The sequence below is a fragment of the Sporichthyaceae bacterium genome (assembly GCA_036493475.1).
Taxonomy (GTDB): Bacteria; Actinomycetota; Actinomycetes; order Sporichthyales; family Sporichthyaceae; genus DASQPJ01.
This window is the reverse complement of record DASXPS010000093.1, coordinates 1-56,487: the sequence shown is the minus strand read 5'-3', so window position 1 is coordinate 56,487 and position 56,487 is coordinate 1. Positions and strand designations below refer to the sequence as shown.

Below are 56,487 nucleotides of genomic sequence, written 5' to 3'. Positions count from 1 at the left end.
TCGACCTCGGCCTGCACCAAGGAGCTGAACAGGTCCGGCCCCGGGTTGGCCCGGCGGTCCTCGATCAGCTCGGCCGCCAACTCGTGCATGTAGATCACCGAGTCGAACAGCATCGTGATCGCGGACTCCTTGGTGTCCCCCGCGTATTCGGGGTCGCTCCAGGAGGTGGCCTTCATCATCCAGTCGGCGGCTTCCTGCCGCTGGCCGTCGGGGACGCCCATCATGTCGTTGATGTTGTGCATGGGCAGCAGGTTGGCGCACTCGGCAACGAAATCGACCCAACCGTCGGGCGACTCCTTCGCCTTCTGCAGCAGGTTGTCCACCACCAGCGCCGCGTTGGCGTTGATCTGGTCCTCGATCCGTCGCATCTGACGGGGCGTGAAGGCGGCCGCCATCAGCCGGCGCAGCGAGGAGTGCCGTGGCGGGTCCATGGCGATGATCGACTGCGCGGCCTCCAACGTCTGTACCGGCACGTTCTCCATCAAGATGCTCGGGCTGGACAGGAAGTCCTCGGGCCGCCGGGTCACCTCGACCAGGTGCCGGTGCGTGGTGACCGCCCAATAGCCGTAGTCCAACGGCTCGTCGATGAGCTGGTCCTCGAAGGGGGGTTGCCAGGTGATCGGCCGCTCCTTGCGCAGCACGGCGAAGCTGCGCTCCCGCTCGTCCATGGTGGCCCACCAGAACGCCTTGGTGGACAGGTTGATCTCGTCGTACGGGCGGTCCGGATTGCCACTCGCGTTGGACGCCTCGGTGTCCTCGTCTTCCCACAGCGCGTTGAACGTCATGACGGCCTCCTCGCCGGGCACCAGCCTTTCGCTTCCGCAGCGCGCCGGCCATGGCTCGGCGGACCGAGCTTCACCACGGCCATCAGTGACCGCAGTACAAGATCAGGCGAACAGAGCCCGCAGACCTCGGACGGACTCCTCGGCCGCCGAGCGAGCGCCGGGGTCGATGAGCAGGTTGATGAAGGCGTGCGGCAGCGAGTCATAGCGACGCAGCTCGACCTTGGCGCCGGCCGACCGGGCCCGATCGGCGAAGGCCTCGCCCTGATCCCGCAGCGGGTCCATGCCCGCCGTGGCCAGGTAGATCGGGGGCAGTTCGCCGAGCTGATCGGAGTTGATCGGGGACAGCTTCGGGTCCTTCTCCTGGCCGGGGTTGCAGTAGTTGGCGAACATGTCGCGCAGGCAGCCGGCCGACAGCAGCGGGCCCTTCTCGAACAGCTTGTCCGAGGGCCACGCGTCGAAGTCGGCGTCGACCACCGGGTAGAGCAGCCAGGCGCCGCACGGCCGCCGCTCCTCGCTCAGCGTATTGAGGCACACCACGATCGAGGCGTTGCCGCCCGCGCTGTCCCCACCGACCGCGATGCGGGCGGGGTTCACGCCGAGTTCCGCGGCGTGCGCAGCGGCCCAGCGGAACGCCGCGGTGCAGTCCTCCACGGCGGTCGGGAAGCGGTGCTCGGGTGCCTTGCGGTAGCCGACGGACAGCACCTTGCACGCGCCGCGTTGCGCGATGAACTTGCAGGCCTGCGCGTGGGAGTTGATCGAACCGACCACGAAGCCGCCGCCGTGGAAGAACACCAGCAACGGGGCGTCCGCGCCGACGCCCTCCGGCGTGAACAGCCGCGCGGGAAGGCCACCCGCGCTCAGGTCCCGGCTGGTCACCTTCCCGCCGCGGTGCACGCCGGCCACGGTGATCAACACGTCCAGGCCGCGACGCACGGGGTTGGACGGGTGCCTAACCGCCGCGTGCAGGGTGGGCGTGAACGGTCCACACAGCACCCCGAGCAGCGGGGACAACCGCTGGCCGTCGGTCCTGTGCAGGCCTGTACGTGAGCTACTCATGCCATTCCTCCCGATTACCCCGACACCTGACGAGACGTCAGCTCTGTTGGTCGAGCACCACCGGTCCGAGCAGGTGGGCGGCGCGCAGCGCCAGTTCCACGTCGGCTCGGTCGGAGCGCAGTGGCCGGCCGCGCAGTGCCTCGGCCCGGCCGATCCGGTAGACCACCGAATTCTTGTGCAGGTTCAGCTTCTCCGCCGCGGCGGTGTGGCTGGAACCCAGATGCAGGAACACCCGCACGGTCTCGCGCAACCGCTCGGTGGCCTCGTCATCTCCTGCCAACCCACCGAGGGTGTCCTGCACCCAGGTCCGGGTGGTGGCCAGATCCGTGCACAGCAGGGCGATCGCGCCCACCTCGGCGTAGTCGGTGACCGGCCCGCAGCGGCGTCCGGCGGCCACCGCCACCTGCCGGGCCGCGCGGGCCTGACGATGGCTGGAGCGGAAGCCGGCGATACCGGTCGCCGGTCGACCCAGCGCGGCGCGCGGCCGCGGCTCGGGTACCGCCTCCAATATCGAGCCAACGGTCGGGGCGGCCGTCTCGCCGGGATCCCCGCCGGGCAACCCGATCCAGACCTGCACGCTGTCCGCGTCCGCCGGCACCGACAGATGCAACCCGTCCAACGCCGCGGCAATCCGGGTGGCCAGCTTCTCCAAGGTGAGCAAGCCCTCCCCGGGCGCACCCATTTCCCGGTCGAACCACAGCAGCAACCCCAGGTGGGTCTGACCCAGGCGATAACCCAAGGAAGCCTCGGTGGCGGGCACGTCCACGTCGTCGCCATCCAGCAGCGACTTGATCATCCCGGCGCGCAGCATGGAGTGGTGCTGGGTCCACGCCTCGCGCTCCCGTTCGTAGGCGACCACCAATTGCTCGGAAACCGTGTCCACATACCCGGTGGACTGGCGCATGGCCACCACACCCGCCGCCGCGGCATCGGCCGTGCTCACGTCGGGATCGGCCGCGATCTCGGCCAGCAGCATCTCCACGAACGAGGCGTGCCCCAAACGGAACGCCCGCAGCAGCGCGGACAACGGGATCGCCCGCTGGGCCAGCCGTCGGGTGTACTGCAGGGCGGCCTCGCCCGCCTCGGAACTGCGCGGGTCGAGGTTGTTCTCCAGCACCCGCAGGCCGCCCATGACGCTCTCGTGGGTGGACGCGGCCAGCATCGCGAGCAGGTGGTCGTCGTCATGCTGCAGCGGCGCGATCTCGCCGGCGAGCATGTCGACCATCCCGTCGATCAGCTTGCCGCGTTCCGCGCTCATCCGTTGCGCCGCGGCGGACACCAACACCGCGGCGGTCCGCATGGTCAGTTGCGTGCGCCGGCCGGATCGTTCGCGGCGCGGTGATTACGCGGCGGCACCTCGAGTTCCAGCGTCGCGCTGTCCAGGAAGGCACGCAGTTCGGCCATGGCCGCCTCCTTCCACTCCTCCAGCGCCTCGCTGACCGCGGCGGCGCGCCGGCTCTGCGCTCGCATCTGCTCGACGATCAGCACCACCGCGCCCAGCGCGATCAGCGCCAGCCCGCCCACACCGCCGGAGGCGAGATAGGGCAGTTGCAGCACGATGTCGTCGTTGCGGCGCACCCCGAGGTAGCCCAGCAGAACGCAGAGTAGGCCGGCGGCCACCAGAGCCGCGGCGAGCGCCTTGAGCCCCAGGTCACCGAGCTTGTTGTTCATGGTGTCTCCCTCTGAGGTCCTTGGCCGACTACAGCGCGCGCTTGAGGACGATGATCATGGTGCCGATGCCGGCCAGGGCCGCCAACAGAACGTATCGATAGCCGTCCCGGAACTCACCCGGCAGTGGCGAGGCGACCCGGGCAGGCAGGGCGAACAACGGTTCCTCCGCCGGTGCGGTGGCCGGGTTCAGCTGCCCGGTGCCCACCGGGGCGGGTGCGCCCGGCGGCAGGCCCGGCGTGAGCGGGGCGCTCGCCGGCGCGGCCACATCCGGCGCAGCCGCGGCCGACCCGGCGGGGGCGCCGGCCACCGGAGCCGCCACTGGCGGTTCGGTGCGCGGCCGGGCGGTCGCCGAGGCGTACACGCTGCCCAGGCGCCATTCCTCGTCGGTGCCGATGTCGCTGGGCCGCGGGAAGGCGTCCGGGTAGTGGTAGCGGAAGGAGAACACGGCACCGGAGACTGTCGCGCCCTCCGGGATGCTCTGCGTCTGCATCGGGGAGGGGGTGAACGTCAACCCTTGTGCGGCCAGTTGATCCATGCCGGCCTTGAAGGCGGTCAGCGCGTCCGGCGGCAGCGCGACCTGGTTGTCGATGCTGATGCCCTTGCTGTCGATGGTGACCGGCACGCCGGCCAACTGCGCGCCGAAGGTGTGGACGGTCAGCGTCGGGATGGGTTTGCCGCCGGGCGCGATGCTCACCGAGGCCACGCTGTCCACCGCGGCGATGGTGAGCGCAGTGGCCCCGGAGCCGATCACCACGTTCTGCACGCTGGTGATGGCCTTGGTGCTCACCGTGCCGTCCGGGGCCACCGCGCTGTCGCTGCGCGAGCTGGACGCCCCGGAGCTGAACGGGGCGGAGGACACCGCATTGCCTGCCGCCTGCGCGGTGGCCGTCGGGGCATCCTCGGAGTTGGCCCGGGCAGCCAGGTCCGCATTGCGCACCTCACCGCTGTCGGCCCCGCCGTACTGGCCGGCCGTCAGGTGGGCTTCCTTCGGGGCAGTGGTCGAGGGCGGGTCCTGCGCGTTGATCACCGAGGGCATCGAGGTGATGGTGTTCGGCGGTGCCGAGGTGACCACGAAGGTGTCACCGAGTTCGCCCAGGGTGAACCCGGCGGCCATGCTCAGCGACTTGCCCAACTGCACCGAGGACTTCGAGTAGAGGAAGCCACCGGCGCTCTCCACCGGTACCCGGCTGATGACGCCGTACGGGGTGGCGTAGCTCGTCGCGACGAACGTGGCCAGCGTGCTCGGTGGGTCGGCCTTGGCGGCCGGACCCCAGCCCAGCACCAGGACCCCGGTCAGGCCCAACGCCCCAGTACCGGCCAGCACGCGTAGCGCACGTCGCGTGTTGCTCATAGCTGTGCCCGTTGATGAGCTCGCAACTCGCTCATAGGTAAGCCTCCTCGACAGCGCCGACCCGAACTGCGGCTTCCGGCGTACCGCTGTAGGCCACCCGGCCCTTCTTCAGCACATAAACGCGGTCGGCCACGTCCAGCGCCCGGTGCACGAACTGTTCAATAAGCAATATGGACAATCCGGCCCGGTTCAGCTCCACCAGGCGGGCCAAGATCTCGTCAACCACCAGCGGGGACAGGCCCAGCGACAACTCGTCGATCAGCAATAGTTGCGGGTCAGACATTAGTGCCCGGGCAATGGCCAGCATCTGCTGCTCGCCGCCGGACATGGAGCCCGCGGCCTGACCGCGGCGTTCGCCCAGCCGCGGGAACAGCTCGAACGCGGTGCGCACCCGCTCGTCCACGACCTTGCCCTTGCGCCGGTCCGTCCAGGCACCCAGCCGCAGGTTGTCCAGCACGGTCATCTCGGGGAACACCCGGCGGCCCTCCGGCACGTGCGCCAGGCCCGCCCGCACCGCAGCGGCCGCGCCGTGCCCGTCGATGCGCACCCCGTTCACGCTCACCGTGCCCGCGCGGGGCCGGACCAGGCCGGTCACCCCGCGCAGCGTGGAGGTCTTGCCCGCGCCGTTCGGGCCGAGCAGGGCGACGATCTCGCCCTTGGCGACCTGCAGCGAGAGACCACGCACGGCCAGCACGGAACCGTAGGCAACGTCGAGGGACCGCGCGGCCAGCAGCGGCTTCTCACCCGCGCCCACACCGGCGAAGGCCTTGGCCTCTTCGGTCATTGCCATCAGGCCACCGTGCTCCCCAGGTAGGCCGCCCGGACCTCTTCGTTGGCGCGGATCTGCGCCGGCAGGCCCCGGGCCAACAGCTTGCCGAAGTTCAGCACGTACACCCGGTCGCAGATGGCCAGCACCATGGTCACGTCGTGCTCGATGATCAGCACGGACATCGCGCGCTCCCGGCTGATCCGGCGCAGCAGGTTGCCGAAGTACTCCGACTCGGTGCTGTCCATGCCCGCGGCGGGTTCGTCGACGAGCAACACCTCGGGGTTCATCACGATCGCCCGCGCCACCTCGACCATGCGCTGGGTGCCGTAGGGCAGGTCGCCCACCGGGGCGTGCAACACGTCGTTGAGCCCGCACTGCTCGGCGGTTTGGTGCACCACCTTGCGTGCCGCCCGCTCGGACCGGCCGGCCAGGCCCAGCGCGCCGAGCACGGCGCCGGTGCCGTAGCTGCGGTGCTTGCCCAACAGCAGGTTCTCCTCCACCGAGAGGTGACGGAACAACTGGGACTGCTGGAACGTGCGGGCCAGACCCAGCCGAGCGCGCTCGCTGGCGGGTAGCGTGGTGATGTCCTTGCCGTTGAGCACGATCTTGCCCGCGGTCAGTTTCTGTGCCCCGGTCAGACAGTTGAACAGCGTCGTCTTGCCCGCGCCGTTCGGCCCGATCAGGCCGACGATCTCGCCCGGCTGCACCTCGACGTCGATGTCGTCGTTGGCCACCAGGCCCGCGTAGCGCTTGGTCATCCCGGTACCGATCAAGTGCCCACTCACCGGCGTGCCTCGCTTCGATCGGTGCGGCGCCGTTGTGGGCGTGCACTGTGCCCATTGATGAGCTCGCTGCGCTCGCTCATACGTGTGCACCGCCCCGCACCAGTCGCGCCCGAATCACGGTGCCCTCGGGCAGCGGCTCTTCGATCTGCACGTGTACCACCGGCGACCGGTCGGGCCGTTCGGTGTGGGTTTCCGGCACGAACGAGCCGTAACGGATCGGTTCGCCGCGGATGGCGTCGGCCAGCGTCTTGCGCGCGTTGTGCAGCATGCCGACAACCCCGTCCTGTCCGGAGAGCAGCATGAGCAGCAGCGAAACGCTGGACACCAGGTACAGCCGGACGTCGAACAGGTTCACCAGCGGTTGCCCGGTGGCCAGGAACGATCCGCCGATCACCGCACCGAGAATGGCCTCGGCCCCGCCGAGCACCGGCATGGCCAGGTAGAACAGCGACTGCAGCACACCGAATTGGTCCGCGCCCGGCGTGGAGCGGAACAACATGCCGTAGAACAGCCCGGCCACGGTGGCCAACGCGGCGGACGCGGCGAACACACCGACCTTGTACGGCGCGATGCGGATGCCCATGGCGGCCGCGGCCTGCTCGGAGTCACGGATGGCGAACAGCACCCGCCCGGTGTCGGTGCGCCGGACGTTCCAGGCCAGCAGCAGCGCCACCGCCAGCACCACCAGCACGGCGTAGTACAGACCGCGGTCGGATTCGGTGGACCAGCCGAGCAGGGTCTTGCGCGGCACTTCCACGGCGGTGCTGCCGCGCAACTGCGGCCGGGTGAAGAAGTAGCGCTGGCAGGCCACACCGAAGGCCAATGTGGTGATCGTCAGATACACCCCGCGCAGGCGCAACGAGGGCACGCCCAGCACCAGGCTGATGGCCGCGCCGGCCGCGGCGATGATCGGCACGGCGAGAACCAACGGCACGTTGTGGTTGAGCAGTTTCGCGCCGATGTAGCAGCCGAAACCGAGGAATGCGGCGTGACCGAGGGAGATCTGCCCGGTCCAGCCGACCAGGATCACCAGTGACAGGCCGACCAGCGCGTAGGTGGCGGACAGCGTGCCGTAGAAGTGCGCGACCTTCGGGGTGAAGACCGGCCAGAGCACCGCGGCCGCGGCCAGCACCAGCACGCCGATGCTGTCCAGGCTGAGCAGGCTCGATCGTTGGGTGCGGGCGCGGGCCATCAGAACTCCGCCACCACGTCCAGCTGCGGCTTGCCGGAGCGAGCCACCAGCACCACCAGCAGGGCGATGAAGACCAACAGCTCACCGATCCCCGCGGTGGACGCGTAACCCTGGCTGAGGCTGAAGATCAGCCCGACGGCCAGGCCGCCGGCCCCGGCCAGCGGCAGGCTGTTGAACCCGCCCAGCGCCGCGGCGACCAGGCTGGAGATCAGCACGAAGGTCAGGCTGATCTGGTCCAGAGAGTTCAGGTGGATGTACATCAGGCCGGCCAGCGCGGCGCTGGCGCCACCGATGGCCCAGGTGGCAGTGATGATGCCGTTCACCGGCAGTCCAACGATGCGAGCCGCGCCCGGGTCCTGGGCGATCGCGGTGACCCCGGCGCCGAACCAGGTGCGGGCCAGCAGCAGGTACAGCCCGCCGGACAGCAACACCACCGCGGCCGCCGTGGCCAGCTGATGCACCGTCACACCGGTGTTGCCGATGTGCACCACGTGGTCGGAGAACACCGAGGCGATCGGCGGGTTGTTCGGCCCCCAGATCTGCACGGTGAGTTCGGAGAACATCAACAGCACTCCGGTGGTGACGGTCAGCGTGGCCAACGCTCCGCGGTGGCGCACCGGGCGCACCGCGAAGCGTTCCACGCCGGCGCCCAGCACCGCGCCGAACAGGATGGCGGTCACCGTGGCCACCGCCACCGGCATGCCGAACTTGCCCATCAGCGTGTAGTGGAACAGGAACGCGGCGAGCACCCCGGTGGCGCCCTGGGCGAGGTTGATCACCCGGGAGACCCGGTAGGTGATCACCACGCCGAGGGCGACCAGCGCGTAGATGGTGCCGTTGGCCAACCCGGTGACGACGTATCCGAGGAACTTGCTCATCGGCGTACCTCACGGCCGGCAGCGCGCCGAACTCCCCGGCGTGCCCTATGCCTATTGATGAGTTCGCTGCGCTCTCTCATCGAACCCGACGCCCCGCGCTGCGCCTACCCAGGATGCGGCGCGCCTGGTTACGACGCTCGGGCATCACGGCGGCGGGCAGGGCGTCGCGGACGGTGCCACTGGAGGCCGCGGCGGAGCCCTTGTTCAGGCCGAACCGTGCCACCGCCTGCTGCCAGACGAGGTTGTCGTCGGCCTTGAGCATGACCCCGCTCGGGGCGGTATCGGCCAGGTTCGAGAAGTCCAGCTTCAGCCCCAGTGTGGAGTCGAAGTTGGTCATCGACCGGATCGCCTTGAGGAAGTCGTCGCGGGTCAGGTGTGGGCCGGCCTTGCGCAAGGCCTCGACGATCGCCTCGGCGCCCACGTAGCAGGCCTGCTCGTAGAAGTGGTGGAAGGTCTGCGGGAAGTAGTACTCGGTGATCTGCCGGTACTTGTTCACGCCCGGGGTGTTGTTCTTGTAGAAGTCCCAGAAGGAGAACCCGTACATGCCCTTGCCGTTGCTGCCCGCGGCCTGCGGGACGTCGTCCGCGGCCACGTAGCCACCGACGAACGTCGGCTTCCAGCCCACTCGCTGGGCGGCCTGGATGAACTTCACCGTGTTCACCGGGTCGTTGCAGAACAGGACGGAGTCCACGCCGGCGTTCTTCAACGTGGCCACCTGGCTGTCCAGGCTGGTCTCGATCTCGGTGTTGGACGTGGTCTTCACTACCTGCGCCCCGTTGGCGGCGGCGACCTTCTGCACCCGCTGGGTGCAGCCGGGGCCCGCCACGTCATTGAGGAACGAGACGCCGATCTTCTTCAGGTGCAGCTGGGTCACGGCGTACTGGGCGATCAACGCACCGACCGCCGGGCCGGACAACTGCGTCGGGTACATCCACGGGCTGGTGAATTCCTCGCCGTACAGGCCGGAGGAGCCAACCCAGGGCAGCTTGTCCTTGGCCAACGTGGGCTGAACGATGTCCAGGTTGAAGTCCAGGGACGGGCCCATGATGAAGACCTGGTCCTGGTTGGCCAGCTTGTTCAGGCAGCCGGTGGTGCCGTCCGCGGAGCCCGCGGTGTCACAGGTGACGTACTGGATCTTCCGGCCGCAGATGCCGCCGTTGTCATTGATGTAGTCGAAGTACGCACGGGCAGCGTTCTCCGACACCTTGCCGTACTTGTCCAGGTAGCCGCCGTTGAAGAACGTGCCACCGACCTTGATGGTGGTCGCGGTGACGCCCTTGTCCGTGGCTCCGCCGTTGCCGCCCGCGGGGGCGGCCGCGGTGCACCCGCCCGCCGCGGCCGCGGCGGGCTGACCGGCGGTGGCCGTGGTGGTCTTCGCGTCCTTCTTGCCCGCGGCCTTGGCGCCGGCCGCCGGGGCGGCGCCACCCGCGGCGACCGGAGCGGCCCCGCCGGTGGATGCGGCCGGGGCGCCGGGAGCGGCGGCCGCAGCGGCCGCGCCGGTGTCGATGGTGGTGCCGCCCGGCTGGGCGGCGGCCAGCGAGGCGCCGGCGAGCGCCCCGCCACCGGCGGGTGCGGCGGCCGCGGCGGCGCGTTGTTGAGCGACGGCCTGGCGAACCTCGCTGTTCGCGGCACATGCGCTGAGTAGGGTGGTCGTGGCCGCAGCAGCGGCCAGAATACGGAGCGTGCGGTGCGAACGGGGCACGTGCGACTCCTGAGGCTTATGCGGTTCACCGGACTGACCCGCGCCCCAAATTTACGTCCGAATTGTCGCGCCGGTCACTGTAACGACAGAACGTGACCGAACCCTACTTTTCGGTACGTGAACCCAGTAGGACTGCTTGTCGGATTGGTCGGACATCACGCCCTAGGCGAATTTGGCGCGGAAAGTCCGTGTATCAGCCGTCCGGCGGCCCCGGCCGGGGGGTCTGCCAGGGCATCAAGGAGCGGGTGCCGAGCCCGCCGTCAACCGGCAGCACGACGCCGGTGACGTAACTGCTTGCTGGGCCGGCCAGATACAGCGCCGCGTGCGCGATGTCCTCCGGGCGACCTGCGGCCGGTGGGGCGGGGCGACGCCAGGCGTCCGGGCGCGGGTCGGGCTCCACGCCGCGGCGGCGTTCGCCGTCGCCATGGTCGACCGCGATCGAGCCGACCCGGATCGCGTTGGCCCGCACGCCCAGGTGGGCATAGCCCGCGGCCAGCGAACGGGTCATCGCCTCCAGGCCGGCCTTGCCTGCGGAGTAGGCGTCGAAGCCGGGTATGGCCTGCGCGGCGGCGATCGAGGAAATGTTCACGATGGCACCGTGGCCGGACCGGATCAGCGCGGGCAAAAGATGATGGGTCGTCAGGTAGGCGCCGGTGAGCGTGACATCCAGCACCCGGGCCCAGTTGGTCGGCGTCATCTCGCCGACCGGACCGTCGACCTCGCGGGTGTGCAGCAGGTCGGTGGGGCCGGCGTTGTTCACCAGGATCGACGCCGGGCCCACGGCGACGGCCAGGCCGGCGAGATCGGCCTCGCTGGTGACGTCCGCGCCCACGAACTCGATGCCGTGGGTGTCGGCGAAGGCCTTGCCGCGCTCGGCATCGCGGCCACAGACGATCACCCGGGCGCCGCGGTCGCGGAACAGGGTGGCGATCGCTGCGCCGATACCGGCCGTGCCGCCGGTGACGACCGCGACCTCGCCGTCCAGACGGAACGGATCGGTGGGCACGGGACGAGACTAGGGCCGAAATAGTCAAGTTCTCAATGGTTGGGCACTGGACCTTGAGTGCCGCGCGGCATTAGCGTCCGGCTGTGACCGACTGTCCGCACGAGGGCTTGTTCGCCAACGCGGATCCGGACCTGGTGCGCTGCCCGTACCCGATCTACGCGCATCTGCGCGAGGAGCATCCGGTGCACTGGGTCTCGGCGCTGTCCGCCTACGCGGTGACCCGGCATGCCGACGTGCTCGATGTTTTGTTGCGTCCGGAGGACTTTTCCTCGACGCGGCAGTCCGGGCCGGGTGCGGCGACCGCGTTGGCCCGGGCAGTGGCGGCGGACGAGTCCTACCCCGAGGCGGTCCGGGCGGCCGCGGTGCGCCGGGTGGGGATCGCGCAGAAGGGTGCCTCGCTGGTCAACTGCGATCCACCGCGGCACGGCCAACAGCGCACGCTGATGAACAAGGCCTTCGCGCCGCGTCGGGTGAACGCGTTGGAGGCGCCGATCACCGACGTGGCCGAAACGTTGGCCGATGCGTTCGTGCCGAACAGGCGTGCGGATCTGGTGCGAGATTACGCAGTACCGCTGCCGATGACGGTGATTGCCCGGGCCTTGGGCATCGACGACGTGGATCAGCCGACGTTGAAACGGTGGAGTGACTGCTTCGTGCGGGCCAACGGGAAGCCAACGTTGCCGCGCGAGGAGATCGTGGCGCTGCTCACCGGGCTGGACGAGTGCTACGACTACTTCACCGCGGCCATCGCCGACCGGGTGTCCACCCCGCGCGAGGACCTGATCTCGGATGTGGCGGCGGCCGGTGAGGTGCTCTGTCACGAGGAGCAATTGCAGACGTTGACGCTGTTCCTGATCGGCGGGAATGAGACCACGCAGAGTCTGATCTCCTCGTGTGCGGCAGCCCTGGCGATGGACCCGACGCTGCAGGAGCGGCTGCGGTCCGACACCGCGCAGGTGCCCGCGTTCGTTGAGGAAGTGCTGCGTCTGGAGCCGCCGGCGCAGGGCTTGTTCCGCACCGCGACCCGGGGTACCACCGCGGGCGGGGTGCCGATCGCGGCGGGCGAGTTCGTCTGGTTGCTCTACGCGGCGGCCAATCGCGACCCGGACCAATGGCCGGCTGCTGACGAGGTGCGATTGGACCGGGCGGCCGAGGGCAGGCGCCATCTGTCCTTCGCCCAGGGCCCACACTTCTGCCTGGGTGCGCCGTTGGCCCGCGCGGAAGCACGGATTGCTATCGAGGTGTTGTTGCGCCGTACCAGTGCGCTGGCGTTGGCACCGGGGGAGGACTGTGGCTCATGGATGCCGAATTTGGTTCAACACAATCTGACGAGGCTTCAGGTGGTTCTCGAACCGGCATGAGAGATCCGTCGATCGATGTGGAGCGGCAGATCACCGCGGCCCTGCACCGGTATTGCCGCGGCATCGACCGCAGAGACGCCGAGCTGATCCGCTCGGCCTACCATGACGACGGCTTCGACGATCACGGTGATTCCTTCCGGGGCAGCGTCGATGAGTACGTCCCCTGGGTCCTCGGCGTGCTGGCCGAACGCTTCGACTCCACCATGCACACGCTGTCGAACATCTCCATTGCCGCCGACGGTGGCGTCGCCATCGTGGAGAGCTACCTGGTCGCCTACCACGTGACCAAGGGCGGCGGTGCGCTGCGCGTGTTCGGCGCCCGGTACGTCGACCGGTTCGAGGACCGCCCCGCTGCCCGCTGGCGGATCGCCCATCGCACGCTGGTCTCGGAGTGGCAGACCGAGCAGGTCGGCCAGTTCGTCGCGACCCCGCCGGGGACGGCGCCGGCCGCCCGGGACCGGAGCGATCCCTCGTACTGACAAAATCGCTCGGTGGACGGCATCGACCCCGAACGACTGGCGCAGGCCCTGGCGGTGATCGCTGAGGTCGAGGCGCTTCCGCCGGAGCACCCGGATGCGGTGGCGCTGCGCCTGGCGGTGGGTGGCGTCTTCAAGACGGTCAAGGAGCGCCGACGCGCGGAACGCCAGGCCCGCATCCGCGCCGAGGACGACGCGGTCACCGCCGCCACCGCCACCGGGGCGCCGGGCCGCATCGATGACGAGACCGCCGGTGCATTCGGGTTGGCCACGCAGACCGCCACCGACCTGGCCGGGATCCTCAACCGGGCGCGCGGTTGCTACATCTGCAAGGTCCGCTACGTCGAGGTGGACGCGTTCTACCACCAGCTCTGTCCGTCGTGCGCGGCGTTCAACCGGGCCCGCCGCGACGCGCACGCCGACCTGACCGGGAAGCGTGCGTTGCTCACCGGTGGGCGGGCCAAGATCGGTATGTACATCGCGTTGCGCCTGCTGCGCGACGGCGCGCACACCACCATCACCACCCGCTTCCCGTCCGACGCGGTGCGCCGGTTCAGCGCCATGCAGGACAGCGCCGACTGGCTGCACCGACTGCGCATCGTCGGCATCGACCTGCGTGACCCGGCGCAGGTCATCGCGCTCGCCGACTCCGTCGCCGCGGCCGGGCCGCTGGACATTCTGATCAACAACGCCGCGCAGACTGTGCGGCGCAGCCCCGGCGCCTACTCCCACCTGGTGGCCGCGGAGACCGCACCGCTGCCCGAGGGCCTGTTGCCCGACGTGATGACGTTGTCCGGTGGGGTGCGCGAGCACTCGAAGGAGTTGACCAATCTGGCCGAACACCCGCTGACCCCGAGCGCCCTGACCGAGCTGGCACTGATCGGGGGTTCGGCGGCGCTGGACCGGGTGGCGGCGGGCAATGCGATCGACGCCGGCGGGCTGGTGCCGGATCTGGCGCCGAGGAACAGCTGGACCGACGTGGTCGACGAGGTCGACCCGCTGGAACTGCTCGAGGTCCAACTGTGCAACTCCACCGCGCCGTTCCTGCTCGTCTCCCGGCTGCGTGCGTCGCTGGCCGCCTCGCCGGCACGACGCACCTACGTCGTCAACGTCTCAGCGATGGAGGGTCAGTTCGCCCGCGGCAACAAGGGTCCCGGCCACCCGCACACGAACATGGCCAAGGCCGCGCTGAACATGCTGACCCGCACCAGCGCGCAGGAAATGTTCGAACGCGACGGGATTCTGATGACCGCGGTCGACACCGGTTGGATCACCGACGAACGCCCGCACCCCACGAAGGCCCGGCTGCACGAGGAGGGCTTCCACGCCCCGCTCGACCTGGTCGACGGCGCGGCTCGGGTCTACGACCCGATCGTGCGCGGGGAGGTCGGCGAGGACCTGTATGGCGTCTTCCTCAAGGACTATAAACCCGCCCAGTGGTGAGGCCCGGAAGGCACAATGGACCCCATGCACGAGGTGGCGTCCAAGAAGAAGAACCAACCCGCGCCGTCGCAGGTGGTCTTCGAAGCGCTCACCGACCCCGACCGCGGTCCGCACCGGCAGTGGTTGTCCATCCGGTCGAGCGAGGTCCGGCCGGTCGTGCTGGAATCCGAGGCGCCACGGCTGGTCGTGTGGTCCTCGCTTTGGGAGGAGCGTCCGGATGCGCGGGTGCGCTTCGACCTGACGCCGTCCGCCTCCGGCTACGACACAGACCTGCGGTGGACCTTGCTGCTGGACGACCCGTTCCCGGACGAGAGCACCGTGCGCGCCCTGCGCCACCGGCTGAATCAATTGATCAACGCCAACCTGCGTTACTCGTTCGGGCAATAGTCCCGATCCGGGGGCCGAGGTCGACCCCGCGGCGTTGGTTCGTCGTCGAGGCGATGCCCACGACGCCATCCGCCTACTCCCGAGTGTTCGATCCAGCCGGCCCGCTGTCCGGGTCGAACGGCTGATAGCCCATGAACGCGTTCAGCACCACGGCGATCATCCCGATGCCCAGCGCGTAGGTGGCCAGACCGCCCAACTCGGTGGGCAACCACGGGTAGTCGGCGTTGACCACAATCCAACTCGGCATGGCAATGAACGCGTACGTCCCGGCCACGCTGACGGGCACCACGATCACCATGACCGCGGCGCGCCAGCCGGTGAGGATGTGCTGGTAGCGGTAGGCGAAGGCGGCAGGCAGCAGCGCGCAGCCGATGACGTTGCACGGTGTCCACCACAACGGGAGGCTGTGCCACCACATCGGCTGGTTGCCGTAGTACTGGTACATGCCGCCGGCGGTGACCAGGATTTCCTCGAAGATCGAGTAGCTGATCCCGACGCCGAGCACGAGCGCCCAGACCTGCCAGGCCTTGGGTCGACTGCGCAGGGCCTTGAGCATCAGCCCGGCGAATGCCCCGGCGCCGAACCAGCCGCCGACGATGAACCAGCCCATCCGGCGGCCGAAGATCTTGAACGCGAAGTCGCCGGAATGGACGGGGTAGTAGACCATGCCGACGATGTCGAAGAAGACCTCGGGAAAGACCACCGCAATGGTGCCCAAGCCGATGAACAGCGGCAGGTAGTCCCGGTTGCGGATGGCGTCCCGGATGGCCACCGCGAAGCCGATCGTGCCAAGCCCGCCGAGCAGGACGATCGCCCAGATCGTGTGGGTGTGGTTGTACGGGAAATCCGCGTTGGTCGGCACCATCGGGACCCCGGTGTTCTCCCCGAGCTTCACCGCAGGGACGTTGCCCGGCGGGCTGCCGATGCCGGTGATCACCAGGTCCAGCACGACCAGCGCGGCGAACCCGCCGACCAGTGCGGTCACCAGCCGGTTGCGCGGGCGGGCGGGAACCGCGCGCCGCGTCCGCGGCTTGTCACTGAGCACGGTCATGACGCACCCTCTCCACCCAACACCCGGACCACATTCTGCTCGCCGTCGACCAGGATCCGGTCCCCGTCGCGCAGCACCGTGGTGCCGCGTTCCGTGCCGATCACGTACGGGATGCCGAGTTCGCGCGCCACGACCGCGCCGTGGCTCGCCGAACCGCCCAGGTCGATGACCAACGCCTCGGCCAACGACATCAGCGGCGCCCAACTCGGATCGGTGAACCGGCAGACCAGGATGTCGCCCTCGTCGAGTTCGATCGCGTTGTTGACGTCGAGCAGCACCCGCGCCCGGCCCTCGACCCGTCCGCCGCCGGAGGCCGCGCCGGACAACTCGACCGGACCATCGGTCGGGCTCAGGTCGGGCACCACCGGCTCGGGCATGCCGGAGAAGAACACCGGCAGGGTGACCTTGCGGTGGGCGTCGCGATACCCGCGGCGGGCCAGCACAATCTCGGTGACGTCGGGGAGTCGGCCGGCCGACAAGGCCTGACACTCGGCGATGGTCAGGTAGAACGCGTCGTCCACCTGAGCCAGTGCGCCCTTGGCGACCTGTTCGGCGCCGAACTCGCGGGTCGCCTTGCGCACCCCGTCGATGCACATGAGAAAGGAGGCCTTGCCGACCTGCAGTGTTCGGACGATGTTGCGTACCCGACGCAGTAACCACTGCACCGACGCCCGGCGCAGCCGCGGCGTGGCCGCGAGCAGCGCCTGCTCCGCCTCCTGCCCGATGATCTTCGCCCGTGCCTCGCGGCCGGCCGGCCGTTCCGCTCCGCGGCCCGCATAGGTCTTGGCCAACACCCGCACCGGCGTCGGGTCCTCCCGCCACACAGTCGCGCTGGGGTTGCCCTCGTTCGGACCGTGGTAGCCCCACTGGGCGAGGAACTCATCCTCCGTCAGCTGTCCGTGCGCGAGCCGCCACAGGTCGTCGGCCATCCGGGTCTCGAGCACGTCGCCCACCCCGGACATCAACCGGGTCGCCAGCGCCGGGTCGCCGGCCTTGGTAGCCGCGTCCACCATCGCGCTCTGCGCGCCGGCATACACGAACCGCCAGGCGCAGTGGTGGGAGAACACGTCGATGAATCGATCGCGGGCGGTCACCAGTCGGTCCACCGGCGTGCCCGGTGTCTCGCTGCCGAACACCTCGCGTCGCCACCAGGCGTAGGTCTCCGCGTGCTTGGCATGGATGACCTTGCCCTCGCGCAGCAACGTGCGCGGAGCCTTGGCCAGGATGATCGGGATGCGCCGCGGGTCGCCCTTCACCGGCGGTGCGTCCGAGCGCACGCTGCCGCACAGGTCGCGTTCGAAGTCGTCGCCGCTCACCCCGGGCAGCGAGGCCACGGTCGCGCGCACCACGTCGACATTGATGGCCGGGCGGCCGTAGAAGACCGAACAGCCCCAGTCGTTGGTGTCCGCAGACGGCTTGGCCGAGGTGGGCAGCACCCCGAACACCTGCATGGAGAACAGCCAACCGATTTCCGCCGACCGGCCCCAGATCTCCATGCACATCGGGGAAAGCACGTCCGGTGCGGCTTCACCGAGGTTGGTGGTGGTCCAGTACCGACCGGGTTGGCTGGTCCCGAGCGTCGGGTCGCTCACTATCGCCAACGCGGAACCTCCGTGGGACAGACGGATAGCTTGCCTCTCAATAGTTTGTACCTCGACTATTTTTCCCGCAAGACCTAGGGTGACCGTCATGCCGCGCTTTCTGTTCGGCGACTTCGACCACCGGGTGGTCGTCGGCGCCTTCCGGCCGGACCGGAAACCATGCTCGTGCAGGATCCGCAGCAGGGTCTGCCGCTGCAGACCTCGTGGCTGTACGGATTCTTCCGGGACTCCGCCGGGCTCACCTACTGCATCGAGCGCAAGTTCGTCGGATCGCTGACCAGCGGGTGCTTCGTGATGACCCAGGACGGCGACGCGGGCAACGAACTCAACGTGCACGCCGACTCCGGGCGCAGTGCTCGCGGGGAGTTGCGCCGGGTGCTGGACGGCCCGGAGCGGGTCTGGTCCGAGCCGGTCTTCCAACGGTTGCCCGCCGGGATCGTGCCGGCCGGGGAGCAGCCAATGGCGTTGCGCTGGACAAAGGACGGGATGGCCTACAGCGAGGGCGACATCCTGGAGGTGGCCGGGCCGTCCGTGGGGCTCGGCGTGCAGTTTTACGCGGCCTCCCGTACTCACCCGATGCTGTACTCCTCGACCTGCCACTGGGTGCGCGGCACCATGCAGGGCCGCGCGGTGGCCGGGCCGCTCTGGTTCGACAACTCCTACTGGGTGCACGGGCTGGAGTGGAAGGAATACGGCTACTTCAACGACCTGCAGATCATGTGGCACGTGTTCTGCAACGCCTTCGATGACGGCTCGTTCGAGTGGGGCCACCTGGTACTGGGCCGCGACGGGTTCACCCCGGGCGTGATCGTCAATGGGGAGAGCGTGGTCGCGGCCACCCCGGACCTGCGCGCCAAGTTCGTCATGACAGATACATCAGAGCGGGGCGGTGCTTGGCCGGAGAGCGCCACTTTCGATCTGGGCGACGTGCAGTACGACTTCGTCGGGCCGCACACCGGGCGGATGACGCAGTTCTCCGCCTCTCGGTGGGCGAACTACCGCGCCCAGTTGGGCCGCACCCGACAGGTCGGCGACACCCGCACGCTGGTCGACGGGCTGACCTGGCTGGAGGGGTTCGCGGACCGGGTGGCCGCGGACGGGTTGGCGATCTGAGGCCTCAGGGGCCCGGACGCAGATACCACGTCTCGTTCAGGCTGAGCAGTTTCAGCTTGCCGTCCGCGGACACCCCGAAGCGGGTCAGCGACGCGTGCTCAGGGATGTTCAACCAGGCCTGGTCGTGTCCCAGCGCCACTCCGATCAGTGCGTTGATGACGCCGCCGTGGGTGACGATCACGCCAATCCGGTCCACCGCGGCCACCACGTCGCGCAGCGCTGCCACCGCCCCGTCGCGGAACGTGGCCCAGTCGGTGCCCCAGGCGGAGATGTCCCCGGCCATCACCTGCTCGTAACGAGCGTCGCCGCGGGCCTTGAGCTCGGAAAGCAGCAGATACTCCGGGGCGTTGCGGTCGAACTCGGCGAGGCCCTCGTGCAGTACCACCGGCAGGCCCAGCGCCGCGGCCAACGGCTCGGCGGTCTGCTGCGTGCGCAACAGCGGGGAGCAGTGGATCGCGGTCATCCCGGCCAACGCCGGCACGCCGGCCAGGGCGGCGGCCACCACCTTGGCCTGTTCGTGCCCCTCGGCGGACAACGGTGGGTCGGCCGCGGTCCACTCGCGGTCCACCGCGCCGTGCCGGACCAGCCACAGTTCGGTGTGGACCTTGGTGAGTATCGTCGCGGCCAGCGCCGCAACTGACGCCTCGTCAGTCGACTGCGGTTCAGCCACCGATCAACTCGTTCACCGCGGCGACGATACCGTCCGCCGTGGGATAGCCGCTCAGCCCGGGGGAGAACGGTGTGGGCGTGTACGCGGCGCCGAGCCGCAGCGGCGGGGCCAGCAGGTCACCGAACAGTTGCTCGTTGAGCTGCGCGGCGATCTCCGCACCCGGCCCGCAGAACCGGGTGGCCTCGTGCACGATGATCGCCCGGCGGGTGGTGGCCACCGACTCGAGCAAGGTGTCCATGTCCAGCGGCACCAGCGTGCGCAGGTCGATGAGTTCCACCTGCACCCCGCTCTCGGCCAGTTGTTCCGCGGCCTTGACGGCCACCGGCACCGAAGGTCCGTAGGTGATCAGCGTGACGTCGCCGCCCGTGCGCAATGTGGCCGCGTGCCCGAGCGGGATGTGGTGCCGCCCGGCCGGCACGTCCTGCTTGGTGCCGTAGTAAAGGTTGATGTGCTCGACGAACAGCACCGGGTCGTCATCCTCGATCGCCGCGGTGAGCAGACCCTTGTAGTCACCCGGCGAGGACGCGAACACCACCTTCAGACCCGGCGTGTGCATGAACCACGCCTCCAGCGACTGCGAGTGCTGCGCGCCGAAGCGGCTCTGCCCGACGGTGGTGCGCACCACCATCGGCACCGGGGTGTGCCCACCGGACATGTAGCGCAGCTTGGCCGCGTGGTTCACCAACTGGTCGGCCGCGACCAGGGTGAAGTCGAAGAACATGATCTCGGCGACCGGACGGTAGCCGGACATGGCCAGGCCCACTGCGGCGCCGATGATGCCGGTCTCCGCGATCGGCGTGGCCCGCACCCGGTGCGTGCCGTATTTGGTGGACAGGCCCACCGAGGTCTTGAACACCCCGCCCACCGGATCGGCGATGTCCTCACCGAGCAGCACCACGCGCTCGTCCGCGGCCATGGCCAAATCCAGCGCGCTGGCCACGGCGCCCGCGCCGGTGAGGGTCTCGACGGCCGAGGAGCTCATCGGGGTGTCCTCTCTGGGGGCGACAGCACTACTCTAGTACTAACTAGATGAGCACTGGAGTTTCTGCCATGACCGAGACCCGTCCCGAACCGGCCGCGCTGGAGCAGATGTACCGGCTCATGCTGCTGACCACCGCGGCCGGGGAACGGGCCCGGGCCGAGGTCACCGCCGGACGCATGCAGGCCGCGTTCTACCCGGTGCGTGGGCTGGAGGGCGTGTGTGCGGCGCTCGGTGCTGCGGTGCAGCCGACCGACAAGTTGGTGTCGACCTACCGCAACCTGGGTGACGCGCTGGCCAAGGGCGCCTCGTTGCGGGCGATCATCGCCGAGTTGCTGGGTCGGGTGGACGGCACCTCGGGAGGCCTGGGCGGCCCCATGCACCTGCACGACCAGCAGGCCGGTTTCGTCACCTCCACCGGCATTGTCGGCGCCGGCCTGCCGATCGCGGTGGGTGTGGCGATGGCCGCGCAACTGGAGGGTGCGGGCCGCGCGGTGGTGACGACCCATGGCGACGGGGCCACCTCCATCGGCGCGTTCCACGAGGCGATGAACATGGCCGCCTTGTGGCAACTGCCGTTGGTGGTGGTGTGTCAGAACAACGGCTGGGGCGAGCACACCCCGCTGGCCGAGTACGCGGCGAACACCGACCTGGCTGCTCGCGCCGCCTCCTACAACATGCATGCCGAGACGGTGGACGGCTTCGACCCGATCGCCACCTGGCGAGTGCTGGACGGCGCGCTGCAACGCGCCCGGGCCGGGGAGGGCCCGACGTTCGTGGAGTGCCGGACGTACCGGTTGACCGGGCACTCCGGCACCGCCGACGCCTCCTACATGCCGGCCGACGAACTTGCCGCCGCGATGGCCCGCGATCCCGCCCCGACCTTCCGGGGATGGCTGCTGGCCGAAGACGTGCTGGACGAGGCGCGATTGGCCGCGATCGAGGCCGACGTCGAGGCGGCGGTGACCGACGCCTTCGACTTCGGCTTCGCAAGTGCGTCACCGAGCGAGGACGACCTCTACGCCCACGTGTTCGCCGACCGATCGGCGGTGCCCACCTATAGCCGCTGACCTCTGTGGGTCAGAAGGGCACTTCGTCGTTGCGGGCTGCGCCGGCAAGGACGGTGACGACGGGGTGGGTGTCTCCGTCGATGGTGGGTGGTCGGGTGGTGTAGCGGTCACCGTGTGGGGTGGTGAAGGTGATCGCTGCGGTGTGGGGGTCTTGGATGGCTGACCAGCCGGGCATGTCCTTGACCTGGTGGTGGCGCCGGCACAGGTTGGCGGTGTTGATGGCGATGGTCAGTCCGTCGTAGCGGAATTTGATCTGGTGGTCGATGTCGCAGCGGCGGGCGGGTTGGCCGCAGCCGGGCCGGCGGCAGCGTCGGTCGCGTAGGCGCAGGAACCGGGCCAGTTTCGTGCGTGGTTGGTAGGTGTTGGCGCCGACGTCGAGAAGGTGGCGGGTCAGCGGGTCGGTGAGCAGTAGACGCCAGCGGGCGTCGGTGGCGATGGCCAGCGCGAGGTCGTCGGGGATGGGGGAGCCGTCGGCCATCCGGGCGGGTTCGGCACCGTCGCGGCCCAGCAGTAGGTCGGCGGTGGCCACGACCTGCATCTCGTAGCTGATCCGGGAGGGTTGGTCGCCGGGGTTGCAGATCAGGTCGACGAACACGTCGGCGCGTAACTGATCAGTGGTGCGCTCCTCGCCGGGACCGGTGCAGGTGTGGGCGAGGGTGTCGATGACCCCGAAGGCGGCCAGGGCTTTGTCGATGGGCAGGAACGCGTTGATGGTGGCCATGCCATCGGGCTCGCGGCGCAGGCTGACGCAACGCGCCTTGGGTGCCTCCGCCACGCGCTGCTTGAGCGCTTGGGCGTCGAGGCGTTCGATGGTGCGCCGGATTTTCTCGCGCAGCCGGGCCGGGTTGAACCCCTCGGCGACGGCCAAGGTCTCGGCCTCGACCTGCCTGCGGATCGCGCGGTCGCCGATGTTGACGGTCTCCTCCAGGATCACCAGCATCTTGCGGTAGGTCAGCTTCCCCGCACACAGCGCATCGAGGGTGGCGGGCAACCGGCCGGCCAACGCGTCTGCCTCACCGATGCGCCGATCCTGCCCGGACGCGCACAGGCCCAGGCGCGACGCGATCTCGGCATGGGCGGATTTGAACGCGTCCTGCTGATGCCAGGGCGGGGCGGTGGCCATCACCCGGTCGATGTGCGCGGCCATGGCCCGCATCTGGTGGCCCAACGCGATGGCTTGGTTGCGTTCCTCGCGTGCGATCAGATCCAACGGGTCCGGCTCGGCCCACCCCGGACCCGGGTCGTCGCGCTCGGCGGCGGCAATGTCCTCGTCCGAGCGCAGCGACCACAAGTACGCGAATTCCTCATCGGAGATCGACGATGCGGTGGACTCGAACATATGTTCAGTATTGCAGAGATATCGCTATAAAACAAGAAAAGTTCACATCGCGAGGGAGGTTCAGCCGTCGATGCGCTGGCGGGTGCCGGTGGCGGCGGCACGCGTCACCGCGTCGAGCATGCGGTGGCGCTGCACCGCGTCGGCAAACGTCGGCGTGCGGTGCCCATCGTCGGCGATGTCCTTGAGGAGCCCGGCGTAGGCCTGGGCGACCGTGTAGGAAAGTGACGCCGGGTCACCGGCGGCGAGTTCGTACTCGGGCGGCACCCAAACGGACTCCAGCGGCCCGCCGCCGGTGGAGCGGAACAACTCGACCAGGCCGAACTGCAGATGCCCGTGCTTGCCGACCACCACGAGTTCGCCCTCGCTGCCGGTGATCTCCCAGTGGAACCGCAACCCGGCGGTACGCCCGCCCCGCACGTGGATGGCGGCCACCGCCCCGTTCTCCAATGTTCCGGTGACCGCGATCTGGTCGGCGGCCGTCATCGACAACGTCGCACCGTTTGCCGCGGTGACCACAGGGCGGCGGGTGGCGGTGGTCGCGGAGAGCTCGGTGAACTCGCCGAGGATGTGCGTCAACGCGTCGATGGCGTGCCCGAACGGGATGGTCATCATGGTCGCGCCGTTGGCCGGGTCGAGCAGGTACTCGTTGCCGGCCGGGACGGTGCGGCCCCACTGCTCGCCCGCCGAGACCAGCGTGGTGGACAGCACCTCCCCGATCTCCCCGGCGCCGATCAGGTCGGCCAGCAGATGCAGGGTCGGGCAGGCCCGGGCTTGCAGGCCGACCCAGGCCCCCGGGCCGTCGGCCGCTGCGCGCGCCATGGCCTCGGCCTGCGCGGTGCCATTGCCCAACGGCCACTCGCAGAGCACCCGCTTGCCGGCGGCGGTGGCGTGCGCGACCAACTCGGCGTGGTGTGGCACCTTCACGGTCACCACGACCAGGTCGACGTCGGGGTGTGCGGCGAGGGACGCGGCGTCCGCGCAGGCGACCGGTACGCCGTGCTTGGCCGCCGCGAGGCGCGCGTTGTCGAGACTGCTCGCGCTGCACGCGACGAGTTCCACGCCGGGCACGGCCCACAGCGCCGGCACGTGCGCGGCGGCGGCCCAGCCACGTTCCGCGGACAGCCCGATCAGGCCGACCCCCAGCGTCACGACCGGGCCGCCTCGAGCACCGGGGCGAGCCCGGTCAGCAGGTCCAGCCAGACCGCAGGCTTGTCGATCTCGGCACAGAAATTCGTTTCGATGATGACGCCCTCCCAGTCGGCTTCGCCCACCTCGCGGGTGCGCTCGGCGATCTCCACGACGCTCATTCGCTTGCCCGCGGTGGACTCCACGGCTACCCGGTAGATCACGTCGACCGGGTCCCGGCCGGCCGGGCGTTGCGCGTTGATGGTGGCCAACATTTGACTGACGGTCTCGATGGGCAACGAGCCGGGGTTCCACAGGTCGAACAGTGCGGCGGTGCGGGCCAGGCCGGCCGCCGACCACATGCCGGACATCAGCCGCGGGGTGGACACCGGCTTGGGGTTGATCAACGACTCCGGGACGGAGACGAATTCTCCGTCGAAGCGCACCGGGTCCGGTCCCCAACAGGCCGCCAGCGCCGGCACGAACTCGTCCATCCGCCGGCCCCGGGTGTGCGGGTCGACGCCGGCCGCCACGTGCTCCTCCACCGACCAGCCCACCGACAGCCCGACCACGTCCAGTCGGCCCTCGGCCAGCCGGTCGACGGTGGCCAGCCGCGCGGCCAGCGGCGCGGGCCAGTGGTTGCCGCCGACCAGCACGCTGGTGCCCAGCCGCACAGTGTGCGTCCACCCGGCCACTGCGGCCAACACCTCGGTGGGTGCCCACACCGACTGGTACACCGCGGGTTGCGCGGCAGCGCTGCCGCCGTACTCGCCCTGCTGTTGCACGGCGTAGAGGAAGTGGTCCTGCACCCAGAGGTGGTCGAAGCCCATGCCCTCGGCCTGTTGGGCAAAGTCGCGCAGCAGCGCGGTGTCCACCACCGGGCCCAACTGAGGCAGCGTCAGGCCGAGGGTGATCACAACTGTTCCTTCGGCAGTTCCACGCGCTTGATGCGGCTCAGGCAGGACCGGGAGATGCGCCACTTCCCGTCGGGCTCGCGGCGGTACTCCTCGGTGTAGTGGCCCCAGCCGGTGTGGTTCACGTAACCGGAGTCCGCCGGGGACTCCACCAGGTCGAACATCGGCCAGATGCCGGTGGCCCGATCCTCGTCGAGAATCTCGATCTCGGGTTCGTGGCCGTGGTGCACGGAGATGCCGGACACGAAGTGCTTGGCGGCCGCCGCCAGAAATTCGTGCCGACCTTTGGCGCCGGAGGTGGACTCGGCGAACTCAAAGGCGCAATCGAGGGTGAACAGGTCGGCGAACTCGGCCCAGTTGCGGGTGTCCACGCAGCGGAAGTAACGCGCCTTCAGCCGGCGGATCTCCTCGATCGCCTCCAGGCGGGCGATGCGGGCCTCGAGGTCCTGGCTGAGCATCGTTGCTCCCCTGGTCTTGCCCGATGAATAGTCAAGCGGCAAACTATTTATACATGGACCACTACACCTATGGCGACTTCGAATACCGCACGGTCGTGAGCGGTTTCGTCAACGACCTGTCGACCATGCGGCCCGACGCGGTGCACTTCGGTCTGGAGCAACAGATCGAGTACGTCTACGGATTCTTCACCGCCGAGGATGGCACCATCACCTGCCTGGAGCAGAAGTTCGTCGGGTCGGTCTCGACCGGCACCTTCGTGATGCAAACCGACGGCCGTGGTGGGATGAACATCCAGCCGGAGACCACCCGCAGCTACCGCGGCGAGGTTCGGCGCACCAAGGAGGACAAATACCGGAAGTGGTCCGACCCGGTGATGCTGCGACTGCCCGCCGCCGCCCGCCGCGAGGGTGACCTGCCGTACCTGCTGGAACTCGACGGCGACAAGTTCGTCTGGGACCAGGGCGACCTGTGCCACCTCGAGGGTGAGATCCGGACGCTCGGCGTGCAGTTCTACGCCGCCTCCATCGAGGAGCCGCTGTTCTTCACCTCGATCCCGTACTGGGTGCAGGGCGAGGTACTCGGCCGGCCGACCACCGGGCTCGTTTACTTCGACCGCGTGCACCTCAAGGCGGGCACGGAGTGGAAGGAGACCAAGATGTTCACCGACATCCAGCTCTCCTGGAACATCTTCGGCAACGTCTATGCCGACGGCTCGATCGAGTACGGGAAAATCGTCGTCGGCAAGGACGGCTTCAACGCCGCGATGGTGGTCGATGACCACCGGTTGACCGCCGGTAGCAGCGAGGTCGACGGCCGCTATGTGCTCAACGACGGCGGGTTCATCCGGCACGCGCAGTACGACGTCGGCGGGCACACCTACGAATTCCGCGGCGAGGACGAGAACAACATGGCAGAGTTCTCCGCCTCCCGATGGAACGGCTACCACGCGCAGTTCGGCATCACCCGGCGTTTGGGTGACGACCGCGAGCTGGTGTCCGGGGTGACCTGGCTGGAGTCCTTCGACCACCGCATCCGCGACGCGGGCCTCGCCCTCGACACCATCCACTGACGTATCGTCAGTCACTGCTGATCACGTCGGCGGCAGGAACTGCGGCGTGCGGGCCATGACGCCGCCGTCGACCGGCAGGGTGACGCCGGTGAGGAAGCCGGCCGCCGGGGACAGCAGGAAGCAGATGACCTCGGCGACCTCGTGGGCCTCGCCCCACCGCCCGAGCGGGATGGTGCGGCGCAGCTCCTCGTAGCGTTCCGGGCTGCGCTCCCGCAGCGGATTCGTCATCGGGGTGTGGATCGGGCCCGGACACACGGTGTTGACCCGGATCCGGTCGCGCGCCAGGTCGATCGCGGCGCACCGGGCGAGGTTGATCGCGGCCGCCTTGGCCGTGCCGTAGGCCAGGTGGTTCGGTTCGCCGCCCAGGCCGGACACCGAGGAGGTGACCACGACCGAGCCACCGCCGGACCGGCGCAGGGCGGGCACCGCCGCTTGCAGACCGGTGGCCAGCGCGACGGTGTTCACCTCGAGCAGTCGGCGCAGCACGTCGATCCCGACGGTGTCCACCGGACCGGATCCGGTGACCCCGGCGTTGAGCACCAGCCCGTGCAGGGCGCCGAAGCGTTTCTCCGCCTCGGCCACCGCCCGGCCCATGATGTCGGCGTCGCAAGCGTCACCCTGGACCGGCGTGACGTTGTCGTGCCCGGCGAGATCCTCCAGGCCGGCCAGATCGACCGCGACCACGGACGCGCCGCGCTCGACCGCCAGGTCGAGGGTCGCCCGGCCGATTCCGGAGGCTGCGCCGGTGACCAGCAGGACCGGGCTCACCGGGCCACCTCGCTGACCGGGGCACCGGCCGCGAGCCGGTCGATGGTGCGGTGCAGGTGTTGCACGCCGGGTTCGTTGCGGCCGAACAGCAGGTCGGTGCCGGCCAACGCCTCCAGGCCGCGCTGGATGCCGTAACAGGTGGCGTAGTCCTCCTCGCGGACCACGTCGTAGAACCAGTCGCTGGTGTGGTCGGCCTCCTTGGCCTCGACCTCATCCGCCGGCGGATTGCGCAGTAGCAGCGACTGATAGGTCACCGAGGTGTCCACCGTGGTGCCCGGCAGGACCAGCGAAACCGACACCTGGTTGCGCAGCCCGCCGGCGATGGCCAGGCCGGGGAAGACGAACATGATCAGCCCGACGCACTGCGTGGGATCCCACTCGGATTCGACCCGAGTGATCGCCTGTGCGATCGGCCGCAGGGCGAAGGAGTTGCGAATGTGCGGGCCCCAGATATCGATCGCGGCGATGTTGGACAGGTTGCGCTTGAACACGGTCTGCGTGTGCAGCGGCCCGAAGTGATAGTTCTCCAGGTATCCGTCGAGGACGATCTTCCAGTTCGGGCCGTCCAGTTGGCGCATCGAGGAGTGCAGGTGGCAGCCCGCCAGGCCGAGGCCCTCGAGCACCGGTAGCGCGTCGCCCAGCCAGTGGTCCACCTCGAGGGGGCGATCCCGGGTCAACCCGACGAACACCACCCCCGCGCGTTCCTCCGCCGGCAGGCTCAACAGTCCCCGGTCGGATCGGTCGATGGCGCCGAAGGTGCTCTCGCCGTAGACGCTGCGCAGGCAGCCCGCGGTGTCGTAGGTCCACGCGTGGTACGGGCAGCTGAACGCGTTCGCGACACCCGCCCCGTTCTCCACCACCGCCGAGCCCCGGTGCCGGCAGACGTTGAGCATCGCGTGCACCGCGCCGTCGGCGCCGCGGGTGATCAGGACCGGGGTGCCGGCGACATCCATCGCCTTGTACGCGCCGGGTTCGGTCAGCTCGCAGGACAGCGCGAGCGGAAGCGGAACCTGGTGGTGAACCGCGGCCATCTCCCGTTGCCACAGCTGCGGGTCGCGGTACTTGTCGGCCGGTTCGCGCCAGATGGCCTCGGCCTGGTCGGTGGTCTTCGCCCGGTGGTGCACGGCGAGGCGACGCATCGCGGCGAGAGCGTCGTTCCACGCCGGATCGCCCGGACCGACCGCGCCCCGATAGGTCGGTGTCGCGCTCCGGGCGTCCACGGTGGGTGCCATGGCGTCTCCTCGGTCAGGCCGGGTCGAAGAGCAGGTCGAGGCGGCGGACCCCGCGCAGGATGTAGCTGGGTACCCGTTGCGGCGGGGGAGCGTCCGGGTCGCGGCGCAGGTTGGTCATCCGGGTCAGCAGCGCGTTGAGCGCGATGCGGCTCTCGGCCCGGGACAGCGCACTGCCCAGGCAGAAATGCGGGCCCTGACCGAAGGCGAGGTGTGCGCCTTCGCCGTCCCGCTGCAGATCGACGCAGTCGGGGTCGGCGAACTGATCGGGGTCGCGGTTGCCCGAGCCGTAGCAGAGCAACAGGTGCGCGCCGGCCGGAACGGCGACGCCACCGACCTCGGTGTCGACCAGCGCGGTGCGGTACAGGCCGGCGATCGGGGACTCGACCCGCAGTGACTCCTCGACCAGCTTCGGCAGCAGACTCAGGTCCGCGCGGCAGCGCGCCAGCAGCAGCGGCTGGTCGAGCAGCAGTTGGACGGTGGCCGTGATGTGCGTCGTCGTCGTCTCGTTCCCCGCGATGAGGAACTGGGCAAACATGGTCAGCAGTTCGTCCTGGCTCAGCGACTCGCCATCGACGTTGGCGTGCACCAGGTCGGAGATCAGGTCGTCCTGCGGGGTACGCCGCCGGTTCTCGATGGTGTCGATGAAGTAGGCGGCGAACTCGGACTGGCAGCGGATCTGGGCCAGCACCTGGTCGCGGTTGAGCGCGTCGTTACCGATGCTCGCCGCGAGCGCGTCGGACCACCGTTTGAACGTCGGCACATCGCCGTCGGCCACACCCAGGGCGCCCGCGATCACCGTGATGGGTAGCGGGACCGCAAGGTTGGCGACCAACTCCATCCGCCCGGTGTCGATGACCGCGTCGATCAGGCGGGTGCAGATGGCGGCGACGGTGCCCTCGATCTGCCGGACCCGGCTCGGTGAGAACGCCTTGTTGACCAGCTTGCGCTGCGCCGTGTGCCGCGGTGGGTCGCAGCGCAGCAGCACGGGTTCGCGATCCCGGAAGGCACCGGCGGCGAGCGCGGTGCGCAGCTTCTCGGACTCGGCGGCCATGGCCTCCAGTGCCCGGCGGCGTTGCTGCCCGTGCGGGCCGGTCGCCTGGCGAGAGGAGAACACCACGGGGTTGCGCGCCACCGTGCAGATATCGGAGTACCGGGTGACCAGCCAGACACCGGCCGCCTCGACGTAGTGCACCGGCGACTTCTCCCGGAGCCGGGCGAACATCGGGAACGGGTCGGCGACAGCGGCTGCGTCGGCCGCCAGGTAGCGCTCCGCAGCGTCTTCGAAGTCGGGGTCCGACGCCGTGTCAGCCATGGCTCGGAAGCGTGACGGCAAACTAGACCTGATGTCAAGAAAGACACCGGGCCAGAACCGCGAAAGCCGCCGACTTACTTGTCACGGAACCGAGTTATGGGGTCTTGTACGGGGGGTGTTCCGGGGGTATTGTCCGGCCATCGACTTAGCTGGTCTTCATCTCCAGTAAGTAGTCGAGCGAACGCCAAACAACGTCCCCCGTTTCGGAGTCGTGGTGAGACTGCGGATCATCGGCATCGTCGCCGTGCCGGTTTTGATCGGTGCGGCGCCGTTCGTCCGCGCTCCCGCTGCCCACGCCGCGCTCAGCTTCACTGCCACCGCCGCCGCGGAGGTGGCCCACGAGACCTACGTGGTCAAGGACGCCCCGGTCTCGGAGACGATCTTCGACGGCGGCAGTCCCAGCGCCCGGGCCCTGCTCGACGCGATCGGCAACAGCACCGCGATCGCGGCGGCGAGCAATCCCGGCGAGCAGATCACCGCCATGCCGAGCACCGCGCGCGGGCTCGCCCCGCAATTATCGGCGCTTCCGGACTACCCCTACTTCGCCGTCTCCCGCGCCCCGGCGACCCCGAAGTCATCCCAGGAGGTCGGGCCCTACTCACTCGAGGCCGACAGCGACGCGGACCGCAGCGCGGCCAGCGCGGGCGGGGACACCGTCCACCAGGCCGGGGTCGTGCTCGCCCATGCCTCCTCGCTGGCCGAGACCAGCACCGACGGCCGCTCGATCACCGCCCGGGCGACCACGCTTGCCACGGGGATCTCCGTCGCTGAGGTCGAGATCGGCGTCGTGCAGTCGGTGGCCCAGATGATTTCTGACGGCAAGGACCACCAACCCACCTCGCAGCTCGTGGTGACCGGGCTCTCCGTGGCCGGCGTTCCGCTGACCTTCGGGCCCGACGGACTGAGCCTGGCCGGGCAGAAGTCCCCACTGCCGGACGACAGTCCGATCGCCAAGGCGTTGTCACAGCAGGGGATCGGCTTGCGTTACCTCCAGCCGATCATCACCGATGACTCCGTGCTCGCCGCGGGCCTGGAGATCACCTCGCGCTACCAGCCGCCGGCCGGCGCACCGTTCGGCCTGACCACGCAGAGCCTGACGCTGGGGCGAAGCTACGTCTCGCTGAACAGCTCCGGCTCGCCCGCGACGATTGACGCGGCACCGCCGCCGCGGGTGGGCCCGACCGTGGATACCGCCGGGCCGACGGGCACCGGCGCGCTGCCTCCCACGGACGCCGCGGCAACACCCGGCGTGCTGCCGGGGGTCGCCACCACCACCACCTGGCCGACCGCCGCCACCCGCGCCATCGTCCCGACCGTCCGGGTCAGCCCTGCGGCGCTGTCCGCCCGATCGGCCGATCTCAATCCGGCTCTGTTCTGGCCCTTCGTCGTAGCCGGTCTCGGCGTCCTGTTGCTGGGCCAACTGCTTCGCCTCCGAGGAGTCCGACCGTCGTGACGCGCATGGACGCACTGCGGGCCCACTGGGACCGGGCACTGGCGCTGGGACTGACGCTGGCCGGCGTCGTGATGCTGGTGGTCGGCTATGTGCGGATCAGTCGCACCCCCTACCCGGCCGAGCAGCTGCCGCTGCTGATGTCGGCCGGTGTCGGTTCGCTGTTCCTTCTCGGCCTGGGCGCCACCCTGTGGCTCTCCGCCGACCTGCGCGATGAGTGGCACAAGCTCGACGAGCTCACCACCACCTCCGACGACCACCGCGGCGAGTCCCCCGCGCCGACCGAGCACCGGCTCGGCCGGCCCGACGCCGACGTGGCAGACCTCGGTGCGCCGGACACCGTCGTGCTCCGGTCGGATGACGCAGCGGCCCGGGCCGCCGCGCGATGAGCAGGACGACGGCGGGCGCCACCCGGCCGTGGACGCCGGGCGCCCTGCGCCTCACCCTGGCCGCCAACGCGCTGGCCGCGATCCTGCTGTTCCTCGGCTGGCACGGCGCCGCCCACGAGCCGACGCTGAAGGACGGCACACCGTGGATGAACCTGTCCGCGATCGGGCTGGTCCTCGCCGCGTTCGGCAACGCGCGCCTGCTGTTGATCTCCCGCTCGCGGATCGGCCTGCGCCAGCGGGCGCTGCGGCGCTCCCGGCAGCCGGCCCGCGCCACCCGACTCGACGCCGACCACCGCCGGGTCGCCCTGCCGGGTGGGCAGCTGTACCACCGGCCGGCCTGTCGATTGGTGATCGGCAAGCCCGCCGAGGTGCTGTCGAACCCGGCGCGCACCGGGCTCGAGCCGTGCGGCTGGTGCCGACCGTGAACGACTACCTGCCCTTCGTCGTTTCCGGCGTCGTCGCCGGGTCCTTGCTCGGACTGGCTGCCGTCGGCCTGGTGCTCTCCTTCCGCACCAGTGGGCTGTTCAACTTCGCGCACGGAGCGATCGCCGCGGCCGGCGCCTACGTCTTTTACGAGCTCAAGGAGATCCGCGGGCTGTCCTGGCCGCTGGCCGCGCTGCTCGTGCTCGCCGTCTTCGCGCCCGCCATCGGTCTGGTGCTGGAGCGGATGGCCGCGGGTCTGCACGGGGTCCGGGCCGTTTACCGGATCGTCGCCACGGTCGGCCTGCTGCTCGTCGTGCAGGGCCTCGCCGCCGTCCACTACGGGCCGGCCACGATCCCGCTCAATGCATTCCTGCCGCAGGGCACCGTCAAGATCGTCGGCACCTTCGTCTCCTACGAGCAGCTGATCGGCTTCGGCATCGCGGTCGCCGGGGTACTGGGCCTGCTCGCGCTCTTCCGTTTCACCAAGACCGGGCTGCGCATGCGCGCAGTCGTCGACAACCCGCAGTTGCTCTCCTACGAGGGCGACAACCCGACCTCGGTCCGTCGTGCTGCCTGGGTGATCAGCTCGGTGTTCGCCTGCGCCACCGGTTTGCTGCTGGCGCCCAGCCTCGGCCTGGACACCGTCGTGCTGGCGCTGCTCGTGGTCCAGGCATTCGGCGCGGCCGCGGTGGGTCGGTTCGGTTCGATCGGTGCAACGTTTGCCGGCGGTATCGCGATCGGGGTGGCCTCGACGCTGTCCGCCAGGTTCATCGGCGAGCACCTGCCGAACTCGCCGTTCTGGGCAGGGATCCCCGACGTCGCGCCGTTCCTGGTGCTGTTCGCGTTGCTCGTGGTGACCCCGGCGCGGAAGTTCTTCGACGTCCCCAGCAGCAGCCGGACCGCCGGCGGGCGGGCGGTCACGCCGCGGCTGCACCGGGAGGCGGTCCTCGCCCTGGCCGTGGTGGCCCTGGTGGTGCCGGCCTTCGTGGACACATCCCTGTCGGTGTGGACCACCGCGGCGAGCTTGGTGGTGGTCTTCCTCGGCCTCGGGCTGATGGTGTGGACCTCGGGTCAGGTCTCGCTGGCACATGCGGCCTTCGCCGCCATCGGCGCCGCGGCGATGAGTAAGTTCCTCGACGCCGGGCTGCCGTGGGGTGCGGCGTTGCTGGCCACCGGTTTGATCGCGGTGCCGGTCGCGGTGGCGGTGGCGCTGCCCACGCTGCGCCTTTCCGGGCTCTATCTGGCGCTGGCGACCTTCGCGTTCGCCGTGCTGCTCCAGCAGCTGGTGTACCCGACGCAGGCGATGTTCGGTGGCGGCTTCCGCGCCGTGGCGCGGCCGAAGATCTCGCTGTTCGGACTCGATCTGGCCACCGACCGCGGCTACTACTACCTCTGCGTGTCCCTGGCTGCCCTGGCCGCGGTGCTGGTCTTCGGCATCCAGCGGGCTCGGCTGGGTCGCCTCTTGCAGGCGAACGCGGAGTCCGCCGACGCGGTGGCGGCCAACGGTGGGGACACCACGACGATCCGCACGGCCGTGTTCTGCATCGCGGGTTTCCTCGCCTCGATCGGTGGGGCGCTCGCCTCCGGGGTGACCCTGCAGGCCAGCAGCCGCGGTTACGGATACACCGTCGGCCTGACCTGGGTCGCCGTGCTCGCCCTGTTCGGCTCGCGGGCCACGGTGATCCGCGCCGCGGCCGCGGCGTATGCCCTGGCGGTCATGCCCACGCAGATCCATTTGGACCCGGGCTGGTACACCGCGATCTTCGGGGCGGCCGCCATCGCCGCGAGCCTGCTGTCGGACCGTCAGTTCGACCTGAACCGGGGCTGGGACCGCGGCCGGGTGGCCTCACGGCTGCGGCGCCGAGAATTCCTGCCGCCCCGTCAGCTCGCGCGCCCGGCGCGCCCGACGCACGCGGGGGTGCGCGGGTGAACACGCCGGTCGAGGCACGACCCGAGCAGCGGGTGCTGGCCACCCGCGGGCTGACGGTCCAGTTCGGCGGTACCCGCGCGGTGGACGCCTTGGACCTGGAGGTGCGCGCGCGGGAGATCGTCGGCCTGATCGGGCCCAACGGGGCCGGTAAGACCACCACGCTGAACGCCTGCGCCGGCACGGTGCATCCGGCCGCCGGCCGGGTGGAATTGCTCGGGGTCGACGTCAGCTCCTGGTCGCCCGCGCACCGCGCGCGGCACGGCCTGGGGCGAACGTTCCAACGCTTCGCGTTGTGCGACTCGCTCCCGGTCGCGCAGAACGTCGGACTCGCCGTTGAGGCGCGCCAGGCCGGCGGGCGGCCATGGAAATGTTTCCTCGCCCCGCGCGGGGCCCGCAGGGCGCAGGCAGCCCGGGTGCGCGAGGCGCTGGAGCTGTGCGGCATTTCCGATCTCGCCGCTCGCCGGGTCGGTTCGCTCTCCACCGGTCAGCGGCGGCTGGTCGAACTCGCGCGCGCCGTGTGCGGCCGCTCGCCGGTGCTGTTGCTCGACGAACCGTCCTCGGGCCTGGACCCCACGGAGACCGAGGTGTTCGCCCGGATCGTGCGCGACATCGTGGCCGACTCCGGTGCTTCGGTGCTGGTCGTCGAGCACGACATGACCCTGGTTCGGGAGATCTGCGCGTATCTGTACGTACTGGACTTCGGCGTGCACCTGTGCGACGGACCGACCGAGGCCGTGCTCCGCGACGACCGGGTCCGCCAGGCCTACCTCGGGACCGTCGAGGAGGCGGCCCATGCTTGAGCTGCGCAACGTCACCGCCGGGTACACGGGTGCGCCGGTACTCAGCGACGTCGACCTCGTGGTGCCCGACGGCAGCACGGTGGCGCTGCTCGGGCCGAACGGCGCGGGCAAGACCACATTGCTGCGGGTCGCGGCGGGCACGCTGCGGCCGATGCGCGGCAAGGTGCTCGTGGACGGCACGGATGTGACGGGTCGTCATCCGCATGACCTGGTCCGGCACGGGGTCTGTACCGTGCCGGAGGGCCGCGCGGTCTTCCCCGGGCTCACCGTGCGGGAGAACCTGGCGCTGTTCGTGGGTAACCGCGCCGCCGAGCTGGATCTGGCGGTACGGGCGTTCCCGACCTTGGGCCGCCGGATGAACCAACGCGCCGGCTCGATGAGTGGCGGCGAGCAACAGATGCTCGCGCTGGCCCGGGCCTACCTGCAGTCCCCGCGGCTGATCCTGCTCGACGAGGTCTCGATGGGTCTGGCCCCGGTCGTCGTCGACGAGGTCTTCGCCTTCCTCGCCGCCCTGCGCGCCCGGGGGGCCGCGCTGCTGCTGGTCGAGCAGTACGTCGGGCGGGCACTGGCGTTGGCCGACTACGTCGTGCTGCTCTCCCGTGGCCGCGTCGGCTTCGTCGGTGAGCCGCACGAGCTCGACGAGGAGCGGATCTTCCAGTCCTACGCGGGTCTGGAGCCGGTCCGCGCCGCAGCGTCCACCGAAGGAGCACCGCGATGAACCGCCTGACCCGCCGGACATCGGTGATCCTCTGCGGGCTCGTTCTGCTCGGCGGCTGCGCCAGCAGTCTGAGCCGCGGAGAGATCGTGGCCGCCCAGCAGGGTGTGCCGGTCTCGGCCGGCGTCACCGGCGCGAGCGATGCGGCGCCGGTGGTCATCGACACCGGCGCGCCGAACCCGGGTGCGGTTACCGCCACCCCGGGCGCGGCCGCGGCGACCGCGACCGTGGTCACCGACCCGGCGGCCCCGCTCGTCAAGGCCAAGCCGGCCGCGTCATCCGGCAGTGGCCGAGCCGTGCCGGCCGCGGGTCGTGGCCCAGTCGCCCGGGCGCCGGCCAACCACCTGCCGATCACCGTCGGTTTCGTCGGCAGTATCACCGGCCTCTACGGGACGTCCTTCCGGCCCCTGCTCACCGCGATCCAGGCGAACCTCACCGACCTGAACAGCCGGGGTGGGATCAACGATCACCCGATCAAGCTGATCGTCGCCGATGACGGTGGTGACCCCGCGATCTACCTGGCCCAGTTACGTCGGATGGTCGAGCAGGACAAGGTGATCGGCTTCGTCGGGAACACCCACGCGGCTTCGTTGTCGCAGGCCGCCGTGGACTACGTCGAGTCCAAAGGCATCCCGATCCTGGACGGTGACGACTCGAACCTGCTGGCGCCCACCAGCCCGATGATCTTCGGCTTCGGTGCGTCCGGGATCGCGCTGAACGGCACCGAGTTCGCCGCCGCCCGCGATCTGCTCGGCGCGGGCCACAAGGTGGGTTTCATCTCCTGTCAGGAGGTGCAGCAGTGCAGCGACTACGCGACCACGTTCGCGGGCTTCTCCGCGAAGGCGGGGTTCACGCCGGTGTTCGCGGGCCGGGCGTCGCTGACCGCACCGGATTTCACCGCCAACTGCCTGCAGGCGCGCAACGCCGGTGCCCAGGTGCTGTTCCTGCGCATCGACATCAACTCGGTCAAGCGGATCGCCCGGGACTGCTCGCGCCAGGGTTACAAGCCGACCTACGTCACCGCGCCGGTGCTGACCGACCCCAGTTCCCCGAGCAATCCGGCGATGGACGGGCTGATCATCCCGAGCCAGCAGTTCCCGTTCATCGACACCACGCTGCCCGAGGAGAAGCGGTTCCGTTCGGTCCTGCTGCAGGCGGTGGGTCTCGATCAGATCTTTGCTGCGCACGCGCAGGGTTGGAATGTGGCGGACATCTTCGCCAAGGCGGCGCAGTCGATCGCGCCCGACGCGATCCCGTCGACCGCGTTGTTGCTCAAGGGGCTCTACACCTTCAAGAACGAGACACTGGGCGGAACGAGCCAGCCCCTGACCTACGTGCCGGGCAAGCCGCCGGCGCAGGTGAACAAGATGTGCGCGTTCCCGATGCAGATCGTCGGCGGCAAGTGGACCGCGCCCCGGGGCGACAAACCCAGCTGTCTGTAGTTCGGCCCCGGAACCGGAAGGAGGGGATCGGTGGACGTGTACCAGGCGCTGTACACCACGCGCGCGATGCGCCGCCTGGCGCCGGACCCGATCCCCGACGAGGTCCTGATGCGGATCCTCGATGCCGCGATCCGGGCCCCGTCGGCGGGCAATCAGCACGCGTTCCGCTTCCTCGTGGTGCGCGATGCCGACACCAAGAAGGCGCTGCAGGGGTTGTACCGAGAGGTGCTGGACGAGCTCTACGAGACCCGCTACGCCACGGCGGCGCAGGCGGTACGCGGCGGCACCGCCGATGCCACCCAGCAACGGGTTTCCGCCTCGGCGAACCACCTCGCGGACCACCTGCACGAGGTGCCGGTGCTGCTGTTCGCGTTCGGTCGCCGCGGTGGTGAGTCCTCGGTGTTCCCGGCCGTGTGGAGCGCCTGCCTGGCGGCTCGGGCGGAGGGGCTCGGCGCCACCGTCACAACGCTGTTGAAGTCGCGACGGGCGCAGGTGGACGCGTTGCTCGGCCTGCCCGCGGACTCCGAGTACGAGATGGCCGCGATGGTGCCGTTGGGCCGGCCGACCGGCCGGTGGGGGATCGCGCAACGCCCGGCACTGCACGAGGTTGTTTACTCCGAGCGTTGGGGCGAGGCTCCGGAGTGGACCTGCGAGAAACCATTGTGGCCGGACCCGGTTGGCGAAGGAGAACGATGACCACCCTCGAGGTCGAGAACCCTCCCCGGACGATTTTGGTCACCGGGGCGAGCGGGGTGTTCGGACGCGAGATCACCGAACGCCTGCTGCGCCGGGGACACCGGGTGATCGGGCTGTCGCGCCGGCCGCCGGCCAACCCGTGCGTCGGTGCGCACTACGTGTCCGCGGACATCCGTGACCTCGACGCGCTGACCCGCGCGCTTGACGGGTGCGACGTGGTCGCGCACTGCGCCTGGGCGGTCGAGGCGCTGTTCGGCGACCCGGCCGAGCGGGCCATCAACATCGGTGGCACCGAGAACGTGCTCGCCGCCATGGCGCGCACCGGCGTGCGCCGGGTCGTCTTTGCCAGTTCGACCACCGCCTACGGTCCCAAGCCGGACGACCGCAGCCGGCTGCGGGAGAGCACCCCACTGGCGCCCCATCCCGAGGCGACCTACGCCGTTCACAAGGCCGAGGCGGAAGCGCTGCTGGCGGCCGCCGACGTCGATGCCATCAGCATCCGCTCGCCGATCGTGGTCGGCCGCCGGATCGACAATCGGGTCCGCAACCTGCTGGCCGGCCCGGTTATCGCGGTGGCCAAGGGCCGGGAGATCAGCTGGCAGGTCGTGCACGCCGACGACGTCGGTCGCTTCTTTGCCGTCGCGTGTGAGCGGGGCCCGGCCGGTCCGGTCAACCTCGCCGCGGAGGAGATCCTCTCGGTCGAGCAGGTCGCCGCCGCCTTCGGCAAACGCATCGTGCGGGTACGCGAGGACCGGCTGGAAAAGGGCATCGCTGCCGGGTACAAGCGCAAGATGCTCCCGGTGAATGTCGGTGACTTCCGCTTCGTGCTGTACCAGCCGCTGCTGGACACCACGCGGCAACGCGAGGAGTTCGGGTTCGAGTGCGCGTGGTCGGGCCCGGACGCGCTGGAGGACACCCGGCTGTCACTCGTCGGCGTCCTCGGCGTCGGCGACAAGGCGGTCACCGTGCCGTGGAAGCAGCCGTTTCTGCCGGGTCGGGTTCCCTCGGACACCCCGGCGTTGGACGGAGGGTCGCTCGAGGCGGGCGCCAAGCCCGATCAGGTGGGGGAGTTCGACAGTCCCGTGGACCCCCGATTCTCCACGTTCGTCGCCACCAACTTCTCCGAGGCGTTGCCGGGACCCGCCACGCCGCTGTCGTTGACCGCGGTGGCGCCCGCGTTCGCGCAGGCCGGCGTCGCCGCCGTGCACTTCGTCGGTCTGCACGGCGTCGCGCGGACCGAGGCGCATGCCCGAATGTTCAGCATCCAGGGCCATCGCGTGTACATGAACGTGGCCACCGGTGCCGCCATCGGCGAGCTCTCGCCCGGCTGGGACGCGGACTCCTTCGCCCGGCAGTACCTTGGCCGCCACGTGGAGGAGCTACCGCCGCTGAGCTTCGCCGACCTGCCGATGGACAAGGTCACCACGCGGCGCGGCAAGGCGAAGGCGGGCGGCGCGATGGGCCTGCGGCTGGTCGGCGTGCTGGCCGGTTATCGCCGGGACATCGACGAGATGCTGCGTCAGGTCGCCCGACTGGAACGGCTCGCCGATGATCCGGCCGGCCTGTCGGACCCGGCCTTGGAATCGATGTTCAACCTCGGTTACGACCTGCAGTGTCATGGCTGGCGGTTGGCCGCGCTGGGCGCGATCCTCTCCGGCGCCGGGACCAATACCGCCGAACAGCTGGCGGGCCGGACCGGCGTGGTGATGGCCGTCGGCGAGGGTCTCACCAGTGCCGAGGGCCTGAGCGGGGTGCGCCGGCTGGCCGAGCTGGCCGCGGCCGAACCGGCGGTGCTGGCGGTGCTCGACGAGGGTGGCAGTGGACTGCTCGGTCGGGCCGAGGCCGTCTCGCCCCGCTTCGCGAACGCGGTCACCGAGGCGCTGCGGACGTTCGGCCACCGCGGGCCGGCCGAGTGCGAACTTGCCTCGTCGGTGTTCGCCGACGACCCCGACCTGGTGCTGCGCACCGTGGGTAAGGCAGCAGCCGCGCTCAGGGCGCCGGCTGCGACGCGCCGGCGGCCGGCCGACGCGGTCGCCGTCCCGCGCCGGGCGCGGCCCGCGGTCGCGTTGGCCCGCTGGGCAACGGGGGAGCGCGAACGCGACCGGGACGCGTTGGTGCGGGTCATCGGCGTGATGCGGTCCATCGCGCGGGAACAGGGCCGACGGCTGACCGCGGCCGGTGTGCTGAGCGATGCATCGGATGTTTTCTACCTGACCTACGACGAGCTGTTCGCGCCCGGCAGCGACGCGCGGGCGGCGGTTACCCGCCGGCGGGCGGAACGCGAACGGCTGGCCGAGATCCGGCTGCCGATCGCATTCGTCGCGCCGTGGGAGCCGGAGCCCGAGGTGCCCATCCTGGCCGTCGGCGATCGCCTCACCGGCGTGGCCGCGGCTAGCGGAAAAGCTCGCGGGCGGGTACGCGTCGTCACGCCGGAAACGGCCGACCTCCTCGAGCCGGGTGAGGTCTTCGTCACCCAGGTCACCGACGTCGGATACACCCCCCTGTTCGGCCACGCGGCCGCGGTCGTCACCGACATCGGCGGCATGTTGTCCCACGCCGCCGTGGTCGCTCGGGAGTTCGGGATCCCCGCGGTGTGCGACACGGCCGATTCGACGGTCCGGCTGGTGGACGGCATGGAGGTCGAGGTCGACGGTACGGCGGGCACGGTTGTCGTGCTCACCCTCCCGTGATCGGACGGGGGGATCGGGCAGGATGCGTGCAGGACAGGTGCGGGCACGAGGAAGAGGACCCGGGTCATTGGCACGGTTGGCAGCGGTATCGGCGCAGCCCACGCGGCGGCCCAACCGGCGGGAGCATGTCGTCCGCTCCGCCGTGACCGTGTTCGCCCGGGAGGGCTTCCAGGGCACCAGCATTCAGGATGTGGCCGCCGAGGCCGAGGTAGTGACCACTGCGGTCTACTACCACTTCGCCGGCAAGGACGAGCTCTACGAGGCGGCGCTGGATCACGTCTTCGCCCAGCTGGACGAGGTCGTCGAGAAGGCCCGGCCGGAGGGTGACGAACTCAGCTTCAGTCGGGTGATCGGGGCGGTGTGGGACTGGGTGGAGAACAACCCGGAGCCGGCGAAGCTGCTCTACCACCAGCTGCCCGGGGCGACCGCGAACTCGCTGCGCATTCGGCAGGACTTCGAACGCCGGCACATCGAGCGGATGGTCGACTACCTGCGGGTCCCGTCGGCGCCGAGCAACCGGCGCGACGCCGCGCTGCGCTGGACCACCACCTCGCTGATCATGCGCAGCCTGTTCTCCCTGGGCACCAACGTGCACTCCCTGCGACTCGGCGAGGGCCCGCTCGCCGGGCAGTCCACGGCGGCGTTGCGCAAGGCCTACGAGGAGGTCTCGCTGCGGATGATGGCGGCCGCGGAGGAGCGCAGCTGACGGCTAGCTCGCGGGGGTGACGATGCCCTCGGCGAGTGCTTCGACCTCCAGGCGGAACCGCGTCTCGCTCAGGCCCTTGCGGGCCCGGTCCAGGGTCAACATCGAGGCGACCGCTGCCTCGGTGAGGGAGAGCAGGGCGACGGCCAACACCGAGGCCTCCGCTGCCTTGACGCCCGGCCGCGCTGCTTTCACCGCTACCCGGAACTGCTCGACGGCGTGGATGCGGTCGTGGCGCAGGACCCCTTCGACGGCGGAGGACAGGCCGGAGGCGGACAGGACGTAGGCGCGCGCGCCGGGGGAGGACTTCGCCCAGGTCATGATTTCCCCGGCGATGCAGCCGATCGATTCCCCGGCCTTGACTCGCTCCACCCCCGCGTCGATGGCGGCGCGGTAGGTCTGGCTGACCCCCTGAAAGCCCTCGAGCAGGATCGCGTCGCGGGAGGCGTAGTGGTAGTAGATCGCCGCGGGCGTCATGTTCGCGGCGGCCGCGATATCCGCGATGGTGACCGCGTCCGGCTGGCTCTCCGCGATGAGCTCCAGCGCGGTGCTGACGATGGCGCTGCGGCGGGAGGGCCGGTGCGCCGGTCGTCGGGTCGGGGTGGTCACCCGCACATCTTACTTACTTGACACCGAGTCTTGCATCGATCCGGCGCCGATGCGATGCTGGAATACTAGAGAGCACATAAAGTAAGTGACCCGAGGTGGCGCAGTGGGCGAGAAGCGGCAGCTGGTCGGCGACTACAACTTCTGCAACGTCGCGGGGATCTACGAGCCCGACCTTTCGGCGATCATGCCCGAGCAGCAACTCAATGGGATGACCCTGCAGTCGCAGTACGTCTACGGCGGCTTCACCACCGCCTCGGGCAAGACCTACATCGTGGAGCGCAAGTTCATCGGCCCGATGTCGGGCGGGAACTACATCCTGACCAACTCCTCCGGGGCGATGGAGTTGGCCCCGGAGTCCGGCCACAGCGCCAAGGGTGAACTGGTGCGCGACTTCGAACCGCTGCGGCGGAACTGGAAATCCAAGGGGATGTTGCACGACTCCGCCGAGTTGCCGATCGACCTGACCATCACCGACGACCATTTCAGCTGGACCGAGGGGCCGGCCGTCGCGCTGTCCGGGGCGCGGTGTGGGCACGGTGTGCAGTTCTTCGCGCCGGCCCGCAGCGAACCACTGGGCTACGCCAGCCAGTCCTACTGGGTCACCGGCTCGGTGCTCGGTGAACCGGTCGAGGGCCCGGTGTTCTTCGACCACCTGTACTTCCAGCACGGCGCGGAGTGGAAGGAGTACCGCTGGTACATCGACCTGCAGATCTCCTGGAACGTATTCGCGAACAAGTTCGACGACGGCACGGTGGAGTTCGGCCACATCGTGCGCGGGCGGCAGGGCTGGAGCGCCGGGGTGGTGGTCGAGGGTGACCGGGCGACGGCGATCTGCACCGACGTCCGCGGTGATTTCACCCTCGACGCCGAGGATTACGTGGCCACCGGCAGCTACGACCTCGGCCCGGCCGGGGCCTGGACCTTCACCGGCGACCCCACCCAGCAGATGGGTGGCTTCAACAAGGCACGCTGGGGCGGGTACCGGGCCCAGGGCGGTGTGACGCGCCGTCAGGGCGATGAGCGCACCCTGGTCAACGGCTGGACGTGGCTGGAGTGCTTCGCCGACCGGATCCGATCCGAGGGCTTCGTCCAGCGGTGATGCCGCCTGCGTACATCGACCTCGATCCCGCGCTGCTGCGCGACGGGACGGAGTTCACCCGGCTGCTGTTGGTGCGCCATGCCCAGCAGGAGTCGACACCGGCCGGCGTGATGCCGCAGGCCTGGCTGGACGGTGAGTTGACCGCAACCGGCCGCCGGCAAGCGGCCGCGGTGGCCGAGCACCTGGCGGGGGAGTCCCTCGCGGCTCTCGCCTGCAGCCACATGCTCCGCGCCCGGGCCACCGCCGAGGCGATCGCCGCCGGCCACCGGGTCGAACCGCTGGTGCGTCCCGACCTTGCGGAGGTCGACGCCTACGCCGACATGCCCGCTGACATCTGGCCTTCGGACCACGTCGGCGCCGAGGCCTGGGTCGCGGCGCACGTCGAGTTCGCCCGCACCCGCCGCTGGGACGTCTACCCCTTCGGCGAGACCAGCAAGGAACTGCGGGCCCGGGCCACCACGGCAGTGGAAGACCTGATTGAGCGTCACCCGGGGCAGACGGTCGCCGTGGTCTGTCACGGCGGGGTGATCAACGCCTACCTCGCGCAGTTCCTCGGCATCGACGCGGACATGTTCTTCCTTCCGGCGCATGCCTCGGTCTGCGTGGTCCGCGCCTCCCCGGACGGCCGGCGGGTGGTGGAGAGCCTGAACGACCGCCACCGCCTCGAGGCCCTCGGCCTGGTCACCTACTAGGAGCCTGCTGAACAAATGGGCGCGTGTCGGCGGTAGGTGGCGCGGGCTGGGCCGGCGAGGATCGGTCCATGCAGGGTCGGTCGCTGGATCAGCCGGAGTAGTTGGATGCGGCATCGGTGGCGGGGCATCTGGTGGAGCCGGGCAGCGTGTTCGCGTTGTTGGCCGCGCACCGTCGGGTGCTGTTCGCCGAGGAGATGTTCGCCGACCTGTTCCCTTCGGGTCGGCTGCCTCGGCGTGTCCGGATCGGATCTTCGAGGCGGTCAGGGCGGTGGTCGCCGAGACCGGGGTGCTGAAGGACCCCGAGGTGCATCGAGTGCTGGTGGAGAAAGTCTTCCCACGCCAGGCGGACGTGGTGACCAGCGAGCAGCTCGCGGATCTTCTGGCGGCGCCGCTCAGCTGAGCCCGGCTGCGCGAACCAACCCGGCCATCAACTCGATCGCGACGGACCGGGACAGCTGATTGCGCACGCACAGGTCGTGCCAGGTCCCGAACGACGTGGCGTGGGCCAGCGCCGCGCGCACCTTGCGCCGTTGCGTTCCGGTCACCACGAACGGTTCGATCAGCGCTCGGGTCACTACCCGGTCGAGGTTCACCAAGGTGTCGCGCTGGGTTTCGGGCAGCACGTCGAAGTCGCGATGCACCCGCAGCAGCATCGGTTCACCCTCGGCGTAGAACCGATACAGATCCCTCAGGCCCACGCGGAGCCGCTGCTCGGGATCCGATTCCGTGGCCCACGCCGTGGGATCCGGGGGGCGTTGACCGGACAACCAGTGGGCCGAGCAGGCGGCGAACATGGCCTCGTCATCCGGAAAATGGCGATACACCGTCAACCGGGTGACCCCGGCCGCGGCGGCGATGGCGACCACGGTGGTGGCCGCCGGGCCGACCGTCTCGTGCAGGTGGGCGGTTGCCTCGACGATCCGACGGCGGGTTTCCGCAATCTGCTCCGCACGTTCGGTCATTCGGTAGTTCCGCGATTTCGGTGAACAAGGCCGTTCACTCAAAGTCTTGCTCCCATCGCTTCGCCCGTGCTTTGATTTGGTAAAACAGCACTGTACTTCGAAAAGTCACGCGAGGTGGATCATGAGCCCTGTCGTCCCGCCGTTGACCGTTGTCCAGCCGGGCGAAGGCGCCACCGGGTCCCTCGGCGCGATCGGAGTGGCGTTCAAGCTGTGGGGCGCGGACACCGATGGCTCGGTGTCGGTGGTCGAGCATCCGTTCCCGGTGGGTGCGCTGGTCCCGCCGCACCTGCACACGCGAGAGGACGAGTACTCGATCATCACCGAGGGCGAGATCGGGTTCCGGTCCGGAGACCGCGAGGTGGTGCTCGGCGCGGGCGGCTACATCACCAAGCCGCGCGGCGAAATGCACACGATGTGGAACGCGGGCGCGGTGCCCGCCCGAATGATCGAGATCATCAGCCCGGCCGGCTTTGAGCACTTCTTCCGCGAACTCGCCGAGATGCTCGTCGCCGGGCCGCCCGACCCCGAGGCGATCGGCGCGCTGGCGGCGGGTTACGGGCTGCAGTTCGGCGGTGAGGACTGGGTTCCGGACCTGATGGCCCGTTACCACCTCAACCCGCCGTTCGGCCCGCCGACCGGTTGACCCTCGGACTAGCCAGCAGGGCGTGTGCCGCGCCGAGGATCCGCTCGGCGGAGGGGGCGTTCGACAGGCCCCGGGAGAACGGGACCGGGGTGAACCGCGCGCCGACCCGGAGCACCGGGCCGAGCAGTTCACCGAACAGTTGCTCGTGGATCTGCGCCCCGATTTCGGCGCCGGGGCCCATGAACTGGGTGGCCTCGTGCACGACGACGGCCCGGCGGGTCTTGGTCACCGAGTCGAAGACGGTGTCCAGGTCCAGTGGCATCAGGGTGCGCAGGTCGATGACCTCCGCGCTGATGCCCTGCGCGGCCAGGGTCTCGGCGGCGGCGCGGACCAGGGGAACCGTCGGGCCGTAGGTGATCAGGGTGACGTCGCTGCCGGTGGCGAGCACGTTCGCCTTGCCCAGCGGGATGCGCAGGTCCTCGACCGGGACCTCGGCCTTGCTGCTGTAAGCGAGGTTGAGGTGCTCGATGAACAGGCAGGGGTCGTCGTCGAAGATGCAGGAGGTGAGCAGGCCCTTCGCGTCCACCGGGTTGGACGGCATCACCACCTTGATGCCGGGCGTGTGCATGAACCACGCCTCCAGTGACTGCGCGTGCTGGGCGCCGAATCGGCTGCCGCCGACGGTGGTGCGCACGGTGATCGGGGCCGGGGTCGCGCCGCCGGACATGTACCGCAGTTTCGTTGCGTGGTTGACGATCTGATCCATCGCGACCGTGACGAAGTCAAAGAACATGATCTCCGCGACCGGTCGGTATCCGGCCAGCGAAAGTCCGATCGCCGTGCCGACGATGGCCTGTTCGGAAATCGGGGTGGCCCGGACACGGTGGGTGCCGTACTTCGTCGACAGGCCCTTGGTCACCTTGAACACGCCGCCGATCGGGTCGGCGATGTCCTCGCCGAGCAGGATCACCTTGGGGTCGGCGGTCATCGCGCAGTCGAGCGCGGAGTTCATCGCGACGGCCGAGGTCATTTCCTCGGTCTTCGGTTCGGCGAGGGCGCTCACCGCTCCTCCCAATTGATCAGATCGGTGGCGAACACGTCGGTCCACAGCTCGTCGGGCCCGGGCAGCGGACTGGCCTGTGCGAAGGCGAAGGCGTCGGCCACCGCCGATTCGGCCCGGTGCGCCACCGCGTTCGCCTCGCCCTCGCTCAGCGCCCCGGACTCGACCAACCACGCGCGGAACACCGGGGCGGGGTCGCGGGCCATCGCGGCGGCGAGCTCATCGGCCGGCACGTAGCTGAAGTCGGCCGTGCCGGTGTGTCCGGTGAGTCGGTAGGTCATCGCCTCGACGAACACCGGCCCGCCGCCCGCGCGCACCGACGCGACCGCGTCGCGCAGGCAGTCCAGGGTGGCGAACAGGTCGAAGCCGTCGACCCGGTGCGCGGCCATGCCGTAGGCCTCGGCGCGGGCGCGCAGGTCGGTGGACCCGGCGTACTCGGCGATCGGGGTGTGCTCGCCCCACTGGTTGTTCTGGCACAGGAACAGGATCGGCAGCTGCCACAGCACGGCCAGGTTGAGCGCTTCGTGCGCGGCGCCGATGGAGGTCGCCCCGTCGCCGAAGGTCACCACCACCACGCGGTCCGAACCGTCCAACTGCGCACCCAGGCCGAGGCCGAGGGTGATCGGCAGGCCGGACCCGACGATGCCGGTGGTGGTCATGAAGCCGACCGTGGTGTCGTGCAGGTGCATCGAGCCGCCCTTGCCCTTGGACACCCCATCGAGGCGGCCGTAGAGCTCGGCCATGATCGCCCGCAGACTGACGCCCTTGGCCAGGGCGTCGCCGAGGTTGCGGTAGGTCGAGACCAGTTGGTCGTCCGCGCGCAGCACCTCCCCGAGCGCGGCGCACACCGCCTCCAGCCCGCGAACCGGGTAGAACGCCGCCTGCAGGCGTCCCGCCTTGGTTTCCTCGCGCGCTTGGTCGTCGGCGAGTTTGGTGGTGAGCATCAGCTCGTACATTCGCTCGGCAGCCGCGCGACTCAGCAACGTCTCGGTGGTCGGGGCGGTCATGCCACGACCTGCACGACGGACCGGGTGGGATCGACCGGATCGAGTTCGATCGACCAGGCCTCGCCGTTGTGGTCGCCGGTGACCAGGGTGACGATCGGCTCGGCGACCTGTTCGGGGGTGAGCAGCGGCCCCGCGACCCGCTTGACCAGCCAGTCGGCGACGCCGTCCCGGCCGCTGGTCGCGAGCAGGGGAGTGCGGACCATGCCCGGCAGCACGATGTTCACCCTCAGGCCGCGGCCGGCCGCAGCCACGGACCGGGTGAAGTGCAGCAGGCCCGCCTTGGTGAAGGCGTACGCCGGGTCGGGCGGCAGCACGCGGATGCCGGCGGCCGATCCGACGTTGACCACCACGCGCTCACCCGGCACCGGGTAGGTCGCGGCCAGGGTGGTCGTGGTGATCGCACCGCCGCCGTTGACGGCCAACACCCGCTGCATCCGGCGCAGATCGCTACCCGGCCACGGGTCGCCGCCGGACATGATCCCGGCGGCGTTCACCACGCAGGCCAGGTCCCGGCCCGCAGCGGCCAGCTCGGCGAACAGGGCGGTCAGGGAGGCTGGGTCGGACACGTCGGTCTCGACGGCGTGGTGTCCGTCGCCGCTCAGCCGCGCCGCGGCTTCCTTGGCCGCTGCGCCGTCGATGTCGGCGAGCACCACGGCCATCCCGGCACCGGCCAGTGCGGCCGCCGTGGCGTGTCCGATTCCGCTTGCCGCACCGGTCACCACGGCGGTCCTGCCGGCCACGTCCACCCGTTCCTCCCGAGCTCGGAATAGCTGTACTCACTATCGAGTAACTACGCTCACGCAGCAAGAGTAACTTGATGCCGAGTCTTGTTATGAAGGGCCGGCGCGCCTACCATTCGGTGTCATGCGACGCCTCGTCCATCCGCTCACCGGCGCCACGTACGAGTGGGCGGACGACGGCCTCGGCCCAGTGCGGGTGACCGATCGTCAGGGCGTGACCGGGCGCTTCGATCGCGACGGCACGCGCATCGCCGGCGAGCTGATCGCCGTCGACCCAGAGATGTGTCGGTGGATCGCCAGCGGCGGGCCGATCCCCGGTGGGGCCGCGGGGCGCAGCCGACGGTTCGAGACCGACGCCGAGCAGCCGGTGCCCACCGAGCCGGTGACGGCGTGAAGGTGACAGCGTGAGGGCGAACCGGTGACGCTGCACGACCAGCGTCGTCCCACCCGCGGGGTGAGCTATCAGGCGCTGCTCGACGCGGACTCCCGGCCGGTCCCCGAGACCTACCGCTGGAACGTGCCCGCGGACCTCGGCCTGGCGGACATCCCGGTGCCCCGGTATCTCTCGCGCGCGGCCCACGAGGCGGAGAAAACCCACCTGTGGTCGCGGGTGTGGCAGGTGGTCTGTCGGGTGGAGCAACTGGCGCAGGTCGGGGACACGTTCGTCTACGACATCGCGGACCGATCGTTCCTGGTGGTCCGCCACGCCCCGGGCACCGAGGGACTGCGCGCCTTCCCGAACGCCTGCCTGCACCGCGGCCGCGCGCTGCGCGATGCACCGGGCCGGGTCGAGGAGCTGCAGTGCAGCTTCCACGGGTTCTGCTGGTCGCTGCAGGGACAGCTCAAGCGCATTCCGAGCGAGTGGGACTTCCCGCAGGTCCGGGCGGAGGAGTTCGAACTCCCCCGGGTACTCCTCGGCACCTGGGGCGGCTTCGTCTTTCTCAACCCCGATCCTGACGCAGGATCACTTCTCTCCTTCCTCGGGGTACTGCCCGACCTTTTCCAGCGCTGGCCGCTGGAGGAGCGCTACGTTCGCGCGCACGTCACCAAGGTGGTCAACGCCAACTGGAAATTGGTCCAGGAAGCTTTCATGGAGAGCTACCACGTGGTGACCACCCACCCCCAACTGTTGCCCGGCTTCGGCGATGCCAACAGCCAGTACGACGTCTTCGGCAATGTCGCGCGCACCATCTCCCCACGCGGGGTCGCGAGCCCGCTGATCGGGTGGCGCCCCAGCGAGCAGCAGGCGTTGGACTCGACGTTGGATGTGCGGCTCGACGACCCGGCGGTGCTCGAGGTCCCCGCGGGTGGGACGGCCCGCGAGGTGCTGGCCGAGTCCGCGCGGGTGGCGCTGCGCCCGGCGCTCGGCTCCGCGGTCGACCTGCTCTGCGACGCGGAACTCGTGGACAGCTACTTCGTCAACATCTTCCCCAACGCCCATCCGTGGGGCGCCTACAACCAAATCTTCTACCGGTTCCGGCCGAACGGTGACGACCACCGTTCGGCCCTGATGGAGGTCATGCTGCTGGCGCCGTTCGCCGGCGAACGCCCGCCGTCGGCGCCCGAGATCAAGCTCGGCGCGGAGGACCACTGGCGCGATGCGGTGGAGATCCTCGGCTCGCTGGCCCGGGTGTTCGACCAGGACGAGTTCAACCTCGAGGCCGTGCAACGCGGGTTGCTCAGCACCGCGCGCACCGGGGTGACGCTGTCCGCCTACCAGGAAAGCCGGATCCGGCACTTCCACCACCTCTACGAGCAGTGGGTCCCCGGCACGTGAGCCTCGATCCGGATCGCGCCGAGCTGATCGCCGACCTGCGCTCGGCGGTGCGCGACGTGTGTACCGACCTCGGTGGCACCGCGGCGGTTCGTGCGCTCGATCCGGCGGGTGCCGGTTGGGACGCCAAGGCGTGGACGGTGCTGACTCAGCAGGTCGGCGTTGGCGCCCTCGGCCTGCCGGAAGCTGTCGACGGCGTGGGCGGAATGCCGGAGATCCTCGCGGTGGCCGAGGAATTGGGCGTTCATCTGCTGCCGGTGCCCTTCCTCACCAGCACGGTGATGGCAGGTCAGATTCTGGCCCGGTGCGCGGGTAGCGACGCGGTGCTGACCGCGCTCGCCGCGGGCGCCGAGACGGCGACCGTCGCGACGGTCACTGCGGATCGGACCCCGTTCGCCCGCTCCGGCGACCGGATCAGCGGCGTCGCGCAGGCTGTCCCCGACGGGGTCGGCGCCACCTGGTTGATCGCGGCCGCCGGCGACACCCTGGCGCTGGTGGACCTGCGCCGGCCGGGCGTCCGCGTCGAACCGGTGGCGTCCCTGGACCTTTCGCGGCCCGCGGCGCGCATCACGCTTGATGAGGTCACGGCCCGGATTCTGACCGAGGACGCGACCGCAGCGGTGAGCGGGGCGTTGCCCATGATCCGCCTCGCGGTGGCTGCCGAACAGCTCGGTGGCGCGCAGGCCTGTCTGGACCGGACCGTCGCGCACGTGAAGCAACGGCGCCAGTTCGGCCGGGCCATCGGGAGCTTCCAGGCGGTCAAGCACACCCTGGCGGACATGCTGGTCCAGGTGGAGCTGGCCCGCTCGGCGGTGGACCGTGCGGTGCAGGCGCCCGACGATCCCGCCACGTTGGCCGAGGCCGCGCTGGTGGCCCGGGTCTGGTGCTGCGACGCGTACCGGTTCGTCAGCGCCGAGGCGGTCCAATTGCACGGGGGTATCGGTTTCACCTGGGAGCACGACGCCCACCTGTACTTCCGCCGGGCCCGCGCCGACGCCGCCATGCTCGGCACCGTGGCGGCCGCCCGCGAGGAACTCGCCGCGCTGCTCGCCTGGTAGCTCAGCCCTTGGTCAGGTCGGCGAACGGCACGTCCTTGTCCATCCGGGGCTCGGCAGGCAGACCGAGGACGCGTTCGGCGATCACGTTGCGCTGGATCTGGTCGCTGCCGCCCGCCAACCGGTAACCCGGGGCGCCGAGGAGATGTTCGGTCCAGGCGAAGGTGCCGTCGCCGTGGTCCGCCAGAATCTGAGGCCCCAGCAGATCTGCGGCAAGCTCGCCGGTGCGCACCAGCAGGTCGGAGGCCACCAGTTTGCCCACCGAACCCGCCGGGCCGGGGGAGACGCCGGCCGCGGCCGCCCGGGCGACCCGCTGCGAGGTCCAGGCCTTCAGCACACTGCGCACGTAGAGATCGGCCAGCTGCTGGCGCACCACCGGATCATCGCTGACGCCCTGCGCGCGGGCGAGCGCCAGCACGTCGTCGAACGAGCCGCCCTTGCGCCGGGTGCCTGCGCCGGAGGCCTGCCGCTCGAAGGCCAGCGTCGCGGTGGCCACCGCCCAGCCCTGGCCCACCTCGCCGACGCGGAACTCATCGGGTACCCGCACCTGGTCCAGGAAGACCTCGTTGAAGCTGGCGCCCCCGCTGATCTGGCGGATCGGGCGGACCGTGACGCCGGGCAGGTCGAGCTGGACGAGGAAGGCCGTGATGCCGGCGTGCTTGGGCACCGTCGGGTCGGTCCGGGCGAGCAGCAGACCGAGGTCGGCGTGCCGGGCCCCGGAGGACCACACCTTCTGTCCGTCCAGCACCCAGTCGTCCCCGGCGAGCTGCGCCCGGCAGGCCACCGCGGCCAGGTCGGATCCGGCGCCGGGCTCGCTGAAGAGCTGGCAGGCCAGCAGGTCGGTGCGCAGCAGTGGGGTGACGAACCGCTCGCGCAGCGCGGGGGTGCCGTACAGCGCGACGGCCGGAGCGACCAGTCCGGTGGTGACGCTGATCAGCTCGGTGGAGGGCGGGACCGCGAACTCCACCTCCAGTTGGGCGAACAACGCCGCGAAGGACGCCGGTAGGCCCGCGCCGCCGTGCTCGACCGGCAGGGTGAGCGCGCCGTACCCCGCGTCGTAGCGGGCCCGGCGGTAGAGGCGGATCGCGGTGAGCAGGTCCGCCTCCTGTTCGTCGGTCAGGTTGCGGAACACGGCCAGGTCGGGCGCGCGGTTAATCGGGTCGGCCGTGCCGACGGTGTCCTGTAGCCAGGCGCGCACCTCGACGGCCCAGCCGGCCGGGTCCGGGAGGGTCATCGGTCCGACCGCATCAGCACGGTGCACGCCGAAACGCCGGGTGCCCCGTAGACGTGGGTGAAGCCGACGCGTGGCGCGCCGGGCACGGCGTGGCCGGCGGCGCGGCCCTGCAATTGCCGGACCACCTCGTGTACCTGCCGCAGCCCGGAGGCGCCGATCGGTTCGCCGTTGGCCAGGCAGCCACCGTCGGTGTTCACCGGTAGCCGACCGGTGGCGTCGGTCGCCCCGGTCGCGAGCAACTCGACCTGTTCCCCGTCCCGGCACAATCCGGTTTCGGCGAGATGGATGAGTTCGGAGCCGCAGTCGGTGTCCTGAACCTGGGCGACCTGCACGTCCGCGGCGGTGATGCCCGCCTGGCGCAGCGCGTCCCGGCCGGCCGCGGAGCTCGGGCTGCCGGCGCGCTGGGGGGACAGCCATGGACTGAACACCTCGAACGATCCCGGCCCGCGGGTGCGCACGGTAACCGCGGCCAGTCGCACCGGTGCCGGGCACAGGTCGAACGCCCGGCTGCCGCGGGCGAGGATCAGCGCGACGGCGCCCTCGTCGGGCTGGCAGAACATCAGGTTGGTCAGCGGGTCGGAGACCATGGGGGCGCCCAGCACCTCGTCCGTGGTGAGCTCGCGGCGCCGCCAGGCGTGCGGATGGGCAGCCCCGTTCCGGCTCGCCCGCACCGCTACCTGAGCCAGCGTCAAGTCGGGCAGGTCGTGCTCGTGCTGGTAGCGCTTGGTGCGCATCGCGAAATACTGGGTGGTCACCATCAGCCCGGTCGTGCCGTACCAGGCGTCGAGCCCGTAGGCCGCCGGGTCGGTGGCGAATGCGCCCCGTACGTGTTTGTCGAAGCCGATCACCGCAGCAACCTCGCCCTGCCCGGCCCGCAACGCGTTCGCCGCGGTGGCCAGCGCGATCCCGCCGGTCGCGCAGCCGTTGCGCACGGCGGTGAACGCGACGCCGGTCAACCCCAGGCGCGCGACCAGCGAGTCGGGCTTGCCGGTATTGGAGCCACCGACCGCGACGTCGACCTTGTCCCACCCCAGGCCGGCGTCGGTGAGCGCGGCGCGGGTCGTCACGACGGCCTGGTCGGCGCCGCTGACGCCCTCGTGTCGGCCGAAGGCGTGGATGCCCGCGCCCACGACGTAGATGTCGTTGTCGTTCATGCGCCGAACGCGTAGGTGAAGTGCTCCCCGGTACCGACCGGCGCGCGGCGCAGGTGCACCTCGTCACCGATCGCCGGTGACCGGTCGCCGACCTGTAGCAGCGTCTCGACCAGCACCTCGCCGAGGTCGACGTAGCCGACCGGGTAAGGCACGAACCCGGAGGCGGGCGAGACGTAGGGCGCCTTGGGCGCGAAGCGCTGGACGGTCCAGGTCCAGATGCGCCCACTGGTCGGCAGCGCGATCGGCGCGGGGCCGTCCGCGGCGCAGTGCGCACACTGGGGGGCGGGCGGGAACTGCACGGTGGCGCAGGCGGGGCAACGGCTGCCGGCCAGCGACAGGGGATCCAGCGAGGCGAACAGTTCCGGGGCCAGTGGTCGGCTCACAAATTCTCCCGAGGTCCACGCCGGCGCAGAATTCAGAACTGGTGTCGATGAACAGTAACACTTCAGCGCCGTTCTGCCGCATACTTTCTTTACAGCGATACCACTTAGCGTTCGACCCACCCACGGCACCGGAGGACGGATGTATCTGGCCGGGATCGGCGCCCGGGCCGAGACCGACCCACACGGGCTCGCGGTGCGGGACCGCGCGGGCGATCTGTCCTGGGGTCAGCTCGCCGACCTGGTCCGCGGCGTCGGTGGTCGCCTGCTCGAGCTCACCGACGGCGAGGACCGGGTCGGCGTCACCGGGGACAACGCCGCGGCCACCCTGGTCACCCACCTCGCGGGTCTGCTCACCGGCGTGGGCACCGTCGCACTGCACCGGCAGGGCACCCCGAAAGAACTCGCCCGGGAACTCACCGACACCGGCTGCACGGTCGCCGTCACCGGCCCCGCCGCGTTGCCGGCGATCCTCGAGGCGGCGCACCCGGCGGGCCTGCGCGCCGTCGTCGTGCACGGCGCCGATGCACCGCAGGGCACCGTCGCCTGGACGGACTGGGTCCAGCGGCCGCCGCCGAAGCTCACCCTGGCCGCCCACCCGGCCCGTCCGCTGTTGGTCTTCACCTCCGGCACTACCGGGCACGCCGGCGCGACCGAGGTCTGTTGGCTGCGCGGGACGGGCGCGCCGGATGCCCACGCCTATGTGGCGGCGATCGCCGCCGAGTCCGGCTTCCCGGACGGCCCGCATCTGGTGGTCGGACCGCTGCAGCACAACGGACCCCTGACCAGCCTGCGCCACCTGCTGCGCGGGCAACCGGTGATCGTGCTGGACCGCTTCGACGCCGAGGCCGTCCTGCGCGAGATCCATCACGGCGCCGTCACCTCGACGGTGCTGGTGCCGACGCACTTCACCCGCCTGCTCGCCCTCGACGAGGCGGTGCGGGCCCGCTACGACGTCCGTGGCCTGCGCTTGGTCGCGCACACCGGGTCGGCCTGCCCGGAGCCGGTGAAGCGGGCGATGATCGCGTGGTGGGGGCCGGTGCTCACCGAGTCCTACGGCGGATCGGAACTCGGCACCGTGTGCCGCATCGCCGGCCCGGAATGGCTGTCCCACCCCGGCTCGGTCGGCCGGGCGGTACCCCCGCTGATCATCGAGTCCTACGACGAGGCCGGCCGGGCGCAACCCCGCGGCACCACCGGCCTGCTGGGCGTCACGCTGCCGCCGGGCCGCGCCGTGCGCTTCCTCGGCGACCACGCCAAGAGCGCGAACGCGTACCTCGCGCCGGGCGTGGCGACCCTCGGCGACGTCGGCCACGTCGACGTCGACGGGTTCGTGTTCATCACCGACCGGCTGGCCGACATGGTGGTCTGCGGCGGGGTGAACCTCTACCCGGCCGAGTGCGAGCAACTGCTCATCCGCCATCCCGACGTCGCCGAGGTCGCCGTGATCGGCGTCCCGGACCCCGACCTCGGCGAACGGTTGTTGGCGTTGGTCGTGCCCGCGGCCGACCGCGTCGACGACGTGGCGCTGGACCGCTTCTGCCGGACCGAACTGGCCGGCTACAAGTGCCCGCGGTCCTACCGCACGATCCCCGAACTTCCCCGCAACGAGATGGGCAAGGTCGACAAGCGCGCCCTGCGTGCGCCGTACTGGTCCGGCGAGCCACCAATCAACGAGGACGTGTCATGACAGCAGAGACCCAATTCGGCGACTTCGGCTTCGCGCCGGTGGTCGGCACCTACACCCCGCGGTTCGCCTCGCTGATGCCCGAGACGTCCATCGCCGGGCTGTCCCTGCAATCGCAGTACCTCTACGGCGGGTTCCGGGGCGAGTCCGGGGCCATCTACGTCCTGGAACGCAAGTTCATCGGCCCGATGACCGGCGGCTGCTACATCTTGCACAACGGCGGCGGGCGGATGGAGCTGCACCCGGGCTCGCACCGCAGCGCCAAGGGCGAGATGGTCCGCACGATCGAGCCGGACAGCCGGCGTTGGGTCGCCAAGGGCATGCTCACCGGCCCGGGAGAGGAAACCATCGACCTGCGGATCACCGACGACGAACTGCAGTGGGACGAGGGTGAGCTGATCTCGCTGCGCGGCTCGCGACCCACCCTCGGTGCGCAGTTCCTGACCCAGATGCGCGAGGACCCGCTGGCATACGCCAGCCAGCCCTACTGGCTCACCGGGACGATCCTGGGCGAGGCGGTCGAGGGCCCGATCTTCTTCGACCAGGTGTACTTCCGCCACGGCAGCGAATGGAAGGAATACCCGTACTACACCGACGTGCAGGTGGTCTGGAACATCTTCGCGAACAAGTACGCCGACGGGACGATCGAGTTCGGCAACATCACCAAGGGCCGTGGGCGCTGGGGCGCCGGCATCGTGGTCGAGGGCAGCACGCCGATCGCCGAGGCGGCCCGGGTCGGGGCGGAATTCGACGTCGATGCCGACGGCTACGTCACCGGCGCGAGCTACGACCTGGGACCGGGCGGGGTGTGGGACTTCACCGGTGATCCGAACCAGCAACTGGGCGGGTTCAACAAGGCGCGGTGGGGCGGCTACCGCGCCCAGGGCGGGATGACCCGGCGCCGTGGGGACGACCGTGAGGTGGTCACCGGGTGGACCTGGGTCGAGGCGTTCTCCGACCGGATGAAGGACGAGGAACTGGTGCGTTGAGGTGACGCCCGATCAGCTGTGCGAGCTCGATGAAGGTGCGCCGCCGGGTCGTCACGGCCAAGTACGCGGACCTGATCGATACGCTCTACGCCGAATGAGATCGCGTCCGCTGCGTTCGCAGTCCTCGATCAGGCCGCGGCGGTGCGTATGAAACTCGACAAGATCGAGGTCAAGATTCCGCTCGCGGCCGCTGCGGCGACCGCGCAGAGCGCGGAGGCCGCGGGCTACCACGGGCTGTGGCTCGGCGAGATCGACCGCGAGCCGTTCCTGCCGCTGGCGCTGGCGGCCGAGCACACCGAGCGCATCGAGCTCGGCACCTCGATCGCGGTGGCCTTCGCGCGGACGCCGATGACGCTGGCCAACGCCGGCTGGGATCTGCAGGGCTATTCCGCGGGCCGGTTCCGACTCGGGCTGGGCTCCCAAGTCCAGGCCCACATCGAGAAACGGTTCTCGATGCCGTGGTCGCACCCGGCGGCCCGGATGCGTGAGTTCATCGCCGCGTTGCAGGCGATCTGGGACTGCTGGCAGAACGGGACCAAGCTCGACTTCCGCGGCGAGTTCTACCAGCACACGTTGATGACGCCGTTCTTCAATCCCGGCCCGAGCGAGTTCGGTGCGCCGCCGGTGTTCCTCGCCGCCGTCGGGGAGCTGATGACCGAG

General features: G+C 70.1%; 57 protein-coding genes (1 of these 57 only partly in view). 27 read left to right on the top strand and 30 right to left on the bottom strand.

Features of this window, described 5'->3' with window-relative positions; translation table 11 throughout:
• The 11 genes from VGJ14_10445 to VGJ14_10395 form a co-directional block, all read right to left on the bottom strand.
• On the bottom strand, positions 1-785 hold the 5' portion of the coding sequence (locus tag VGJ14_10445; protein ID HEY2832834.1) for a cytochrome P450. 547 nt of this gene lie to the left of the window's left edge; 785 of the gene's 1,332 nt are visible here — the first part of the coding sequence; the start codon lies at positions 783-785; its stop codon lies off the left edge, out of view.
• A gap of 102 nt (positions 786-887) precedes the next feature.
• Complete coding sequence (locus VGJ14_10440; GenBank protein ID HEY2832833.1) at positions 888-1,841, bottom strand: alpha/beta hydrolase fold domain-containing protein; 954 nt, start codon at positions 1,839-1,841, stop codon at positions 888-890.
• 37 nt (positions 1,842-1,878) lie between these two features.
• The gene (locus VGJ14_10435; GenBank protein ID HEY2832832.1) at positions 1,879-3,141 is read right to left on the bottom strand and encodes a helix-turn-helix domain-containing protein; all 1,263 of its coding nucleotides are present in this window, start codon (positions 3,139-3,141) and stop codon (positions 1,879-1,881) included.
• A 2-nt stretch (positions 3,142-3,143) separates the two neighbouring features.
• The gene (locus VGJ14_10430) at positions 3,144-3,512 is read right to left on the bottom strand and encodes a hypothetical protein (GenBank protein ID HEY2832831.1); all 369 of its coding nucleotides are present in this window, start codon (positions 3,510-3,512) and stop codon (positions 3,144-3,146) included.
• A gap of 28 nt (positions 3,513-3,540) precedes the next feature.
• Positions 3,541-4,863 carry a hypothetical protein gene (locus VGJ14_10425; protein ID HEY2832830.1) on the bottom strand — a complete coding sequence of 441 codons (1,323 nt, stop codon included), beginning with the start codon at positions 4,861-4,863 and terminating at the stop codon, positions 3,541-3,543.
• A gap of 31 nt (positions 4,864-4,894) precedes the next feature.
• A complete protein-coding gene (locus VGJ14_10420; protein ID HEY2832829.1) occupies positions 4,895-5,653 on the bottom strand; it encodes an ABC transporter ATP-binding protein in 759 nt (252 codons plus the stop codon).
• Positions 5,653-6,417 carry an ABC transporter ATP-binding protein gene (locus tag VGJ14_10415; GenBank protein HEY2832828.1) on the bottom strand — a complete coding sequence of 255 codons (765 nt, stop codon included), beginning with the start codon at positions 6,415-6,417 and terminating at the stop codon, positions 5,653-5,655. Before VGJ14_10415 ends, VGJ14_10420 begins: the two co-directional genes overlap by 1 nt.
• 76 nt (positions 6,418-6,493) lie before the next feature.
• A complete protein-coding gene (locus VGJ14_10410) occupies positions 6,494-7,609 on the bottom strand; it encodes a branched-chain amino acid ABC transporter permease (protein HEY2832827.1) in 1,116 nt (371 codons plus the stop codon).
• Positions 7,609-8,487, bottom strand: a complete 879-nt coding sequence (locus tag VGJ14_10405) for a branched-chain amino acid ABC transporter permease (protein ID HEY2832826.1) — start codon at positions 8,485-8,487, stop codon at positions 7,609-7,611. The genes VGJ14_10410 and VGJ14_10405 overlap by 1 nt, the downstream gene beginning before the upstream one ends.
• A gap of 76 nt (positions 8,488-8,563) precedes the next feature.
• Positions 8,564-10,189, bottom strand: a complete 1,626-nt coding sequence (locus VGJ14_10400) for an ABC transporter substrate-binding protein (protein HEY2832825.1) — start codon at positions 10,187-10,189, stop codon at positions 8,564-8,566.
• 193 nt (positions 10,190-10,382) lie between these two features.
• Positions 10,383-11,195, bottom strand: coding sequence for an SDR family NAD(P)-dependent oxidoreductase (locus VGJ14_10395; protein HEY2832824.1), 813 nt, complete (start codon positions 11,193-11,195; stop codon positions 10,383-10,385).
• An 83-nt stretch (positions 11,196-11,278) separates the two neighbouring features.
• Here VGJ14_10395 and VGJ14_10390 point away from each other — a divergent pair, with 83 nt between their 5' ends.
• Genes VGJ14_10390 through VGJ14_10375 form a run of 4 tightly spaced genes read left to right on the top strand, consistent with a single transcriptional unit; the run spans position 11,279 to position 14,862 of the window.
• Positions 11,279-12,556, top strand: a complete 1,278-nt coding sequence (locus VGJ14_10390) for a cytochrome P450 (GenBank protein HEY2832823.1) — start codon at positions 11,279-11,281, stop codon at positions 12,554-12,556.
• Positions 12,553-13,035 (top strand): nuclear transport factor 2 family protein, encoded by a 483-nt coding sequence (locus tag VGJ14_10385; GenBank protein HEY2832822.1) that lies wholly within the window; start codon positions 12,553-12,555, stop codon positions 13,033-13,035. The genes VGJ14_10390 and VGJ14_10385 overlap by 4 nt, the downstream gene beginning before the upstream one ends.
• A 12-nt stretch (positions 13,036-13,047) precedes the next feature.
• Positions 13,048-14,475 carry an SDR family NAD(P)-dependent oxidoreductase gene (locus VGJ14_10380; protein HEY2832821.1) on the top strand — a complete coding sequence of 476 codons (1,428 nt, stop codon included), beginning with the start codon at positions 13,048-13,050 and terminating at the stop codon, positions 14,473-14,475.
• 24 nt (positions 14,476-14,499) lie between these two features.
• Positions 14,500-14,862 carry a hypothetical protein gene (locus VGJ14_10375; GenBank protein ID HEY2832820.1) on the top strand — a complete coding sequence of 121 codons (363 nt, stop codon included), beginning with the start codon at positions 14,500-14,502 and terminating at the stop codon, positions 14,860-14,862.
• A 73-nt stretch (positions 14,863-14,935) separates the two neighbouring features.
• Here the strand turns inward: VGJ14_10375 and VGJ14_10370 are convergent, their stop codons facing one another.
• The gene (locus VGJ14_10370; protein HEY2832819.1) at positions 14,936-15,913 is read right to left on the bottom strand and encodes a hypothetical protein; all 978 of its coding nucleotides are present in this window, start codon (positions 15,911-15,913) and stop codon (positions 14,936-14,938) included.
• Positions 15,910-17,505 carry a PEP-utilizing enzyme gene (locus VGJ14_10365; protein HEY2832818.1) on the bottom strand — a complete coding sequence of 532 codons (1,596 nt, stop codon included), beginning with the start codon at positions 17,503-17,505 and terminating at the stop codon, positions 15,910-15,912. The genes VGJ14_10370 and VGJ14_10365 overlap by 4 nt, the downstream gene beginning before the upstream one ends.
• A 168-nt stretch (positions 17,506-17,673) precedes the next feature.
• Here VGJ14_10365 and VGJ14_10360 point away from each other — a divergent pair, with 168 nt between their 5' ends.
• Positions 17,674-18,627, top strand: a complete 954-nt coding sequence (locus VGJ14_10360) for a hypothetical protein (GenBank protein HEY2832817.1) — start codon at positions 17,674-17,676, stop codon at positions 18,625-18,627.
• A gap of 4 nt (positions 18,628-18,631) precedes the next feature.
• On the opposite strand, the gene VGJ14_10355 is transcribed toward VGJ14_10360, so the two are convergent.
• Together VGJ14_10355 and VGJ14_10350 are read right to left on the bottom strand one after the other, a co-directional pair.
• Positions 18,632-19,297 (bottom strand): histidine phosphatase family protein, encoded by a 666-nt coding sequence (locus VGJ14_10355; GenBank protein ID HEY2832816.1) that lies wholly within the window; start codon positions 19,295-19,297, stop codon positions 18,632-18,634.
• Positions 19,290-20,279, bottom strand: a complete 990-nt coding sequence (locus VGJ14_10350) for an alpha-ketoacid dehydrogenase subunit beta (GenBank protein ID HEY2832815.1) — start codon at positions 20,277-20,279, stop codon at positions 19,290-19,292. The genes VGJ14_10355 and VGJ14_10350 overlap by 8 nt, the downstream gene beginning before the upstream one ends.
• A 68-nt stretch (positions 20,280-20,347) precedes the next feature.
• On the opposite strand from VGJ14_10350, the gene VGJ14_10345 reads away from it, so the two are divergent.
• Positions 20,348-21,346 (top strand): thiamine pyrophosphate-dependent dehydrogenase E1 component subunit alpha, encoded by a 999-nt coding sequence (locus VGJ14_10345; GenBank protein ID HEY2832814.1) that lies wholly within the window; start codon positions 20,348-20,350, stop codon positions 21,344-21,346.
• A gap of 10 nt (positions 21,347-21,356) precedes the next feature.
• On the opposite strand, the gene VGJ14_10340 is transcribed toward VGJ14_10345, so the two are convergent.
• The 4 genes from VGJ14_10340 to VGJ14_10325 are packed head-to-tail and all read right to left on the bottom strand — an operon-like array spanning position 21,357 to position 25,182.
• Positions 21,357-22,685 (bottom strand): DUF222 domain-containing protein, encoded by a 1,329-nt coding sequence (locus tag VGJ14_10340; GenBank protein HEY2832813.1) that lies wholly within the window; start codon positions 22,683-22,685, stop codon positions 21,357-21,359.
• A 60-nt stretch (positions 22,686-22,745) separates the two neighbouring features.
• Positions 22,746-23,834, bottom strand: a complete 1,089-nt coding sequence (locus VGJ14_10335) for a Gfo/Idh/MocA family oxidoreductase (GenBank protein HEY2832812.1) — start codon at positions 23,832-23,834, stop codon at positions 22,746-22,748.
• Entirely contained in the window at positions 23,831-24,727 is an 897-nt protein-coding gene (locus VGJ14_10330) for a TIGR03619 family F420-dependent LLM class oxidoreductase (protein ID HEY2832811.1), read from the bottom strand. Before VGJ14_10330 ends, VGJ14_10335 begins: the two co-directional genes overlap by 4 nt.
• Positions 24,724-25,182, bottom strand: coding sequence for a nuclear transport factor 2 family protein (locus VGJ14_10325; protein HEY2832810.1), 459 nt, complete (start codon positions 25,180-25,182; stop codon positions 24,724-24,726). The genes VGJ14_10330 and VGJ14_10325 overlap by 4 nt, the downstream gene beginning before the upstream one ends.
• A gap of 53 nt (positions 25,183-25,235) precedes the next feature.
• Here VGJ14_10325 and VGJ14_10320 point away from each other — a divergent pair, with 53 nt between their 5' ends.
• Entirely contained in the window at positions 25,236-26,252 is a 1,017-nt protein-coding gene (locus tag VGJ14_10320) for a hypothetical protein (protein ID HEY2832809.1), read from the top strand.
• Between the two features lie 21 nt (positions 26,253-26,273).
• Here the strand turns inward: VGJ14_10320 and VGJ14_10315 are convergent, their stop codons facing one another.
• Genes VGJ14_10315 through VGJ14_10305 form a run of 3 tightly spaced genes read right to left on the bottom strand, consistent with a single transcriptional unit; the run spans position 26,274 to position 29,564 of the window.
• A complete protein-coding gene (locus tag VGJ14_10315; protein HEY2832808.1) occupies positions 26,274-27,020 on the bottom strand; it encodes an SDR family oxidoreductase in 747 nt (248 codons plus the stop codon).
• Complete coding sequence (locus tag VGJ14_10310; GenBank protein HEY2832807.1) at positions 27,017-28,252, bottom strand: aromatic ring-hydroxylating dioxygenase subunit alpha; 1,236 nt, start codon at positions 28,250-28,252, stop codon at positions 27,017-27,019. The genes VGJ14_10315 and VGJ14_10310 overlap by 4 nt, the downstream gene beginning before the upstream one ends.
• Before the next feature lie 13 nt (positions 28,253-28,265).
• Positions 28,266-29,564 (bottom strand): cytochrome P450, encoded by a 1,299-nt coding sequence (locus tag VGJ14_10305; GenBank protein ID HEY2832806.1) that lies wholly within the window; start codon positions 29,562-29,564, stop codon positions 28,266-28,268.
• Positions 29,565-29,778: 214 nt separating this feature from the next.
• Between VGJ14_10305 and VGJ14_10300 the strand changes: the two genes are divergently transcribed.
• From VGJ14_10300 to VGJ14_10255, 10 genes are all read left to right on the top strand, one after another.
• Entirely contained in the window at positions 29,779-31,017 is a 1,239-nt protein-coding gene (locus tag VGJ14_10300; protein ID HEY2832805.1) for a hypothetical protein, read from the top strand.
• A gap of 5 nt (positions 31,018-31,022) precedes the next feature.
• The gene (locus VGJ14_10295; protein ID HEY2832804.1) at positions 31,023-31,403 is read left to right on the top strand and encodes a hypothetical protein; all 381 of its coding nucleotides are present in this window, start codon (positions 31,023-31,025) and stop codon (positions 31,401-31,403) included.
• On the top strand, positions 31,400-31,828 hold the full coding sequence (locus VGJ14_10290) for a hypothetical protein (protein ID HEY2832803.1): 429 nt from the start codon (positions 31,400-31,402) through the stop codon (positions 31,826-31,828). Before VGJ14_10295 ends, VGJ14_10290 begins: the two co-directional genes overlap by 4 nt.
• Complete coding sequence (locus VGJ14_10285; GenBank protein HEY2832802.1) at positions 31,807-33,756, top strand: ABC transporter permease; 1,950 nt, start codon at positions 31,807-31,809, stop codon at positions 33,754-33,756. Before VGJ14_10290 ends, VGJ14_10285 begins: the two co-directional genes overlap by 22 nt.
• Entirely contained in the window at positions 33,753-34,556 is an 804-nt protein-coding gene (locus tag VGJ14_10280; protein ID HEY2832801.1) for an ATP-binding cassette domain-containing protein, read from the top strand. Before VGJ14_10285 ends, VGJ14_10280 begins: the two co-directional genes overlap by 4 nt.
• Positions 34,549-35,274 carry an ABC transporter ATP-binding protein gene (locus VGJ14_10275; protein HEY2832800.1) on the top strand — a complete coding sequence of 242 codons (726 nt, stop codon included), beginning with the start codon at positions 34,549-34,551 and terminating at the stop codon, positions 35,272-35,274. Before VGJ14_10280 ends, VGJ14_10275 begins: the two co-directional genes overlap by 8 nt.
• The gene (locus tag VGJ14_10270) at positions 35,271-36,713 is read left to right on the top strand and encodes an ABC transporter substrate-binding protein (protein ID HEY2832799.1); all 1,443 of its coding nucleotides are present in this window, start codon (positions 35,271-35,273) and stop codon (positions 36,711-36,713) included. Before VGJ14_10275 ends, VGJ14_10270 begins: the two co-directional genes overlap by 4 nt.
• 30 nt (positions 36,714-36,743) lie before the next feature.
• Positions 36,744-37,409, top strand: coding sequence for a nitroreductase family protein (locus VGJ14_10265; GenBank protein ID HEY2832798.1), 666 nt, complete (start codon positions 36,744-36,746; stop codon positions 37,407-37,409).
• A complete protein-coding gene (locus VGJ14_10260; protein ID HEY2832797.1) occupies positions 37,406-40,099 on the top strand; it encodes an NAD-dependent epimerase/dehydratase family protein in 2,694 nt (897 codons plus the stop codon). Before VGJ14_10265 ends, VGJ14_10260 begins: the two co-directional genes overlap by 4 nt.
• A 142-nt stretch (positions 40,100-40,241) precedes the next feature.
• The gene (locus VGJ14_10255; protein ID HEY2832796.1) at positions 40,242-40,805 is read left to right on the top strand and encodes a TetR/AcrR family transcriptional regulator; all 564 of its coding nucleotides are present in this window, start codon (positions 40,242-40,244) and stop codon (positions 40,803-40,805) included.
• Between the two features lie 3 nt (positions 40,806-40,808).
• On the opposite strand, the gene VGJ14_10250 is transcribed toward VGJ14_10255, so the two are convergent.
• Positions 40,809-41,411: a TetR/AcrR family transcriptional regulator gene (locus tag VGJ14_10250; protein HEY2832795.1), complete on the bottom strand. Its 603-nt coding sequence runs from the start codon at positions 41,409-41,411 to the stop codon at positions 40,809-40,811.
• A 103-nt stretch (positions 41,412-41,514) separates the two neighbouring features.
• Here VGJ14_10250 and VGJ14_10245 point away from each other — a divergent pair, with 103 nt between their 5' ends.
• The 3 genes from VGJ14_10245 (at position 41,515) to VGJ14_10235 (ending at position 43,602) form a co-directional block, all read left to right on the top strand.
• Positions 41,515-42,510 carry a hypothetical protein gene (locus VGJ14_10245; protein ID HEY2832794.1) on the top strand — a complete coding sequence of 332 codons (996 nt, stop codon included), beginning with the start codon at positions 41,515-41,517 and terminating at the stop codon, positions 42,508-42,510.
• Positions 42,510-43,202 (top strand): histidine phosphatase family protein, encoded by a 693-nt coding sequence (locus VGJ14_10240; GenBank protein HEY2832793.1) that lies wholly within the window; start codon positions 42,510-42,512, stop codon positions 43,200-43,202. Before VGJ14_10245 ends, VGJ14_10240 begins: the two co-directional genes overlap by 1 nt.
• A 268-nt stretch (positions 43,203-43,470) precedes the next feature.
• Positions 43,471-43,602: a hypothetical protein gene (locus tag VGJ14_10235; GenBank protein HEY2832792.1), complete on the top strand. Its 132-nt coding sequence runs from the start codon at positions 43,471-43,473 to the stop codon at positions 43,600-43,602.
• Here the strand turns inward: VGJ14_10235 and VGJ14_10230 are convergent.
• Complete coding sequence (locus VGJ14_10230) at positions 43,595-44,164, bottom strand: TetR/AcrR family transcriptional regulator (protein ID HEY2832791.1); 570 nt, start codon at positions 44,162-44,164, stop codon at positions 43,595-43,597. The two genes, VGJ14_10235 and VGJ14_10230, sit on opposite strands and share 8 nt — an antisense overlap.
• 121 nt (positions 44,165-44,285) lie before the next feature.
• Here VGJ14_10230 and VGJ14_10225 point away from each other — a divergent pair, with 121 nt between their 5' ends.
• Positions 44,286-44,807 carry a cupin domain-containing protein gene (locus VGJ14_10225; GenBank protein HEY2832790.1) on the top strand — a complete coding sequence of 174 codons (522 nt, stop codon included), beginning with the start codon at positions 44,286-44,288 and terminating at the stop codon, positions 44,805-44,807.
• On the opposite strand, the gene VGJ14_10220 is transcribed toward VGJ14_10225, so the two are convergent.
• From VGJ14_10220 to VGJ14_10210, 3 genes are read right to left on the bottom strand one after another with little or no spacing between them, the layout of a single operon-like run.
• On the bottom strand, positions 44,776-45,810 hold the full coding sequence (locus VGJ14_10220) for an alpha-ketoacid dehydrogenase subunit beta (GenBank protein ID HEY2832789.1): 1,035 nt from the start codon (positions 45,808-45,810) through the stop codon (positions 44,776-44,778). The two genes, VGJ14_10225 and VGJ14_10220, sit on opposite strands and share 32 nt — an antisense overlap.
• Positions 45,807-46,814 (bottom strand): thiamine pyrophosphate-dependent dehydrogenase E1 component subunit alpha, encoded by a 1,008-nt coding sequence (locus tag VGJ14_10215; GenBank protein HEY2832788.1) that lies wholly within the window; start codon positions 46,812-46,814, stop codon positions 45,807-45,809. The genes VGJ14_10220 and VGJ14_10215 overlap by 4 nt, the downstream gene beginning before the upstream one ends.
• Positions 46,811-47,554 (bottom strand): SDR family oxidoreductase, encoded by a 744-nt coding sequence (locus VGJ14_10210; GenBank protein ID HEY2832787.1) that lies wholly within the window; start codon positions 47,552-47,554, stop codon positions 46,811-46,813. Before VGJ14_10210 ends, VGJ14_10215 begins: the two co-directional genes overlap by 4 nt.
• Before the next feature lie 124 nt (positions 47,555-47,678).
• Here VGJ14_10210 and VGJ14_10205 point away from each other — a divergent pair, with 124 nt between their 5' ends.
• The 3 genes from VGJ14_10205 to VGJ14_10195 are packed head-to-tail and all read left to right on the top strand — an operon-like array spanning position 47,679 to position 50,386.
• A complete protein-coding gene (locus VGJ14_10205) occupies positions 47,679-47,948 on the top strand; it encodes a hypothetical protein (protein HEY2832786.1) in 270 nt (89 codons plus the stop codon).
• A 24-nt stretch (positions 47,949-47,972) separates the two neighbouring features.
• The gene (locus VGJ14_10200) at positions 47,973-49,331 is read left to right on the top strand and encodes an aromatic ring-hydroxylating dioxygenase subunit alpha (protein HEY2832785.1); all 1,359 of its coding nucleotides are present in this window, start codon (positions 47,973-47,975) and stop codon (positions 49,329-49,331) included.
• Entirely contained in the window at positions 49,328-50,386 is a 1,059-nt protein-coding gene (locus VGJ14_10195) for an acyl-CoA dehydrogenase family protein (GenBank protein ID HEY2832784.1), read from the top strand. The genes VGJ14_10200 and VGJ14_10195 overlap by 4 nt, the downstream gene beginning before the upstream one ends.
• 1 nt (position 50,387) lies before the next feature.
• Here VGJ14_10195 and VGJ14_10190 read toward each other — a convergent pair whose 3' ends face one another.
• The 3 genes from VGJ14_10190 to VGJ14_10180 are packed head-to-tail and all read right to left on the bottom strand — an operon-like array spanning position 50,388 to position 53,154.
• Positions 50,388-51,617, bottom strand: a complete 1,230-nt coding sequence (locus VGJ14_10190) for an acyl-CoA dehydrogenase family protein (protein ID HEY2832783.1) — start codon at positions 51,615-51,617, stop codon at positions 50,388-50,390.
• Entirely contained in the window at positions 51,614-52,771 is a 1,158-nt protein-coding gene (locus VGJ14_10185; protein HEY2832782.1) for a thiolase family protein, read from the bottom strand. The genes VGJ14_10190 and VGJ14_10185 overlap by 4 nt, the downstream gene beginning before the upstream one ends.
• Entirely contained in the window at positions 52,768-53,154 is a 387-nt protein-coding gene (locus VGJ14_10180; GenBank protein HEY2832781.1) for an OB-fold domain-containing protein, read from the bottom strand. Before VGJ14_10180 ends, VGJ14_10185 begins: the two co-directional genes overlap by 4 nt.
• 139 nt (positions 53,155-53,293) lie before the next feature.
• Here VGJ14_10180 and VGJ14_10175 point away from each other — a divergent pair, with 139 nt between their 5' ends.
• The 3 genes from VGJ14_10175 to VGJ14_10165 form a co-directional block, all read left to right on the top strand.
• Positions 53,294-54,841 carry an AMP-binding protein gene (locus VGJ14_10175; GenBank protein HEY2832780.1) on the top strand — a complete coding sequence of 516 codons (1,548 nt, stop codon included), beginning with the start codon at positions 53,294-53,296 and terminating at the stop codon, positions 54,839-54,841.
• Positions 54,838-55,827, top strand: a complete 990-nt coding sequence (locus VGJ14_10170; GenBank protein HEY2832779.1) for a hypothetical protein — start codon at positions 54,838-54,840, stop codon at positions 55,825-55,827. Before VGJ14_10175 ends, VGJ14_10170 begins: the two co-directional genes overlap by 4 nt.
• Before the next feature lie 147 nt (positions 55,828-55,974).
• A partial coding sequence (locus VGJ14_10165) for an LLM class flavin-dependent oxidoreductase (protein ID HEY2832778.1) occupies positions 55,975-56,487 on the top strand: 513 nt, incomplete at its 3' end.

Bases quoted from the DNA above. Each gene is read 5' to 3' on its own strand.
- VGJ14_10230 (HEY2832791.1), bottom strand. From the start codon at position 44,164: ATGACCGAACGTGCGGAGCAGATTGCGGAAACCCGCCGTCGGATCGTC.
- VGJ14_10185 (HEY2832782.1), bottom strand. From the start codon at position 52,771: ATGAACGACAACGACATCTACGTCGTGGGCGCGGGCATCCACGCCTTC.
- VGJ14_10425 (HEY2832830.1), bottom strand. From the start codon at position 4,863: ATGAGCAACACGCGACGTGCGCTACGCGTGCTGGCCGGTACTGGGGCG.
- VGJ14_10310 (HEY2832807.1), bottom strand. From the start codon at position 28,252: ATGGCACCCACCGTGGACGCCCGGAGCGCGACACCGACCTATCGGGGC.
- VGJ14_10305 (HEY2832806.1), bottom strand. From the start codon at position 29,564: ATGGCTGACACGGCGTCGGACCCCGACTTCGAAGACGCTGCGGAGCGC.
- VGJ14_10290 (HEY2832803.1), top strand. From the start codon at position 31,400: ATGAGCAGGACGACGGCGGGCGCCACCCGGCCGTGGACGCCGGGCGCC.
- VGJ14_10405 (HEY2832826.1), bottom strand. From the start codon at position 8,487: ATGAGCAAGTTCCTCGGATACGTCGTCACCGGGTTGGCCAACGGCACC.
- VGJ14_10205 (HEY2832786.1), top strand. From the start codon at position 47,679: ATGCGACGCCTCGTCCATCCGCTCACCGGCGCCACGTACGAGTGGGCG.
- VGJ14_10385 (HEY2832822.1), top strand. From the start codon at position 12,553: ATGAGAGATCCGTCGATCGATGTGGAGCGGCAGATCACCGCGGCCCTG.
- VGJ14_10225 (HEY2832790.1), top strand. From the start codon at position 44,286: ATGAGCCCTGTCGTCCCGCCGTTGACCGTTGTCCAGCCGGGCGAAGGC.
- VGJ14_10295 (HEY2832804.1), top strand. From the start codon at position 31,023: ATGGACGCACTGCGGGCCCACTGGGACCGGGCACTGGCGCTGGGACTG.
- VGJ14_10340 (HEY2832813.1), bottom strand. From the start codon at position 22,685: ATGTTCGAGTCCACCGCATCGTCGATCTCCGATGAGGAATTCGCGTAC.
- VGJ14_10170 (HEY2832779.1), top strand. From the start codon at position 54,838: ATGACAGCAGAGACCCAATTCGGCGACTTCGGCTTCGCGCCGGTGGTC.
- VGJ14_10320 (HEY2832809.1), top strand. From the start codon at position 25,236: ATGGACCACTACACCTATGGCGACTTCGAATACCGCACGGTCGTGAGC.
- VGJ14_10360 (HEY2832817.1), top strand. From the start codon at position 17,674: ATGCTCGTGCAGGATCCGCAGCAGGGTCTGCCGCTGCAGACCTCGTGG.
- VGJ14_10430 (HEY2832831.1), bottom strand. From the start codon at position 3,512: ATGAACAACAAGCTCGGTGACCTGGGGCTCAAGGCGCTCGCCGCGGCT.
- VGJ14_10350 (HEY2832815.1), bottom strand. From the start codon at position 20,279: ATGAGCTCCTCGGCCGTCGAGACCCTCACCGGCGCGGGCGCCGTGGCC.
- VGJ14_10275 (HEY2832800.1), top strand. From the start codon at position 34,549: ATGCTTGAGCTGCGCAACGTCACCGCCGGGTACACGGGTGCGCCGGTA.
- VGJ14_10440 (HEY2832833.1), bottom strand. From the start codon at position 1,841: ATGAGTAGCTCACGTACAGGCCTGCACAGGACCGACGGCCAGCGGTTG.
- VGJ14_10370 (HEY2832819.1), bottom strand. From the start codon at position 15,913: ATGACCGTGCTCAGTGACAAGCCGCGGACGCGGCGCGCGGTTCCCGCC.
- VGJ14_10270 (HEY2832799.1), top strand. From the start codon at position 35,271: ATGAACCGCCTGACCCGCCGGACATCGGTGATCCTCTGCGGGCTCGTT.
- VGJ14_10240 (HEY2832793.1), top strand. From the start codon at position 42,510: ATGCCGCCTGCGTACATCGACCTCGATCCCGCGCTGCTGCGCGACGGG.
- VGJ14_10345 (HEY2832814.1), top strand. From the start codon at position 20,348: ATGACCGAGACCCGTCCCGAACCGGCCGCGCTGGAGCAGATGTACCGG.
- VGJ14_10215 (HEY2832788.1), bottom strand. From the start codon at position 46,814: ATGACCGCCCCGACCACCGAGACGTTGCTGAGTCGCGCGGCTGCCGAG.
- VGJ14_10325 (HEY2832810.1), bottom strand. From the start codon at position 25,182: ATGCTCAGCCAGGACCTCGAGGCCCGCATCGCCCGCCTGGAGGCGATC.
- VGJ14_10375 (HEY2832820.1), top strand. From the start codon at position 14,500: ATGCACGAGGTGGCGTCCAAGAAGAAGAACCAACCCGCGCCGTCGCAG.
- VGJ14_10175 (HEY2832780.1), top strand. From the start codon at position 53,294: ATGTATCTGGCCGGGATCGGCGCCCGGGCCGAGACCGACCCACACGGG.
- VGJ14_10435 (HEY2832832.1), bottom strand. From the start codon at position 3,141: ATGCGGACCGCCGCGGTGTTGGTGTCCGCCGCGGCGCAACGGATGAGC.
- VGJ14_10190 (HEY2832783.1), bottom strand. From the start codon at position 51,617: ATGACCCTCCCGGACCCGGCCGGCTGGGCCGTCGAGGTGCGCGCCTGG.
- VGJ14_10260 (HEY2832797.1), top strand. From the start codon at position 37,406: ATGACCACCCTCGAGGTCGAGAACCCTCCCCGGACGATTTTGGTCACC.
- VGJ14_10410 (HEY2832827.1), bottom strand. From the start codon at position 7,609: ATGGCCCGCGCCCGCACCCAACGATCGAGCCTGCTCAGCCTGGACAGC.
- VGJ14_10420 (HEY2832829.1), bottom strand. From the start codon at position 5,653: ATGGCAATGACCGAAGAGGCCAAGGCCTTCGCCGGTGTGGGCGCGGGT.